This is a genomic window from Geodermatophilus sp. SYSU D00663, assembly GCF_054050655.1.
The window spans coordinates 1-57,671 of record NZ_JBJGZT010000001.1 but is presented as its reverse complement, the minus strand read 5'-3'; the positions used below and the strand labels follow the sequence as shown (position 1 = coordinate 57,671).

Sequence of the window (57,671 nt, the reverse complement as noted above, 5' to 3'; positions counted from 1 at the left end):
CCACCCCCGGCCGGCTGCAGGACCTGATCGGCCAGCGCGAGGTCACCCTCGCCGACGTCGAGGTCAGCGTCGTCGACGAGGCCGACTTCATGTCCGACCTCGGCTTCCTGCCCGTCGTGCAGGAGCTGCTCGACCAGACCCGTCCCGACGCCCAGCGGCTGCTGTTCTCGGCCACGCTGGACGGCGAGGTGGACACGCTGGTCCGCCGCTACCTGACCGACCCCGCGCGGCACGAGGTCAAGCGCGCCGGCGACGACGCCCCGCCGGCCGAGCACCTGGCCTACAGCGTCGCCTTCCGCGACAAGGTGCCGGTGACCCAGGAGCTGGCCGCGCGGCCGGGCCGCACGATCGTGTTCGCCCGCACCCAGCTCGGCGTCGACCGGCTCACCGAGAACCTGCAGGCCGTCGGCATCAAGGCCGAGGCGATCCACGGCGGGCTGCCGCAGTCGGCCCGCCGGCGGGCGCTCGAGGCGTTCACCGACGCCCGCAGCCCCGTGCTGGTGGCCACCGACGTCGCCGCCCGCGGCATCCACATCGACGACGTCTCGCTGGTCCTGCACTACGACCCGCCGGCCGACCACAAGACCTACCTGCACCGCTCGGGCCGCACCGCCCGCGCCGGCGCCGGCGGCGTCGTGGTCTCGCTGCTGCTGCCCGACCAGGTCGGTCAGGCCAAGCGGCGGTTCCGGCAGGCGAAGGTGGACCCGCAGGTCGACCGCATCCGGCCGGGCGACGCCCCGATCGCCGAGCTCGTCGCCAGCGGCGTGCCGGTGGAGCCGGTCGAGCGGCCGGCCCGCGAGTCGCGCCGCCCGCACGGCGGCCCCGGCGGCCGGCGTCCGCGCCGCGACGGCGACCGGCCCCGCCGCTCCTACGGCGAGGGCGACCGCGGCCGCCGTGACGACCGGCCGCGCCGGCCCTCCGGCGACCGCGACCGCTACCGCGGCCCCGGCGAGGGCCACCGCGGCGGGCGGTCCGACCGCCCCGCGCCCGCGCGCGACTGACGGAGGACCCCGCGTCCCCCCACCGCTGGCACGCCCGCGGCGGGTCCCTGACGCGGGGCGTTCCAGCACCTCACCACGGCCGGTCCCGGGACTCCCGGGGCCGGCCGCTGTGCTGTTCCGTGGTCGCTCGTGCTCTGCCCCCACCCGTGGGCAGAGCACGAGCTCACGGCAGGGAGGTCCCGGCGCCCGGCCGTGCCCGGGTGCGGAGCCCGGGGCACGTCCGTCAGTGGCGGAAGACCAGCGCCCCGCCGACCTGGGCGACGACCTCGTCCCAGGCCTCCCGCAGCAGAGCGGCGTCCTCGGCGCGCAGGGTGGCGCCGGGCTCCCGCTCGCCGCGCGCCACCGCCCGGCCCAGCGGCGCGGTGGGGGCGAGCAGCTCGTCGACCCGGGTGAGGCCCGCGTACTCGGCGACGTCGCGCACGCCCTCGACCGGCTGGGCGAACACCCGGTGGTCGACCAGGCCCGCCGCGCCCCCGGCCACCTCGGCGAGCACCTCGGACAGCTCGGTGAGGTCATAGCGGTCCTGCTCGGCCGGCAGCGGCATGACGTCGGTGTCGGCCACCTCGGGCCAGGACGCGATCTCGGTGAGGTCGTGCTGCTCGTCGCCGGCGCAGAACCGGGCGAGGTCGGCCGGGGTGTCGAACAGGTAGACCTCGCCGTCGCGGCCGAGGAACCGGGCGACGTCCTCCACGTAGCAGCGCAGCGTCACGCCGGCGCCCTCGGGGACGACGAGCTCGACCGGGAGGATGCCGACGGCCTCCCAGAACTCCGCCGCCGCGGCGACCGCGGCGGGGGTGGCGGTGATCCGGCTGCCGCCGCGGATGGTGCTCACCCCGGCGGTGGCCGCCTCCGCCGGTGCGGCGGCCACCGCGCCCGCGGCCGGGCGGTCGCCCGAGCCGTCCGGGCCCCGCGCGACGGTGGCCCCCGCGCCGCGGCCGGCGCGCGCGGCCTCGGACGGGTCCTCGTCGGTCAGGTCCTCGTCGGTCAGCTCCTCGTCGGTCAGGTCCTCGTCGTCGGTCAGGTCCTCGTCGGCGGCCGAGGGGTAGGCCTCCAGGGTGGTGGTGCCGGCGCCGGTCCAGTCGAGGTGCGCCGAGAGCTCCTCGAGGACGTCCTCCCACAGCTCGTCGAGCGCGCCGCCGACGCCGATCCAGGCGTCCTCGCCCGAGCGGCCGACGAACGCGTCGACCCCGAGGCCGAGCGACCCGATCTCCGGCCGGGCCACCAGCTCGGCGAGGGAGGGGAACTCGGTCTCCTCGTCGGTGTCCTCGTCGGTGTCCTCGTCGGTGTCCTCGTCGTCGTCCGCGCCGGCCCGCGAGGAGGCCGCGCCGTCCTCGTCGTCGTCCCCGGCGGTGTCCAGGCACTCGGCCAGCCGGCTGACGATGTCGATGGTGGCCGCGAGCTCCTCGACCGCCCACCGGTCCGGGTTCTCGGCGGCGATGTCGTAGACGCCGTCGAGGTCGTAGCGGTGGTCGTCGTCGGGCGTCAGGTCCGCCGCGCCCAGCCCGACCACGACCGGCCAGACCGGGTGGTCGGCGAGGTCGTGGTCGGTGGCGGTGCGGCAGAACGCGGCGAGTGCGGCCGGGGTGGGGAAGAGGTGGACCGTGGCGGTCTCCCCCTCGGAGGTGCCGAGGAAGGCCTGCCACTCCTCGCCGTCCTCCTCCCACGGCGGCGCCCACAGGGTGTAGCCCGTGCGGTCGTCGACGGTGAGGGCGATGGGGACGATGCTGGGCCTGGCCACGGAGCCCATCCTGCCCGGTGCGCCCGGGAGCGCACCCGGGGGTTTCAGACCCCCTTCGGGTGCCACACCGTCTTGGTCTCCAGGAACCGCGTCATCCGGCCGGTGCCGGGGTCTGCGGTCCAGTCCGGCTCCTCCGCCGGCGGGCGCAGCACCCGCTTGATGCTGCCGGCCGCCAGCCGCTCGAGCTCCATGGCCCGGCCGGCGGGCGCGCCGGTCAGGTCGACGGCGTCGACGTCGTCGTGCTCGGCCAGCCAGGGGCCGATCTCGCCGGCGTCGCCGGTGAGCAGGTTGACCACGCCGCCGGGGACGTCGCTGGTGGCCAGCACCTCGCCGAGGGTGACCGCCGGCAGCGGGCGCTCGTGCGAGCTGACGACGACGGCGGTGTTGCCGCCCGCGAGCACCGGCGCCAGCACGCTGACCAGGCCGAGCAGCGACGAGCGCTGCGGGGCGAGGACCGCGACGACGCCGGTCGGCTCCGGCAGGGAGAAGTCGAAGAACGGCCCCGCGACCGGGTTGGCGCTGCCCAGGACGGCGGCCAGCTTGTCGGTCCACCCGGCGTACCAGACCCAGCGGTCGACGGCGGCGTCCACGACGGCGCGGGCGCGGCCGGCCGACAGCCCCTCGCCGGCGGCGACCTCCTCGCAGAACTGCGCGTGCCGGCCCTCCATCACCTCCGCGACCCGGTACAGGACCTGGCCGCGGTTGTAGGCGGTCGCGCGCGACCACTTCCCGAACGCGGCCCGCGCGGCGACCACGGCGTCGCGGGCGTCCTTGCGGGAGGCCAGCGCCGCGTTGGCGAGGAACGCGCCCCTGGCGTCGGTGACCTCGTAGGTGCGGCCGGACTCCGAGCGCGGGAAGGCCCCGTTCACGTACAGCTTGTAGGTCTTGCGGACCGCGAGACGGTCGCTCACCGGGAGCTCTCCTTCAGGTACGCGGCCAGCCCGTGCCGGCCGCCCTCGCGGCCGTAGCCGGACTGCTTGTAGCCGCCGAAGGGCGACGTCGGGTCGAACTGGTTGAACGTGTTGGCCCAGACCACGCCGGCGCGCAGCCGGTCGGCGATCGCGAGGATCCGCGAGCCCTTCTCGGTCCAGATGCCGGCCGACAGCCCGTAGGTGCTGTTGTTGGCCTTGGCCACCGCCTCGTCGGGCGTGCGGAAGGTCAGCACCGACAGCACCGGGCCGAACACCTCGTCGCGGGCGATCCGGTGGGCGGGGGAGACGTCGGTGAACACCGTCGGCGGGAACCAGAAGCCGCGGTCGGGCAGGTCGCAGGCCGGCTGCCAGCGCTGCGCGCCCTCCGCCTCGCCGATCTCCGACAGCTCCCGGATGCGGGCGAGCTGCTCGGCCGAGTTGATCGCGCCGATGTCGGTGTTCTTGTCCAGCGGGTCGCCCACCCGCAGCGTGCCGATCCGCCGCTGCAGCGAGGCGATGACCTCGTCGTGGACCGACTCCTGCACCAGCAGCCGGGAGCCCGCGCAGCAGACGTGGCCCTGGTTGAAGAAGATGCCGCGCACGATGCCCTCGACGGCCTGGTCGATCGGGGCGTCGTCGAAGACGATGTTGGCCGCCTTGCCGCCGAGCTCCAGGGTCAGCGCCTTGCGGGTGCCGGCGACGGCGCGGGCGATCGAGCGGCCGACCTCGGTCGAGCCGGTGAACGCGACCTTGTCGACGTCCTCGTGCTCGACGACGGCCCGGCCGGTGTCGCCGGCGCCGGTGACGACGTTGACCACGCCCGGCGGCAGGTCGGCCTGCCGGCACACCTCGGCGAACAGCAGCGCGGTCAGCGGGGTGGTCTCGGCCGGCTTGAGGACGACGGTGTTGCCGGTGGCCAGCGCCGGGGCGACCTTCCACGCCAGCATCAGCAGCGGGAAGTTCCACGGGATGACCTGGCCGGCCACGCCGTGCGGCCGCGGGTCGGTCCCGAGGCCCGCGTAGGCGAGCTTGTCGGCCCAGCCCGCGTGGTAGAAGAAGTGCGCCGCGGCCAGGGGGACGTCGACGTCGCGGGACTCCCGGATCGGCTTGCCGTTGTCCAGGGACTCCAGGACGGCGAACTCGCGGGCCCGCTCCTGCAGGATCCGCGCGATCCGGAACAGGTACTTGCCGCGGTCGGCCGGGCGCATCGGGCCCCACACGCGGGTGTACGCGCGGCGGGCGGCCCTCACGGCACGGTCGACGTCGGCCTCGGTGGCCACCGCGACCTCGCTGAGCACCTCCTCGGTGGCCGGGTTGACCGTCTTCATGGTCTCGCCGGAGCCGTCGACGAACTCGCCGTCGACGAACAGGCCGTAGGACGGCGCGACGTCGACGATCGACCGGGACTCGGGGGCGGGGGCGTACTCGAACAGGGGGCTGGTGGTCATCAGTCGACGCTCACGTGGTCGGGGCCGGAGTAGTGGCCGGTGCGCAGCTTCTGCCGCTGCAGGAGCAGGTCGTTGAGGAGGCTGGAGGCGCCGAGGCGGAACCAGTCGGGGGACAGCCAGTCGGCGCCGACGGTCTCGTTGACGAGCACCAGGTGCTTGATCGCGTCCTTGGTGGTGCGGATGCCGCCGGCGGGCTTGACGCCGACCTGCCGGCCGGTGGCGGCGCGGAAGTCGCGGACCGCCTCGAGCATCACCAGGCACACCGGCAGGGTGGCCGCGGGGGAGATCTTGCCGGTGGAGGTCTTGATGAAGTCGGCCCCGGCGAGCATCGCCAGCCACGAGGCGCGGCGGGCGTTGTCGTAGGTGACCAGCTCGCCGGTCTCGAGGATGACCTTGAGGTGCGCGTCCCCGCACGCCTCCTTGACCGCGACGACCTCGTCGAACACCTCCAGGTAGCGGCCGGACAGGAACGCGCCCCGGTCGATGACCATGTCGATCTCGTCAGCGCCGTTGCCCACGGCGTCGCGGACGTCGGCGAGCTTGACCTCCCGGCTGGCGCGGCCGCTGGGGAAGGCGGTGGCGACGGCGGCGACGTGGATGCCGGTGCCCGCCAGGGCCTCCCGCGCGACGCCCGCCAGGTCGCCGTAGACGCAGACGGCGGCGACCGACGGGGCGGTCGGGTCCTCGGGGTCGGGGCGGCGGGCCTTGGCGGCCAGCGAGCGGACCTTGCCGGGGGTGTCGGCGCCCTCGAGGGTGGTCAGGTCGACCATCGAGATCGCGGTGTCGATCGCCCAGGCCTTGGCCGTGGTCTTGATCGAGCGGGTGCCGAGGGTGGCGGCGCGCTGCTCGGCCCCCACCTGGTCGACGCCGGGCAGGCCGTGCAGGAAGGCGCGGAGGGCGGCGTCCGAGCGGGTCACGTCGTCGAACGGCGCCCCGGGCCCCGGGCCGGGCCGGGTCCCGGCCGCCAGCGTCCCGGGATCGAGCACGTGGGTCATGCGCCCATCCTCCCAGTGCGATCGGCCACTCCGGGACCGCGGTCACCCGGGGGAGCCGGCCGGGCATGGCAGCGTGGGGACATGGCCACGACGACGACGAGACCGGCCCTGCTGTCCTGGACCACCGTCGCGCCCGTGGCCGCGGTGGTCCTCCTGGCGCTCACCTGGGGAGGGGACCCCGGGGCGCTCGTGGTGGTGGTCGACGCGGTCGCCCTCGTCGGCGCGGTGCTGGCCGCCGTCCACCACGCCGAGGTGGTCGCCCACCGGGTGGGGGAGCCGTTCGGGTCGCTGGTGCTCGCCGTCGCGGTCACCGTGATCGAGGTCGGGCTGATCGTCACGCTGATGGCGTCCGGCGGGCCCGAGGCGGCGTCCCTGCCGCGGGACACGGTGTTCGCCGCGGTGATGATCACCTGCAACGGCATCCTCGGGCTGTCGGTGCTGCTGGGGGCGCTGCGGCACGACGTCGTCGTCTTCAACCGCGAGGGGGCCGGGGCGGCGCTGGCGACCGTGCTCACCCTCGCGGTGATGTGCCTGGTCCTGCCCACCTACACCACGAGCGTCAGCGGGCCGGAGTTCTCGACGGCGCAGCTGACCTTCGCCGCGCTCGCCTCGCTCGTGCTCTACGGCGCGTTCGTGGTCACCCAGACCGTCCGGCACCGCGACTTCTTCCTCCCCGTCCCCGTCGACGGCAGCCGCGACGACGAGGACGAGCACGCCGAGCCGCCGTCGAACCGGACCGCGCTGACCAGCCTCGGGCTGCTGCTGGTGGCGCTGGTCGCCGTCGTCGGGCTGGCGAAGGTGGAGTCGCCCGCCATCGAGGCCGGGGTGGCCGCGATCGGCTTCCCGCAGTCGTTCGTCGGCGTGGTGATCGCGCTGCTCGTGCTGGCCCCCGAGACGCTCGCGGCCGCCAACGCCGCCCGCCGCAACCGGCTGCAGACCAGCCTGAACCTGGCGTTCGGGTCGGCGATGGCGAGCATCGGGCTGACCATCCCGGCGATCGCGGTGGCCTCGATCTGGCTGGACGGGCCGCTGCTGCTCGGGCTCGGCGCCACGCAGATGGTGCTGCTCGCGGTGACCGTCGTCGTCGCGGTGCTCACCGTGGTGCCCGGCCGGGCGACCCGGCTGCAGGGCGTGGTCCACCTGGTCCTGCTGGCCGGCTTCCTGTTCCTGGCCGTCGCGCCCTGACCGTTACGGTGGCGCCCGTGCAGCTGACCGTCGTCGACCACCCGCTCGCCCGTGCCCGTCTGTCGCGGATGCGCGACGAGCGGACCGACAACGCCGCCTTCCGGGCGGCGCTGCGGGAGCTGACCCAGATGCTGGTGTACGAGGCCACGCGCGACCTCGCCGTCGCCGAGGAGCCGATCACCACCCCGGTGACGACGACGACCGGCTACCGGCTGGCCGCGCCGCCGCTGATCGTCCCGGTGCTGCGGGCCGGGCTGGGCATGGCCGACACCGCGCACGGGATGCTGCCGGAGTCGCAGATGGGCTTCGTCGGCCTGGCGCGCAACGAGGTGACCTTCCAGCCCGAGGCGTACATGGCCTCGCTGCCGGAGAGCCTGGTCGGCCGGCACGTGTTCGTGCTGGACCCGATGCTGGCCACCGGCGGCTCCCTGGTGCACTGTTGCACGCTGCTCACCGACCGCGGCGCCACCGAGATCACCGTGCTGTGCGCGCTGGCCGCGCCGGTCGGCCTGGAGCGGCTGGAGCAGAGCGGCCTGCCGCTGCGGGTGTTCACCGCCAGCGTCGACGAGGGCCTCAACGAGAAGGCGTACATCGTGCCGGGCCTCGGCGACGCCGGGGACCGCCAGTTCGGCGCGGTCTGACCGTGCGGTTCGCCGTCCTGGGCACCGGTCACTGGGCCCGCACCGTGCACGCGGCGGCGATCGCCGCGCACCCCACCGCGGAGCTCGCCGGGATCTGGGGCCGGGACGCGGGCAAGGCCGCCGAGGTGGGCGCGGAGTTCGACGTCCCCGGCACGGACGACCTCGCGGCGCTGCTGGAGCGGGTCGACGCGGTGTCGGTCGCCGTCCCGCCGGACGTGCAGGTGCCCCTGGCCGAGCAGGCGGCCGCCGCAGGCCGGCACCTGCTGCTGGAGAAGCCGATCGGGCTGACCGTCGACGAGGCCGACCGGGTGGTGACGGCGGTGCGGTCCGCGGGGGTCGCCTCGGTCGTGTTCTTCACCTTCCGGTTCCAGGCGCAGACGACGTCGTGGCTGGCCCAGGCGGGCCGCACCCGGCTGGCCGGCGGCGCCGCCTCGTGGCTGTCGGCGCTGGCCGGGAGCCCGTTCGACTCGGCCTGGCGCCGCCGGTACGGGGCGCTGTGGGACATCGGCCCGCACGCGCTGTCGCTGCTGGTGCCGGCGCTGGGCCCGGTGGTGTCGGTGCAGGCGGGCGCAGGCGCCGGCGACACCGTGCACCTGGTCCTCCAGCACGCCACCCCCGGCGTGGCCTCGACCGTCACGCTGTCGCACACGGTGGCGCCGCTGGCCACCGGCATCGAGTTCTCCGTCCACGGCGACGCCGGGCGGCTGGTGCTCCTGCCCGACACCGAGAGCCCGGTCGCGTCGCTGACGGCGGCGGTCGACGAGCTCACCGCGGCGGCGGTCACCGGCGGCACGCACCCCTGCGACGTCGGCTTCGGCCGCGAGGTCGTCGTCGTGCTGGCCGCCGCCGAGCGGGCGCTGGCCTCGGGCTGCCGGGAGGACGTCCCCGCCTGAGCCCGACTTGCGGCGCGGCCTCCAGTCGCGCGCAAGGGCCGGACAAGCAGCGGCCGACACCGTCTCCCCCGACGACAGGGAGCCCCGGCACCCGGGGCCGGACAGGGAGACGACATGAGCGAGTACCCGTACCTCGGCCACGACCGCGCGAACCCGCAGGCTTCCTCGCACGGCAGCTGGTACGTGCGGCGCGGCCGGATCGACCGGCGCACCTACTGGCTGCACTACGCGCTGCCGCTGTGGGCGGCGAGCGTCGCGGCGGTCTGGGCCGACATCGCCCTGGGGACCGCCTGGTACACGGCCGGCTACGAGTCCTACGGCTACTACTCCTACAGCGCCGACGTCAGCTTCTCGGGCGGGCCGATCACCCTGCTGGTCTCGCTGGCGCTGTTCGCGCCCTCGATCAGCGCGGCGGTGACCCGGCTGCACGACACCGGCCGCTCGGGCTGGTTCCTGCTGTGGGGCCTGGTCCCGGTCGCCGGCGCGATCGTCCTGCTCGTGGTGCTCGGCTTCTCGGCGGGCGAGCCCGGCCGCAACCAGTACGACGGGACCCCGTACCCGGTCCGGCGGGAGCCGCGGCTCGCGACCCGGTGACACCGGTTGACCGGACGGGTCGGCCCGGAGGGGTGCGGATGACCTCCTCCCGGCCGGCTGCCGCCCTGGCCGACGCCGCGCGGCGCCGGCGGGCGCTGCCGGTGGGGGAGAGCTGGACCCTCGAGTGGTCCCCGCCGCAGGCCCGCCCGGGGCGACGCCGCAGGTGAGGGACCCGTCCGGCACACTCCGGGCGTGATCATCGTGCTGGTCGGGGCGGTCGTGCTGGCGCCGGTCGTCGTCATGGCCGACCTCCGCCGCTGGCGCCCCCTGCCGGTGCTGCTGTGGCTGCTCGGCACCGCCGCCGTGGTGCTGTGGGTCGAGACCCGCGACGCCGCCGGGGAGCAGCGGGGCCTGCTCACCGGGATCGGCTGGCTGGTCCTCGGAGTGCTCTGCGGAGGGGGTTCCGTGGCCGCGGGGCGGCGCGGCACCGGCACCCGGCCCCGGCACGGGGACTGACGGGCCTCAGCAGCCGAGCGCGCCGGCCAGCTCCTCGAGCGAGGACACCGACAGGTCGGCGCCGGGGTCGCGCTCCGGCGGCACGCGCGTCCCGCCGAACTCGTCGGGCCGGTGCACGTACGCCGTCCGGAGGCCGCGGGCGCGCGCCGCGGCCAGGTCGTCGACGTGCGCGGCCACCACGAGCACCGCCGACGGCGGCAGCGCGAGCAGCCGCGCCGCCGCGTCGTAGACCTCCGGGTCGGGCTTGTAGCGGCCGACGACCTCGGCGCCGAGCACGAGGTCCCAGGGCAGCCCGGCCCGCCGCGCCAGGTCCACCTGCAGCCGCACCCCGCCGTTGGACAGCGGCGCCAGCACGAACCGCTGCCGCAGCCGGGTCAGGCCCGGCACCGCGTCCGGCCACGGGTCGAGCCGGTGCCAGGCCAGCACCAGCTCGGCGGCGACGTCGTCGGGGACGGGGCCCGCGCCCACCTCGGCCAGCGCCTCCGGCAGCGACTCGCGGTGCAGCACGTCGAGCGGGACGAACGGCCGCCCGCCGGAGCGCACCTCCTCCATGGACGGCCGGTACCGCGCCCGCCAGGCGTCGGCGAACGCGTGCGCGTCGACGTCCGGGCCGAGGAGCCGGGCCGCCTCCCGGGCCACGCCGGCGCGCCAGTCCACGACCGTGCCGAACACGTCGAAGGCCAGCGCGCCGACGTCCACGGCTACAGCCCCAGCGCGTGCGCCATCTCGCCGCGCAGCTGGTCGAGCTCGTCCGCGCCGCGGCCGCGGGCGGCGATGACCCCGGCGTCGTCGTGCACCGGGACCACCGTCTCCAGGTACGCCTTGAGCTTGGGCTCGGTGCCGCTGGGCCGGACCACCACGCGGACGCCGTCGCCGAGCAGCCGCACGGCGTCGACCGGCGGGTCCTCGGCCAGCAGGTCGGTGGCGGTGACCTCGCGGCCGAGCAGCCGGGCCGGCGGGTCGGCGCGCAGCCGCTCCATGGCGTCGGAGATCAGCGACAGGTCCTCCACCCGCACCGACAGCTGGCCGGTGGCGAACAGCCCGTGCTCGCGGGCCAGCTCGTCGAGCCGGTCGACCAGGGTGCGGCCGGTCTGCCCCAGCTCGGCGGCCAGCAGCGCGACGGCGAGGGCGGCGGAGATGCCGTCCTTGTCGCGGGCCACCTCCGGGGTGACCGCGTAGCCCAGGGCCTCCTCGTAGCCGAACACCAGCGGCTCGGCGTCGGTGCCGGCGCGGATGATCCACTTGAAGCCGGTCGGCGTCTCGGCGAACCGCACGCCGTGCGCCTCCGCGAGCGCGGCCAGCAGCGAGCCGCTGACCAGCGAGGCCGCGTAGGTGCCGCGCACGCCGCGGCGCAGCAGCCAGTCGGCGAGCAGCGCGCCCACCTCGTCGCCGGTGAGCTGCCGGCCGTCGCACACCACCGAGCAGCGGTCGGCGTCGGGGTCCTCGGCGATGGCGACGTCGGCGCCGCAGCGGTCGGCCAGCGCGAGCAGCAGGTCGACCGCGCCGGGCTCCTCGGGGTTGGGGAAGGCGACCGTCGGGAACGCCGGGTCGGGGGCGTCCTGCTCGGGGACGCTGACCGGCGGGGCGAACCCGGCGGCGGCGAACACCGCCCGCGTGGTGGCCGCGCCGACGCCGTGCATCGCGGTGTAGGCCACGGTGAGGCCGGCCCGCGCGGCGGCGTCCACCCGCTCGGGCTGCAGCGCCCGCACGACGGCGGCCACGTACCCGGCCTCGACGTCGTCGCCGAGGGTCGTCCACGCGTCGGAGGTGGGCACCTCGCCCGCCGGGCCGACGGCGGCGATCGCGGCCTCGATCTCCCGGTCGGCCGGCGGCACGAGCTGGGCGCCGTCGGCGAGGTAGACCTTGTAGCCGTTGTCCTGCGGCGGGTTGTGGCTGGCGGTGACCATCACGCCGGCGACGCAGCCCAGCGACCGGACCGCCGACGACAGCACCGGCGTGGGCAGCGGCCGCGGCAGCACCGAGACGGCGAACCCGGCGGCCGACAGCACCGCGGCGGTGACCCGGGCGAACTCGTCGGAGCGGCGCCGGGCGTCGAACCCGACGACGACGGCCCCGCCGCCGTGCCCGTGCGCGGTCAGCCAGGCGCCCAGCCCGGCGGCCGCCCGGGTGACGACGGCGGCGTTCATGCCGGCCGGCCCGGCGCGCAGCGGCCCGCGCAGCCCGGCGGTGCCGAAGGTCAGCGGCCCGGCGAAGCGGCGCTCGAGCTCGGCGGTGTCCCCGACGGCGACCAGGGCCTCGATCTCGGCGCGGTCGCCGGGGTGCGGGTCGGCCGCGGCCCAGGCCCGGGCGGCGTCCACGACCGAGCCGGTCACGGCAGGCGCCCGATGAACTCGACCAGGAACTCGCCGAGCCGCCCGGCCGCCGCCCTGCCCGCGGCGAGCACCTCCTCGTGGTCCAGCTTCTCGCCGGTGATGCCGGCCGCGGCGTTGGTGACCATCGACAGCCCCAGCACCTCCATCCCGGCGGCACGGGCGGCGATCGCCTCGAGCGCCGTGGACATGCCCACCAGGTCGGCGCCGAGGCCGCGCAGCATGCGGATCTCGGCCGGCGTCTCGTAGTGCGGGCCGGGCAGCGCGGCGTAGACGCCCTCGGTGAGGTCCGGGTCGAGGGAGCGGGCCAGCTCGCGCAGCCGCGCGGAGTACAGGTCGGTGAGGTCGACGAACGTGGCGCCGACCAGCGGCGAGCGGGCGGTGAGGTTGAGGTGGTCGCTGATGAGGACCGCCTGGCCGACCCGGTGGTCGGGCGCCAGCCCGCCGGCGGCATTGGTGAGGACGACGGTGCGCACGCCGGCCGCGGCGGCGGTGCGGATCCCGTGCACCACCGGCTCGACGCCGCGGCCCTCGTAGAGGTGCGTGCGGCCGAGGAAGAGCAGCACCCGCCGGTCGCCGACGCGCACCGACCGCACCTGCCCGCCGTGCCCGACGGCCGTGGGGGCGGCGAAGCCGGGCAGCTCGCCGATGGCGACGGAGGCCGCGGGCTCGCCGAAGGCGTCGGCCGCGGGGGCCCAGCCCGAGCCCATGACGACGGCGACGTCGTGGCCGTTCCCCAGGGCTGCGGTCAGGTCGGCGGCGGCGGTGGCGGCCAGGGCCGCGGGATCGGGTGCGCTCACCGGGCGACGCTAACCCAGCGCCGTCGCGGCGACCCCGGCCGACGTCCCCACCGGCCGAGGCGGTCACCGGGGGCGCGGCCGCCGTCGAACCACTCGTCCCCGTCGTCCCCGGCCGCGTGTCGGCCGGGGACGACGGGCCGGCTCCCGGACCATGGCTCGGTGCAGCGAACGGTCATCGACGGCGTCCCGGTGTTCACCGCCGGCGGGCGGGAGCGGACGACGGCGGCTCTGGTGTTCGGCGTCGGCCTGCGCGACGAGACGTTCTCGACCATCGAGGTCACCCACCTCGTCGAGCACCTGGCCATGGCCGCGCTCCCGCGCACGCACCTGCGCTGCAACGCCGTCACCGACGTCGACAGCACCGCCTTCTTCGCCACCGGCCGCCCGGACGCCGTCGCCGCCTTCCTCGAGGGCGTCTGCCGCGCCCTGGCCGACCTGCCCACCGAGCGCCTGGCCGCCGAGGCCGGCGTGCTGCAGGCCGAGGGCTGCGGCACCGGCTCCTCCACGGTCAGCGCGCTGTGGGCCGCGCGCTACGGCCTGACCGGCCCGGGCCTGACCGTGTCGGCGGGGCCGGGCCCGGAGTACCTGACCGAGGAGACCGTCCGGGCGCACGCCGCCCGCTGGTTCGTCCGCTCCAACGCCGCGGTGTGGTGCCACGGCCCGCTGCCCGAGGGCCTGCGGCTGCCGCTGCCCGACGGGCCGCGCCCGGTGCGCCGGGTGCCGCCGCCGCGCCCGCAGGACGGGCCGGTCTGGACGCACACCGACGCCCCCGGCGTCGGGCTGCTGCTGGCCACCGACACCCCCGGCGACCCCGCGCTGGCGATCGGCGTCGACGTGCTCGAGGACCGGCTGCGCGAGCGGGCGCGGCACGGCCGCGGGCTGTCCTACGGCGTCGACTCCCTCACCCTCGACCTCGCGCCCGGCCGGCGCGAGGTGGCGGTCGTGGTCGACGCCCGGACCGGCCGCGGCGCCGAGGTCGCCGGGCTGCTGTGGGAGACGTTCGCCGGGCTGTGCGCCGACGGGCCGGACGCCGCGGAGGTCGCGCACGCCGTCGCGGGACTGGAGGCCGAGCTCGACGACGAGGACGCCGTCGGCACGGAGCTGGCCGACGCCGCCTACTGCGCGGCCACCGGCCTGCCGTTCCGCCCGGCCGCGGACACCCTCGCCGCCTGGCGCGCGGTGACGCCGGCGCGGGTGACCGCGGCGCTGCGCCGCGCCGCGGCCACCGCCGTCCTCGGCGTCCCCGACACCGCGGCCTGGGACGGCCCGGCCGGCGTCGCCCGCCGCCCGCTGTGCGGCACCCTCCCGGAGCTGCCGGCCGGCACGGTGTTCCGCCCGCCGCTGCTGCGCCGGCTGCTCGACCCGGCCGCGCGGGTGGCCCTGGTCGTCTCCGAGGACGGCCTCGCCCACACCGACGCCGACGGCGACGTGCACGGCATCCCGTGGTCGCGGGTCGAGGCCGTGGTGCCCACCGACGACGGCCGCGGCGTCTCCGTCGTCGGCCGCGACCTGTGCGGTGTGCGCGTCCACCCCGACCTGTACGGGCGCCGCGCCGTCGCGGCGGTCACCGGCCGGGTGCCGCCCGCCGCGCTGCTGCCGCGGCCGCGGACCCCGGAACCGGGCACCGTCCCCGCGGTGGTCTGAGTCCACCGGGGGATCCGCGCTGTCCAGGGGGTGCGGGAGCGCCGATCTCCCTATCCTCGGCAGCGTGCAGATCCCGTTCTCCTCCTCGGAACGCTCCAGCCTGGGTGTGGAGTGGGAGCTGCAGCTCGTGGACCGGGAGAGCCGGGAGCTCACCGCCGGGGCGACGGAGATCCTCGAGGAGATCCGCCCCGACGGCGCCGAGGAGCACCCGAAGGCCAAGCACGAGCTGCTGCAGTCGACCGTCGAGGTCATCACCGGCGTGTGCACCACCGTCGAGGAGGCCACCGCCGACCTCGCCGGCACGGTCGCCGAGGTGGCCGCCGCCGCCGACCGCCGCGGCCTGGGCCTGCTGTGCGCCGGCACCCACCCGTTCACCGACTGGCAGACCCAGCTGATCTCGCCCAAGGAGCGGTACCTGCACCTGGTCGAGCGGATGCAGTGGCTGGCCCGGCGGCTGCAGATCTTCGGGGTCCACGTGCACGTCGGCGTCCGCTCGCCGGACAAGGCGATGCCGATCGTCAACGCGCTCACCCAGTACGTGCCGCACTTCCTCGCGCTGTCGGCGTCCTCGCCGTTCTGGGTCGGCTGCGACACCGGGCTGGCCTCGGCGCGCAGCAAGGTCTTCGAGGCCATGCCGACGGCGGGGCTGCCCACCCAGCTGCCCGACTGGGCCGGCTTCGAGACCTACATGGAGACGCTGATCTCCACCGGGGCCATCGAGAGCGTGCGCGAGGTGTGGTGGGACATCCGCCCGCACCCGGGCTTCGGCACCGTGGAGCTGCGCATCTGCGACGGCCTGCCCACGCTCGAGGAGGTCGGCGTCGTCGCGGCGCTGTCGCAGTGCCTGGTCGAGCAGTTCGACACCCAGCTCGACCGCGGCTACACGCTGCCCACCCCGCCGAGCTGGGTGGTGAAGGAGAACAAGTGGCGCGCGGCCCGCTGGGGCCTGGACGCCGACGTGGTGGTGGACGAGAAGGGAACGGTGCGCCCGGTGCGGCAGGCGCTGCTCGACCTCGCCGAGGAGCTGGGCCCGACGGCGAAGCGGCTGGGCTGCGAGGCGGAGCTCGCGGGCGTCGAGCGGGTGCTCGCCGTCGGCGCCTCCTACCAGCGGCAGCGGGCCGCGGCGCTGGCGTCCGGCGGCGACCTGCGCGCCGTCGTCGACGGGCTGCTCGCCGAGCTCCGGGACGGCCTGCCCACCTCCGGGCCGGCCGCCGGCCCCGACGGTCCCGTCCCCGGCCCGGCGGCGTGCGCCGGCGGCCACGCCGCATGACCCGGACCCCCGAGGAACTGGCCGCCGGGCTCGACGCGTGGGTGGCCGACCGCAACGACTCCCTGGTCGGCGTGCGCCGGCACCTGCACATGCACCCCGAGCTGGCCTTCGCCGAGGTGGAGACGACGGCGTTCCTCGAGCAGCGGCTCGCCGGCGCCGGGCTCGCGCCGCGCCGGCTGCCCAGCGGGACCGGGCTGGTGGTGGAGGTCGGGTCCGGCGACCCGACGGTGGTGCTGCGCGCCGACATCGACGCGCTGCCGCTGGCCGACCTCAAGGACGTCCCCTACGCCTCCACCCGCGAGGGCATGTGCCACGCCTGCGGCCACGACGTGCACACCACCGTGCTGCTCGGCGCCACGCTGGCGCTGGCCGCGCTGGACGACCTGCCGGGCACGGTGCGCTGCGTGTTCCAGCCGGCCGAGGAGACCGTCCCCGGCGGCGCGACGCACGTGGTGGCGGCCGGCGTCCTCGACGGCGCGTCCCGGGCGTTCGCGCTGCACTGCGACCCGGCGATCCCGGCGGGCACCGTCGGCCTGCGCACCGGCTCGATCACCGCCGCCTGCGACCGCATCGACGTCACGCTCACCGGCCCCGGCGGGCACACCGCCCGCCCGCAGCTGACCGTGGACCTGGTCGACGCCCTCGGCCGCCTGGTCACCGGGCTGCCCGGGCTGCTGTCGCGCAAGGTCGACCCGCGGGCCGGGTTCTCGCTGGTGTGGGGCGCGGTCAACGCCGGGGTCGCGGCCAACGCCATCCCGCAGCGGGGCACCCTGCGCGGCACCGTGCGGGTGCTCGACCGCGACGAGTGGCAGCGCGCCGAGGGGCTGCTGCGCGGGTTGGTCGAGCAGGTGGTGGCGCCCACCGGCGCCGGCGTCGAGGTGGAGTACGTGCCCGGCGTGCCGCCGGTGGTCAACGACCCGCGCGCGGTGGCGCTGCTGCGCACCGCGGCGCTGCAGACCGTCGGCAGCGAGAACCTGCGCCAGTCGCCGCAGAGCATGGGCGGGGAGGACTTCGGCTGGTTCGCCGACGTGCTGCCGATCGCGCTGGCCCGCCTGGGCACCCACGGCGGCGGCGCGCCTCTGGACCTGCACCGCGGCACCTTCGACGTCGACGAGCGGGCCATCGGGGTCGGCATCCGGCTGATGGTGCGCACCGCGCTGCAGGCGCTGACCGCCGCCGCCGGGACGTCGGGGTCGGCCGCCGGGGCGCCCGGTCCGGGCCACCCCGCGCGTCCACGGTCGGGGGAGCGCCGGTAGAACCTTCCCCGACCGAGCATCCGATGCGGGGAGTTCACCGATGAGCGCCACCGACACCGCGACGCCCGGCGAGGACGAGGTCCCCGCCGAGCACGAGGTGCCCGACGAGCTGTCCCTCGCCGGCGACTTCCCGCCGGTCGGCCGCGAGCAGTGGCGCGAGCTGGTGGCCGGGGTCCTGCGCAAGGCGGGCCGCGAGGAGCTGCCCGACCCGGTCGAGGACGCGCTGCGCCGCACGGTGGCCACCGGCGTCAGCGTCGCGCCGCTCTACACCGCCGACGACGCCGGCGACCTCCCGACGGCGGTCGGTGTGCCCGGCCTGCCGCCGTTCGTCCGCGGCGCCCGCGCCGGCTCCTCGCCCGACAGCGGCGTGCCCGCGGGCTGGGACGTCCGGCAGCGGCACGCCCACCCCGACGTCGCGGTCACGCGGGAGGCGGTCGCCGCCGACCTGGAGAACGGCGTCACCTCGCTGTGGCTGCACCTCGGCGAGGGCGCGGTGCCCGTGGACGCCCTCGGCGACGTGCTCGCCGACGTCTACCTCGACCTCGCGCCGGTCGCCGTCTCCGGCGGGCTCCCGGCCGCCGAGGCGCTGCTGGCGCTGGCCGGCGACCGCACCGACCTGGCACCCGGCGGTTCTCTGGGTCTCGACCCGCTCGGCGACCAGGCCGCCTCGGGGGAGGAGCAGGACCTCGCCGTCCTGGCCGACGTCGCCCGGCGGACCCCGGCGGGCTGGCGCACCGTCGTCGTCGACGCGACCGTGTACGCCGACGCCGGCGCGACCGCCGTCGAGGAGCTCGGCTGCTCGCTGGCCGCCGGGGTGGCCTACCTGCGGGCGCTCACCGACGGCGGGCTGGCCGTGGACGAGGCGTTCGAGCGCATCGAGTTCCGCTACTCCGCCCCGGCCGACCAGTTCACGACGATCGCCGCGCTGCGCGCCGCCCGCCGGCTGTGGGACCGGGTCGGCGAGGTCAGCGGCGCGTCGGAGGCGGCCCGGGCGCAGCGCCAGCACGCGGTGACGTCGTCGGTGATGACGACGAGGCGCGACCCCTGGGTGAACATGCTGCGCACCACCGTCGCCTGCTTCGCCGCGGGCGTGGGCGGGGCCGACGTCGTCACCGTGCAGCCCTTCGACGCCGCGCTCGGCCTGCCAGACGCCTTCTCCCGGCGGATCGCGCGCAACACCCAGAGCCTGCTGGTCGAGGAGGGGCACCTGGCCCGCGTGCTCGACCCGGCCGGCGGCTCCTGGTACGTCGAGTCGCTCACCGAGGACCTCGCGCAGGCCGCGTGGGCCTGGTTCACCGAGGTCGAGCGGGCCGGCGGGCTGGCCGCGGCGCTGGCCTCGGGGCTGGTCCGCGACCGGCTGGCCGCCGCCTGGGACGCCCGCGCGAAGCGGCTGGCGACGCGCAGCGACGCGATCACCGGCGTCAGCGAGTTCCCCGACCTGACCGAGAAGCTGCCCGAGCGGCAGCCGGCGGCCGACCTGCACCCCACCGGCGGGCTGCCCCGGGTGCGGGCCGCGCAGGAGTACGAGGAGCTGCGCGACCGCGCCGACGCCGCCGGCCGGCGGCCGCAGGTGTACCTCGCCACCATCGGACCGATCGCGCGGCACACCGCGCGGGCCTCCTTCGCCGGCAACCTGTTCCAGGCCGGCGGCGTGGCCACCCCGGCCGCCGACGGCGCGTCCGGGTTCGCCGACGCCGGGACGACGGTCGCCTGCATCTGCGGCACCGACGCCGACTACGCGGAGGCCGCCGCCGCGCTGGCCGCCGAGCTGCGGGCCGCCGGCGCGGAGCACGTGTGGCTGGCCGGGAAGCCCTCGCTCGGGGTGGACGGCGTGGACGGGTACGTGTACGCCGGGTGTGACGCACTCGAGGTGCTCAGGACCGTGCACGGGCAACTCGGCTTGACGGCAGAGACGGCCGTCTCTGCCGCTTCCTCGGAGGAGGAGCGGGCATGAGCGGGATCCCCGACTTCGGCGGCGTCGAGCTGGGCCGCCCGGCGGCGCACGCCGGTGCCGACGACTGGGCCAAGGCGTTCGAGGGGGCGACCGGGCGCGGCGTGGAGGAGGCGACCTGGGAGACCCCCGAGGGCATCGCCGTCCCGCCGCTGGCCACCCCGGCCGACCTGGCCGGGCTGGACTTCCTGCAGACCTACCCCGGCCTGCCGCCCTACCTGCGCGGGCCCTACCCGACCATGTACACGACCCAGCCGTGGACGGTCCGCCAGTACGCGGGCTTCTCCACCGCGGCGGAGTCCAACGCCTTCTACCGGCGCAACCTCGCCGCCGGGCAGAAGGGCCTGTCGGTCGCCTTCGACCTGCCCACCCACCGCGGCTACGACTCCGACCACCCGCGGGTGGTCGGCGACGTCGGCATGGCCGGGGTGGCGATCGACTCGATCCTGGACATGCGGCAGCTGTTCGACGGCATCCCGCTGGACCGGATGAGCGTCTCGATGACCATGAACGGCGCCGTGCTGCCGGTGCTGGCGCTCTACGTCCTCGCCGCCGAGGAGCAGGGGGTGAGGCCGGACCAGCTCACGGGGACCATCCAGAACGACATCCTCAAGGAGTTCATGGTCCGCAACACCTACATCTACCCGCCGAAGCCGTCGATGCAGATCATCAGCGACATCTTCGCCTTCACCTCGGCGGAGATGCCGCGCTTCAACTCGATCTCCATCTCCGGCTACCACATCCAGGAGGCCGGGGCGACGGCCGACCTGGAGCTGGCCTACACCCTCGCCGACGGCGTCGAGTACCTGGGCGCGGGCAAGGCCGCGGGCCTGGACATCGACGCGTTCGCGCCGCGGCTGTCGTTCTTCTGGGCCATCGGCATGAACTTCTTCATGGAGGTCGCCAAGCTCCGCGCCGGGCGGCTGCTGTGGGCGCGGCTGGTGAAGGAGGCCGGCGCGCAGAAGGACAAGTCGCTGTCGTTGCGCACCCACTCGCAGACCTCGGGCTGGTCGCTGACCGCGCAGGACGTCTACAACAACGTCGTCCGCACCTGCCTGGAGGCGATGGCCGCCACCCAGGGGCACACCCAGTCGCTGCACACCAACGCCCTCGACGAGGCGCTGGCGCTGCCCACCGACTTCTCCGCGCGGATCGCCCGCAACACCCAGCTGCTGCTGCAGCAGGAGTCGGGGACGACGCGGGTGATCGACCCGTGGGGCGGCTCGGCGTACGTGGAGAAGCTGACCTACGACCTGGCCCGCCGCGCCTGGGCGCACATCCAGGAGGTCGCCGAGCACGGCGGCATGGCGCAGGCCATCGACGACGGCATCCCGAAGCTGCGCATCGAGGAGGCCGCCGCCCGCACGCAGGCGCGCATCGACTCCGGCCGCCAGCCGGTGATCGGCGTCAACAAGTACCGGGTCGAGGCCGACGAGGCGATCGAGGTGCTGCGCGTCGACAACGCCGACGTGCTCGCCCAGCAGAAGGCGAAGCTCGCCGAGCTCCGGGCGTCCCGGGACGACTCCGCCGTGCGCGACGCGCTGCGCCGGCTCACCGACGCCGCCCGCGCCGCGGCGGAGGGACGGCGCGGGCGCGACCTCGACTCCAACCTGCTCAAGCTCGCCGTCGACGCGGCGCGGGCCAAGGCGACCGTCGGGGAGATCTCCGACGCGCTCGAGGAGGTCTACGGGCGGCACTCCGGTCAGGTGCGCACCATCTCCGGTGTGTACCGCGACGAGGCCGGCCGCTCGGGGCCGCTCGAGGAGACCCGCCGGATGACCGAGGCGTTCGAGGAGGCGGAGGGACGGCGCCCCCGCATCCTGGTCGCCAAGATGGGCCAGGACGGCCACGACCGCGGCCAGAAGGTGATCGCCACCGCGTTCGCCGACCTCGGCTTCGACGTCGACGTCGGTCCGCTGTTCCAGACGCCGGAGGAGGTCGCGCGGCAGGCGGTCGAGGCCGACGTGCACGTCGTCGGCGTCTCGTCGCTGGCCGCCGGGCACCTGACGCTGGTGCCGGCGCTGCGCGACGCGCTGGCCGAGCTCGGGGCCGACGACGTCCTGGTCGTGGTCGGCGGGGTCATCCCGCCCGACGACGTGCCGCGGCTCGAGGAGATGGGCGCGGCCGCGGTGTTCCCGCCGGGCACGGTCATCGCCGAGGCGGCGCAGGAGCTGCTGCGGACGCTGTCCCAGCGCCTCGGTCACTAGGGAATGGGCCACTGATGCCCGCACCGGACGTCCCCGCGCTCGTCGAGGGGGTGCTGGGCGGCGACCGCCGGTCGCTGGCGCGGGCGATCACGCTGGTCGAGTCCCGCCGCGCCGACCACCGCGAGCGGGCGCAGGAGCTGCTGGTCGAGCTCCTGCCGCACGCGGGGGACGCCCGGCGGGTCGGCATCTCCGGCGTGCCCGGGGTGGGGAAGTCGACGTTCATCGACCAGCTCGGCGTCGACCTCACCGCTGCCGGGCACCGGGTGGCGGTGCTGGCGGTCGACCCGTCGTCGGCGCGCTCGGGCGGGTCGATCCTGGGCGACAAGACCCGGATGGCGCGGCTGGCCGTCGACCGGAACGCCTTCATCCGTCCCGCGCCGACCGCGGGGACGCTCGGCGGGGTCGCGCAGGCGACGCGGGAGTCGATGGTCGTCGTCGAGGCGGCCGGCTACGACGTCGTGCTGGTGGAGACCGTCGGCGTCGGGCAGTCGGAGGTCACCGTCGCGGAGATGGTCGACTCGTTCCTGTTCCTGACGCTGGCCCGCACCGGCGACCAGCTGCAGGGGATCAAGCGCGGCATCCTCGAGCTCGCCGACGTCATCGCCGTCAACAAGGCCGACGGGCCGGCCGCCGCCGACGCGCGCAAGGCCGCCCGGGAGCTGGCCGGGGCGATCCGGATGCTGCGCGGGCACTCCGAGTGGGACGTGCCGGTGCTGACCTGCGCGGGGCTCACCGGCGAGGGGCTGGCCGAGGTGTGGGCCAAGCTGGTCGAGCACCAGGACCGGGCGCGGGCCTCGGGGGCGTTCGACGAGCGTCGCCGGGCGCAGCAGGTGCGCTGGACCTGGCAGCTCGTGCGCGACGGGCTCGAGCACCGGCTGCGCGCGCACCCCGCCGTCCGGTCGTCGGCGCCGGAGCTGGAGAAGGCCGTGCTGGCCGGTGAGCTCACCCCGGCCCTGGCCGCCCGGCAGATCCTGGAGACCTTCCTCGGCACCCCGGACGCCTGAGAGTCCCCGCCCCCGCGATCATGGAGCGCCGGTGGCGACACGTCGCCGATGCCTGGTGTGTCGCCACCGCAGCTCCATGATCGCGGGCGGTCCACAGCCGGGCGGGCGTCCACAGCCGGGCGGGCGTCCACAGCCGGTCCGCGGCGGCGCCCGGCGGCGCCGTCCGCCCCGAGGGTCGCGGCGTGGACTTCGCGCTGTACCGGACGATCGCGCGCCAGGGTGGCGTCTCCACAGTCACGCAGGCCCGCGAGGGGCTGACCGAGTGGGAGGTCCGGCGACTGGTCGACTCCGGGCGCTGGCGGCGCACCCGCTGGCGCGGCGTGCTGGCCGACGCCGAGCTGCCGGACTCCCTCGGGTCGCAGGTGCGCGCGGCCGCGCTGGTGGTGGGCGCCGACCTGGTCGCGTGCCACTCGACAGCCGCGGCGCTGTGGGGCTTCGACGTCCTCGGCGACGACACGCTGCACTTCCTCGGCCCGCCGTCCGTGGCGAACCGGAGCCGCCCGGGCATCCGGGTGCACCCGTCGGTCCTCGGAACCGACGACGCGGTGCTCCTCGACGGCGTCTGGTGCACGCCGCCGGCGCGGACCGCCTGCGACGTGGTTCGCGCGACCGCGCCGATCGACGGGCTGGCGACGCTCGACGCGGCGCTGGGCACGAGGGAGTGCACCCGGGCGGAGCTGGCCGCGGAGGTCGAGCGGCAGCGCGGACTGCGCGAGGTCGTCCGGCTGCGGCGTCTCGTCCCCCACGCGAACGGGCTGGCCGAGTCGCCGATGGAGTCGCGGATGCGCTGGCGGTTCATCGAGGGTGGGCTCCCGGCGCCCGACGTCCAGGTCCGGGTCCTCGGCGACGGGTGCAGCTGGTACCTCGACACCGGCTGGCGGGAGCAGCGGGTCGCCGCCGAGTACGACGGGCACGCGGCGCACACGACGCCGGAGCAGCTGCGCGACGACCGGCGCCGGCACAACGGCATCACCGAGCGCGGCTGGACCCTGCTGCACGTCACGGCTGCGGACGTCCACCGCGAGCACCGGCGGATGGTCGCCGAGGTGGCGCGGGCCCTCCGGCTGCCCGTCCGGCGGTGATCACGGAGTTCCGGTGGCGACACACCGGACGGCGACGGCGTGTCGCCACGCGAACTCCGTGATCGCGGGGGAACCGGCCGCGAGGGCGCGGCAGAAGTGGTCAGAAGGTGGAGCGGCAGTCGCGGGCGCGGAGCTCGGCGAGGTAGTCGTCGGGTGCACCGGCGGCCTCGGCGGCGTCGGCGATCGCGCCCAGGTGCCGCGCCGAGGGCAGCCCGCCCTCGAAGGCGTCCAGCGCGTAGACGTAGGCGACGACGTCGCCGCCGAGGGTGTGCACCCGCAGGTTGAGCTTGCGGTAGAGCCCGCGGTCGGCGCCCTCCCAGGCGTCGAGGTCGCGCTCGTCGGCGGGCGTGAGGTCGTAGAGGGCGACGAACACGCCGGGCGCCTCGCGGTCCTCGGCGGGCACGAGGGTGGCCAGCGCGCCCTCCCAGCCGTACTCCTCGCCGCCGAAGGCGAGCCGCCAGCCGCGGATCCAGCCGGTGCCGACGTGCGGTGAGGACGGGCAGCGGCGCAGCATCTGCTCGGGGTCCATGTTGGACCCGTACGCGGCGTAGAGACCCATCGCCGACCGAGCCTACGGCCGCTGTGGCCCGCGCGACCCCGTGAGCCTGCCGACACCGCCCGCCCGGGCTGGGAGGATGGACGGCGAACCCCCGGTCCACGACGCAGGAGACCCGCATGACCCGCATCGTCATCATCGGCGGCGGCCCGGCCGGCTACGAGGCCGCGCTGGTGGCCGCCTCTCTCGGTGCGCAGGTCACCGTCGTGGAACGCGACGGCCTGGGGGGCGCCAGCGTCCTCACCGACTGCGTGCCCTCGAAGACCTTCATCGCCGCCGCGGGCACCATGACGTCGGTCCGGGACTCCAGCGTCCTCGGCCTGCGCGGCGCCGACCTGGCCACCGTCGGCCTCGACCTCGCCACCGTCAACGCCCGCGTCAAGGGCCTGGCCGTCGCGCAGTCGGCCGACATCCACGCCCGGCTCGAGGCCGAGGGCGTGCGCCTCGTCTCCGGGCAGGGCCGGCTCGCCGACGACGTCCGGGGGCTGGTCGAGCACCGCGTCGAGGTCCTCGACCGCGACGGCGGGGTGCGGGAGACGCTGGAGTGCGACGTCGTCCTCATCGCCACCGGCGCCGACCCACGCGTGCTGCCCGGCAGCGAGCCCGACGGTGAGCGGATCCTCGACTGGCGCCAGCTCTACGACCTCGACGAGATGCCGGAGCACCTCGTCGTCGTGGGGTCGGGCGTCACCGGCGCGGAGTTCGCCTCCGGCTACCTGGAGGCCGGCGTGCCGGTCACCCTCGTCTCCTCCCGCGACCAGGTGCTGCCCGGCGAGGACGCCGACGCCGCCGACGTCATCGCCGAGGTCTTCCAGGCCCGCGGCGGGCGGATCGCCGAGCGCGGCCGCGCCGCGTCCGTGACGCGCACCGAGAAGGGCGTGCTGGTCGAGCTCACCGACGGGCGCACCGTCGAGGGCTCGCACGCGCTGATGACCGTCGGGACCGTGCCGAACACCGCCGGCCTGAACCTCGAGGCGTGCGGCGTGGAGCTGCGCGAGTCCGGCCACGTCGTCGTCGACCGGGTGTCGCGCACCAACGTGCCCGGCATCTACGCCGCCGGTGACGTCACGGGCGTCTTCCAGCTCGCCAGCGTCGCGGCCATGCAGGGCCGGATCGCCATGTGGCACGCGCTCGGCGAGGCGGTGCAGCCGATCCGGCTCAAGACGGTGGCCGCCAACGTGTTCACCCACCCGGAGATCGCCACGGTCGGCGTGCAGGAGAAGACGCTGCCCGAGGGCCACGACCTCGACGTCGTCCGGCTGCCGCTGGCAACCAACGCTCGGGCGAAGATGAGCGACCTGCACGCCGGGTTCGTGAAGCTGTTCGCCCGCAAGGCCACCGGCGTCGTCGTCGGCGGGGTGGTCGTGTCGCCCGGCGCCAGCGAGCTGATCCTGCCGATCGCGCTCGCGGTCACCAAGGGCCTGACCGTGAGCGACCTCGCGCACACCTTCGCCATCTACCCGTCGCTGTCGGGCTCGATCACCGAGGCCGGCCGGAGGCTGATGGGGGCCGACGCGCTGGCGTGACGCCCGTGACGGCCGGGGCGCGCGGGACGGGGCCGTCGCGGCGCCTGTGACGGGTGGGGTCCCGGGTGGTACACCTGGGACCCCGGCCCGCCGATGCCGGGAGGGATGCACGCCTCCCGAGTCCTGTCGCGGTCCTTCCCGCGGGCCATCGCCCTCGCCGGCGCCGTCGTCGCGCTGTGCACCGGGCCGGTGGCCGTGGCGCAGGCCGACGCCGGTGCCACCACCGTGGTCGGGGAGCTCGTGCAGGCCTGGCCGGAGACCTCGCTCGAGGGCCAGCACGCGGGGGAGTCGCACGAGCAGCCGCTGACCTTCGTCGAGGGCGCCGACGGCACCTCGGTGCGCGTGCCGACCGACGCGGTCGCCGGCATCGACGTCGGCAGCACCGTCGAGGTGACCGTCGGCGGCACCGCCGACGACGAGGCCGCCGAGGACGGCTACGAGCCGGCGCTCGAGGTGCTCGACACGCAGGTCGTGCGCACCGCGCGGGCGGCGACCACGGTCCCGGCCGGCTCGGTCACCAACCAGGTGACCGTCGCGATGGTCGCGCCCGCCGGCGGCACCCCGGACGGCACCGCGCTCGCGGACGTCGTCGACACGGTCAACGGCGACGTCGCGGCCTTCTGGGCGCAGCAGACCGGCGGCGCGGTGACCGTCGGGGTCACCGCCGCCCACGACTGGATGACCACCGCCTCCGGCTGCGCCGACCCCACCGCGCTGTGGGACGAGGTCGCCGCGCGTGTCGGCTTCCAGGCCGGCCCCGGCCGGCACCTGCTGCTCTACGTCAGCAGCCGGCCGCAGGACCTGCCCGGCTGCTCCTACGCCCTGGGGCAGGTCGGTACGGGTCCCGCCTCGGGCGGGCGGCTCTACGTCCGTGACGACCTGGCCTCGGTCGTCGCCCACGAGCTCGGCCACAACTTCGGCCTGGGCCACTCGAGCGCCCTGCAGTGCGACGGCACCGTCGAGACCGGCGCCTGCCGCACCGCCGCCTACCGCGACTTCTACGACGTCATGGGCGTCTCCTGGGACCGGATCGGCGCGCTCACCGCCGCCCAGGCCGACCGGCTCGGCGTGCTCCCGGCCGCGGCCGTGCAGACCGCAGGCGACGGGACGACGACGGCCACCCTCGCGCCCCTCGGCGGCGGTACCGGCACCCGGGCGCTGCGCCTGACCGACGCCGCCGGCACCGACTACTGGCTGGAGTACCGCACCGCCGTCGGCCGCGACGCGTGGCTGACCTCGGACAACCGCTACCGGCTCGACAGCGGCGTGCTGCTGCACCGCGCCGGCGGGATGCCGGACACCTCGCTGCTGCTCGACGGCAGCCCGTCGGCCGCGGCCGGCTGGGAGACGGACCTGCAGACGGCGCTGGTGCCGGGCGTGCCGGTCGCCGTCGCCGGCGGCGCGCTGACCGTCACCCTGGACGCGGTCACCCCGGCCGGCGCCACGGTGACCGTCGTCCGCACGTCCGCGGCGGCCGCCGTCCCGGCCCCCGCCCCGGCCGCCCCGGCGCCGCAGGTCCTGCCCGGCAGCCCCGGGGCGGCCGCCCCCGCGCCCGCCGCCGTCCCGGCCGCGCCGCCCGCACCCCCCGTCGCGCCGCCCGCACCCGCCGTCGCGCCGCAGGCCCCGGCGCCCGCGGTCGAGGACCCCGCCCCGGTCGCCGCGGCACCGGTCGAGGCGGCCGCCACCGAGCCCGCCGGCAGCGGCTGGGCCACCCCGGCGCTCGCGGCCGGCGGCGTCGCCGGCCTCGGCGGGACCGTGCTGGCCACCCGGCGGGTCCTCCCGCGGCTGCGCCGCGGCTGACCTGCCCGTCCGGGTGCGGTCCGGCGCCGCGGCTGCCGATGGAGGAGCCGTGCACGTCGACCGCCGTCCGCGCCTCGCAGCCGCCGCCGTCGCCGTGGCGGCCGTCCTCTCCCTGGTCGGCGGCGTCCCGGCCGCCCGGGCGGAGGACGGGGCCCCGGCCGCCGGCGACACCGTCGTCGGCCGGCTGGTCCAGGCCTACGCCGACCCCGAGACGCCGGGGCGCCACCACGGCGCGGCGGAGGACCCCGGGCTGCTGAGCTGGATCCGGACCGCGCCGGGGGAGACCGTGCGCGTCCCCACCGAGGACCTGGGCGGCGCCGAGGCCGGCGCGACCGTCGAGGTGACCCTGGGCGGTCCCGTCGAGGACGCCGCCTCGGAGGACGGCCTGGAGCCCGCACACGAGGTGCTGTCCGCCGAGGTGGTCGCCGCGGCCGACCGGCCGCCGACCGCCCCGGCGACGGAGCCGGTCAACCACCCGGTGCGCGTGGTCATGGTGCAGCCGGCCGACGCCGCGGCCCAGCGGGCGGCCGACCCCACCACGCTCGCCGACGTCGTCGCCGCGGTGGACGGCCCGGTGGCCGACTACTGGTCGCAGCAGACCGGCGGCAGCATCCGGTTCGGCGTCGTGAGCCGGACGGACTGGATCCCCAGCACCGCCACCTGCGAGGACCCCTTCGCCCTGTGGGACGCGGCGGCCCGGGCGGCGGGCTGGACCCCGTACCGCGGGGAGCACCTGCTCGTCTACGTGCCGCGGGACGCGCCCGGCTGCGCCTACGGCCTGGGCACCGTCAGCGGGTCGATGGCCGAGGGGGGAGTGGCCTACGTCCAGGACACCGGCACCTCGGTCATCGCCCACGAGCTCGGCCACAACCTCGGCCTCGGGCACGCCTCGGCGCTGCAGTGCGACCGCTCGGTGGAGACCGGCACCTGCCGGACCTCGTCCTACGCCGACTACTACGACGTCATGGGCTTCTCGTGGGAGCGGCTGGGCTCGCTGTCCGCGCCGCACGTCGCCCAGGTCGTGTCGTACCTCCCCGCCATGGACGTCGGCCCGGACGGCGGCACCTACGTCCTCCCGCGCTGGGACGCGAGGACCGCCGACCGGGCCCACGCGCTGCGGTTCACCGACGCTGACGGCGCCGTCTACTGGCTGGAGTACCGGCCCGCCGGCGGCACCGGCCGCGACAGCTGGCTGGGGCAGCTCGGTCCCGCCGCGCCGCAGCCGGGCGTGCTGCTGCGCCGCACCGCGCCGGGGCAGGACGACGACACGCTCCTGCTCGACGGCACGCCGTCGGCGAGCAGTGGCTGGAGCGCCGACGTGCAGGTCGTGCTGCCCGCGGACGGGCGCGCGGTCCCGGTCTCGGGCGGCGACGTCACCGTCGCGGTCCGGGCCGTCACCCCCGAGCAGGCCACGGTGGAGGTCGTGCCCGCCGGCCCGGCGGCGATCGCGGCCGCGGCGGCGGCCGACGGCGGGCTCGGCACCCCGGGCTGGCCGGCCACCTGCGGGCTGCCGTGGGGCGGGTGCGTGCAGCACTTCCCCGGCGGCAGCGTCTACCACTCGCCGGCGACGGGCGCGCACGTCGTCCGCGGCGTCCTGCTCGAGGAGTACCGCCGGCGGGGGGACTCCTCCGGGAGCGGCATCGGCTACCCGACCGGGGAGCAGTACGCGACCCGGGACGGCGGGTGGACGCAGGCGTTCCGGTGGGGCCGCATCCACTGGTCCCCGGCGACCGGTGCGCACCTCGTCGGCGCGGTCATCGGCGCGGCGTACGACCCGCTGTGGGGCGAGTCCGGTCCGCTCGGCTACCCGGTGGGCGACCAGTACGCGACGGCGAACGGCGGCGCGACGCAGGCGTTCCAGCACGGGCGGATCCACTGGTCGGCCGCCACGGGGGCACACGCGGTGTACGGCGACGTCTCCCGCGCGTACGACCCGCTGTGGGGCGAGTCCGGCGTGCTGGGCTACCCGGTGGGGGAGCGGTACGCGACCGCCAACGGCGGCGTGACCCAGGCGTTCCAGAACGGCCGCATCCACTGGTCGCCCGCGACCGGGGGCCACGCGGTCCACGGCGAGGTCTCGAGGGCCTACGACCCGCTGTGGGGCGAGTCCGGGGTGCTCGGCTACCCGGTCACCGACCGCTACCCCACGGCGAACGGCGGGGTGACCCAGGCGTTCCAGAACGGGCGGATCCACTGGTCCCCGGCGACCGGCGGGCACGCGGTGCTGTCGGTGATCGGCCGGGCCTACGACCCGCTGTGGGGCGAGTCCGGCGTGCTCGGCTACCCGGTCGCGGCCCGCTACCCGACCGCGCAGGGCGGCTGGACGCAGGCGTTCCAGAACGGTCGGATCCACTGGTCGCCCGGCACCGGGGCGCACGCCGTGCACGGCCCCGGCCGCTTCGAGTACGACCGGCTCTGGGGCGAGTCCGGCGTGCTGGGCTACCCGGTCACCGAGCCGTACCCGACGGTGGGCGGCGGGGTGACGCAGGCCTTCCAGAACGGGCGGATCCACTGGTCGCCCGCGACCGGCGCCATTCCGGTCACCGGTGCCGTCTCGCGCGCGTACGACGCCGTGGGCGGGGAGGCGGGCCGGCTGGGCTATCCCGTCCGGCACGGCGCCTGGATCCGCCCCGACGTGTACCGGCAGGACTTCCAGGGCGGCAGCGTCACCTCCTCGTCCCTCGGGACGCGGGTCACCTACGCCTCCTGACCCCCTCGGGGGACGGACGCCGGCGACACCTCAGCCACGGACGGACCCGTGCCGATACGCGTGCCATGTCGCGTACCCGGAGCCTGTCCCGGCTCGGCGCCGCCCTGACCGGGGCGGTCACCACCACGCTGCTCGTCCTCGTCGCGGCTCCTGCGCACGCGGCGGACGAGTCGGTCACCATCGACGTGCTCAAGGTCGTCGACGGCGAGTACGTCGTCGAGACCGTCTCCGTGCCCGGCGGCAGCGCCGACCGGACGGAGGCCTCCCTCGAGGCGCGCGCCGACGTCGTCGAGGCGAGCCCGTCGGTGACCTACCGGCCGCAGGGCGGCGACCCGTTCTGGGAGGCCGACGACCCGCAGCAGGTCGGCGCCGTCCGGGAGGTGTGGCCGAGGACCCGCGGGGCCGGCCAGGTCGTGGCCGTCCTCGACACCACCGTCGACACCACCCACCCCGACCTCGCGGGCGCGTTCGTCCCGGGTACGGACACGACCGGCGCGGCACCCGACGGCGAGTGGCACGGGACCGGCGTGGCCGGCGTGATCGCCGCGCGCGCCGACAACGGGATCGGCAGCGCCGGCATGGCCCCGGAGGCGCGGATCATGCCCGTCCGCGTGTGCGCGCCGAGCTGCCCCTCCGCCGCGGTGGCCCGCGGGATCCTCTGGGCCGTCGACCACGGCGCCGACGTCGTCAACATGTCCCTCGCCGGCGCCGGTTACTCCGACGTCACCGGGGTCGCCATCCGCTACGCCCTCGACCGGGGTGTCCCGGTCGTGGCCTCCACCGGCAACGACGGGCTCAACGGCAACCCGGTCATGTACCCGGCCGCCAACAGCGGGGTCGTCGCCGTCTCCGCCACCACGCCGACCGGGGCCCCGGCCGACTGGGCGGTGCACGGCTGGCAGGCCGACGTCGCCACCGTCGGCGAGAGCGTCCTGCTGCCGATGCCCGGCGACGGGTACGGCAGCGGCAGCGGCACCTCGTTCTCCGGTCCGGCCGTCGCCGGCGCCGTCGCCCTGCTGCGGGCGAGCCACCCCGGCATCACGCCCGAGCAGGTGCAGGCGGCCCTGCAGGCCGGCGCCGACAGCAGCGGCACGTGGGACCGCGCCTGGGGCGCCGGCCGCCTGTCGGTCCCGGCCGCCTTCGCCGCCGCCGACCGCGCCGGCGCCGCGCCCACGGTCGTGCCGTCCCCGGGCACCCTGGACGTGAGCTGGGCGCCGGTCGCCGGGGCCACCTCCTACACCGTGCGCGTCGACGGCGCCGTGCGGGCCACCGTCACCGGCACCACGGCGCGGGTCACCGGGCTCACCGACGGCAACCAGGTCGCCGTCGACGTCCAGGCCGACGGCGGGGCGCGGAGCGCGGCGGCCCTCGCCACGGTCGGCCCCGCGGCCCCCGCGACGCCGACGCTGCACTCCGCGACGCTGCGGGGCACCGCCACCAGCGCGGTCCTCGACGTGACCGCGTCGGTCGCCGGCCCCGCGGTGCCGAAGGTGGCCCTCTACCGCGACGGCGTCAGCATCGGCGTCTACGCCGTGAGCCTGACCGGTACACCGCGGACGGTCGGCATCGGCATCGGCGCGATGCCCACCCAGGAGACCCGCTGGCAGCTGCGCGGGGTGGACGACCTCGGCCGCCAGTCCGGCTTCTCCGAGGCCGTGGTCACCGGCAGCGGACGTCCCGCCCCGCCCGGGGCGGTCACCGGCCTGACCGGCCGGACCGACGCCGACCGCGCCCTGCTCACCTGGGACGACGTGGGCGTCGCGTACACCTACCGCGTCGCCGCCGACGGCGCCGTCGTGGCCACCCCGCAGACGGCCGGTGCCGCGGTCGCCGCCCCGCCGGCCGGGACGTCGCGCGACTACGCGGTCGCCGTCGTCGACGCCTGGGGGCAGGCGGGTCCCGAGGCGACCGTGACGGTCTCGTCCACCGTGGCGACGAGTCCCGGCGCCCCGGCCGGCGTCACCGCCACGGCCGGCGACCGGTCGGCGACCGTGTCCTGGTCCCCGGCCGCCGACAACGGCAGCCCGGTGACCGGCTACACCGTCACGGCCGCGCCCGGCGGCGCCACCGCCACCACCACCGGGGCGACGAGCGCGACGGTGACCGGCCTGACCAACGGCACGTCCTACACGTTCACGGTGACCGCCACCAACGCCGTCGGCACCGGCCCGGCCGGCGCGCCGAGCACGGCCGTCACGCCGTCGGGGGCCGACGCCGGCACGAGTGCCGTCGCCGCGGCGTACGCGGCCACCGGCGGCAGCACCGGCCCGCTGGGGGCCCGCGTCGGCGCGGCCTACGCCACCACCGGGGGCGGCCTGACCCAGGCGTACCAGAACGGGCGCATCCACTGGTCGGCCGCCACGGGGGCGCACGCCGTGTACGGGGACATCTCGAGGGCCTACGACCCGCTGTGGGGCGAGTCGGGGGTGCTCGGCTACCCGATCGGCGACCGGTACCCGACGCCGGGGAACGGGTGGACGCAGGCGTTCCAGTTCGGCCGGATCCACACGTCCCCGGGGACGGGCGCGCACGCGGTGTACGGCGACATCTCGAAGGCCTACGACCCGCTGTGGGGCGAGTCCGGGGTGCTCGGCTACCCGGTGAGCGACCGGTACCCGACGCCCGGGAACGGGTGGACGCAGGCGTTCCAGTTCGGCCGGATCCACACCTCGCCGGCCAGCGGCGCGCACGCGGTGTACGGCCCGGTCTCGGGCGCCTACGACGCGCTGCGCGGGGAGTCGGGGGTGCTGGGCTACCCGGTGGGCGCCCGCTACGGCACGGCCGGGGGCGGCATCACCCAGGCCTTCCAGAACGGGCGCATCCACTGGTCACCCGGAACGGGCGCCCACGCCGTGTACGGGGACATCTCGAGGGCCTACGACCCGCTGTGGGGCGAGTCCGGGGTGCTCGGCTACCCGGTGAGCGACCGCTACCCCACGCCCGGGAACGGCTGGACCCAGGCGTTCCAGTTCGGCCGCATCCACACCTCGCCGGCCAGCGGCGCGCACGCCGTGTACGGCGACATCTCGAGGGCCTACGACCCGCTGTGGGGCGAGTCCGGGGTGCTCGGCTACCCGATCAGCGACCGGTACCCGACGCCGGGGAACGGGTGGACGCAGGCGTTCCAGTTCGGCCGGATCCACACGTCCCCGGGGACGGGCGCGCACGCGGTGTACGGGGACATCTCGAAGGCCTACGACCCGCTGTGGGGCGAGTCCGGCGTCCTGGGCTACCCCGTCGGGGCCCGGTACCCGACGCCGGGCAACGGGTGGACGCAGGCGTTCCAGTTCGGCCGCATCCACACGTCGCCGGCCACCGGCGCGTACGCGGTGCTGCAGCCGATCTCCCCGGTCTACGACTCCCACTGGGGCGAGTCCGGGCAGCTCGGCTACCCGCTGGGCAACGCCGTCACGGCCGCCGACGGCAGCGTGAGCCAGGCGTTCCAGCGCGGCCGCATCACGGTGCGGGGCGGTCAGGTGACGGTGAGCCTGGGCTGACCCGGCCGCGCGGCCTCTACTCGGCGTCGGCGATCGTGCAGATGACCGCGCCGCTGGTGACGGTGGCGCCGACCTCGGCCGACAGCCCGGTCACGGTGCCCGCCTTGTGCGCGGTGAGGGGCTGCTCCATCTTCATCGCCTCGAGGACGACGACGAGGTCACCGGCCTCGACGGTGTCACCGTCCTCGACGGCGACCTTCACGATCGTGCCCTGCATCGGCGAGGTCAGGGAGTCGCCGGACACCGCGGACCCGCCGTGGCCCGAGCCCCGCTTGCGCGGCTTGGCGCCACCGCCGGCGGCCACCGGCGCCCCGCCGCCCGCGGCCAGCACGGCGGGCAGGGAGACCTCCAGCCGCCGCCCGCCGACCTCGACGACGACGGTCTGCCGCGGCTCCTCCTCGTCGGCCCCGGCCGGCGCTGCGCCGTAGGGCTGGACCTGGTTGTCCCACTCGGTCTCGATCCAGCGGGTGTGCACGGTGAACGGCTCGCTGGTGAACGCCTCGTCGCGGACCACCGCGCGGTGGAACGGGATGACGGTGGGCATGCCCTCGACGACCAGCTCGTCCAGCGCGCGGCGGGCGCGCTGCAGCGCCTCCGCGCGGCTGGCGCCGGTGACGATCAGCTTGGCCAGCATCGAGTCGAACGCGCCGGCCACCTCGCCGCCGGTCTCGACGCCGGAGTCCCAGCGCACGCCGGGGCCCTGGGGGATCTCCAGCCGGGTGACCGGGCCGGGGGCCGGCATGAAGTTGCGGCCGGCGTCCTCGGCGTTGATCCGGAACTCGATGCTGTGCCCGCGCGGGGCCGGGTCCTCGGTGATCTCCAGCGGCAGCCCCTCGGCGATGCGGAACTGCTGGCGCACCAGGTCGATGCCGCTGGTCTCCTCGCTGACCGGGTGCTCCACCTGCAGACGGGTGTTGACCTCGAGGAAGGAGATCGAGCCGTCGACGCCGACGAGGTACTCGACGGTGCCGGCGCCGTGGTAGCCGGCCTCCCGGCAGATCGCCTTGGCCGACTCGTGGATGCGCGCCCGCTGCTCGTCGGTCAGGAACGGCGCCGGGGCCTCCTCCACGAGCTTCTGGTTGCGCCGCTGCAGCGAGCAGTCGCGGGTGCCGACGACGACCACGTTGCCGTGCGTGTCGGCCAGGACCTGCGCCTCGACGTGCCGCGGCTTGTCGAGGAACCGCTCCACGAAGCACTCGCCGCGGCCGAAGGCCGACACGGCCTCGCGGACGGCGGAGTCGAACAGGTGCGGGATCTCCTCCTCGGTGCGGGCGACCTTCAGGCCGCGCCCGCCACCGCCGAACGCGGCCTTGATCGCCACCGGCAGGCCGTGCTCCCGGGCGAAGGCCAGCACCTCGTCGGCGCCGGAGACCGGGTCCTTGGTGCCGGGCACCAGCGGCGCGCCGGCCTTGGTGGCGATGTGCCGCGCGGCGACCTTGTCGCCGAGGGCGACGATCGACTCGGGGGAGGGGCCGATCCAGGTCAGCCCGGCGTCGAGGACGGCCTGGGCGAAGTCGGCGTTCTCCGACAGGAAGCCGTAGCCGGGGTGGACGGCGTCGGCGCCGGAGCGCTTCGCGGCGTCGACGACCTTGTCGATGACCAGGTAGGAGTCGCCGGGCGTCGTCCCGCCCAGGGCGAACGCCTCGTCGGCGACGCGGACGTGCAGGGCGTCGCGGTCGGGCTCGGCGTAGACCGCGACGCTGGTCAGCCCGGCGTCCCGGCAGGCGCGGGCGACCCGGACCGCGATCTCCCCGCGGTTGGCGATCAGGACCTTCTGCACCGGCGTACTCCCTCGAAGACGGACCGGTCGGACTCTAGCCAGCGCCCGCCCGCCCGCCCGCAGTAGGGCGGGGAGCCGCGAGCGCGGCTCAGCCGGCGGCCGGCTTGGTGACGGCGTACCGGAACCCCCGCCAGTTGGGCCCCGGGCTGTCGTCGGGCTGGACCCGCAGCACCACCAGGCCGCGCTCGGTCAGGCGGGGCAGCAGGACCTCCATCGGCAGGCCGTGCATCTGCAGCACCGCGCCGAACCGCCGCCGGACGTAGGCGTGCACCAGCGGCCGGGGCACCGTCCGGTACAGCCGGCCGACCAGGGTGTCCGACGGGCCGGTGGGGACGGCGAAGACCGCCAGCCCGCCGGGCCGCAGCACCCGGCCGAACTCCTCGGCGTAGCGCAGCGACAGCTCGGGCGGCATGTGCTGCAGCACGATCGTCGACAGCACCAGGTCGAAGCTGTCGTCGGGGAACACCGACAGGTCCGCCGCCTCGTTGTGGACGAAGGTGCAGCGGCCCTCGGGGTCGTGCCGGCGCGCCTCGGCGAGCATCGACGGCGCGATGTCCACCCCGGTGACCCGGTCGAAGTGCCGGGCCAGGGCCTGGGTCAGCCGGCCCACCCCGCAGCCGAAGTCCAGCGCCGTCTCCCGCCGGGCCGGCAGCCGGAGGGAGTCGGCCAGCGCCATGACGTCGTCGACCACGCGGACGCCGGTCGCGAAGAACTCCTCGGGGTCCCAGCGCCCGCCGCGGCGGTCGGGCTCGGTGAGCACCGCCCACATCGGGTCCCGCGAGCCGAAGGTGTCCCACGCCGTGCGCAGGGAGCGTGTGTCCACGGCCGGACCCTAGGCCGGTCGGTGGGTGGCAGCCAGCGCCGCGGCATCCGTGCTGGTCAGCGGCGCCAGAGGTCGGTGACCGTGAGTCCGCGGCGGCGCAGCTGCTCCCGCAGCGCGGCCAGCGACAGCCCGACCACCGACGCCGGGTCGCCCTCGACCCGGCGCACGAACGGGGCGCCGAGGCCGTCGAGGGTGAACGCGCCCGCGACCGCCAGCGGCTCGCCCGTGGCCAGGTAGGCCTCGACCTCCGCGGCCGTCGGGGTGGCGAAGTACACGACGGTCGAGGTGACGACGACGTCGCGGGACTCGACCACCCCGCCGCGGACGTCGAGCAGTGCCTGGCCGGTGTGCAGCACGCCCGAGCGGCCCGACATCCGCCGCCAGCGCTCCCGCGCCTCGGCGGCGTCGGCCGGCTTGCCCATCGGCTGGCCGCGGAACTCCAGCAGCGAGTCCGCGCCCACCACCAGGGCGTCCTCCTCCCGCGCGGCGACGGCCGACGCCTTGGCCGACGCCAGCAGGGCGACCCGCTCGGCGACGCGCGGCGCCGTCACCGTGGTCTCGTCGACGTCGCTGACCACGACCTCGGGCGCGAGGCCCGCCTGGCGCAGCAGCGCCAACCGGGCCGGGGACGCCGAGGCCAGCACCAGCCGGCGGGTCCCGGTCATGCGTTCTCCTCCCCGGCGCTCGTCGTCCGCGGCCGCGGCTCTGCCCGTGGTCCGCACGAGCTCGCGAGCTCGCTCACGCGAAGCGCCCGGACGCGCGCCAGCCGCCGGGGCCGGGCTGCAGCGGCTGCCGGTGCGCGTCGGCTCGGCTCGCCCACGCACCGACCGGGGTCGGGCGCCGGCGCGGCCGGCGCTGCGAGAGCGCGGCCACGACGACGGTCAGGGCGGCGAGCTCCTCGTCGGTCGGCTCGCCGCGGACCACCCGCAGGAGCGGGCGCTGCTCCTCGCTCACAGGCCGATGTCCGCTCACAGGGGGATGTTCCCGTGCTTCTTCGGGGGCAGCGTCTGGCGCTTGTTGGCCAGCAGCCGCAGCGCCTTGGTGATCTCGATGCGGGTCTCCGAGGGGCGGATCACCTGGTCCACGTACCCGCGGTCGGCCGCGATGTACGGCGACAGCAGCGCGTCCTCGTACTCGGTGATGAGCTCCGCGCGGCGGGCGTCGGCGTCCGGGGAGTCGGCCAGCTCGCGCCGGTAGAGGATGTTCACCGCGCCCTGGGCGCCCATGACGGCGACCTGCGCGGTCGGCCAGGCGAGGTTCAGGTCGGCGCCGAGGTGCTTGGACCCCATGACGTCGTAGGCGCCGCCGTACGCCTTGCGCGTGATGACCGTGATCTTCGGGACCGTGGCCTCGGCGTAGGCGTAGATGAGCTTCGCGCCGCGGCGGATGATCCCCTCCCACTCCTGCGACGTCCCGGGGAGGAAACCCGGGACGTCGACGAAGGTGAGCACCGGGACGTTGAAGGCGTCGCAGGTGCGCACGAACCGGGCCGCCTTCTCGCTGGCGTCGATGTCCAGCGTGCCGGCGAACTGGGTGGGCTGGTTGGCCACGACGCCGACCGGCCGGCCCTCGACCCGGCCGAAGCCGACCACGATGTTCGGCGCGAACAGCGCCTGCACCTCGAGGAACTCGCCGTCGTCGAGCACGTGCTCGATGACGGTGTGCATGTCGTAGGGGGTGTTCGGCGAGTCCGGGACGACCGTGTCGAGCTCGTGGTCGGAGTCCGTGACGCCGTCCGGCGTCGTGTCGGCCGGGGCGACCTCGACGGCCGGCAGCGGGTCGAGGTTGTTGCTCGGCAGGTAGGACAGCAGCGCCTTGACGTAGTCGAGCGCGTCGGCCTCGTCCTCGGCCAGGTAGTGCGCGACGCCGGACCTGGTGTTGTGCGTGCGGGCGCCGCCGAGCTCCTCGAGGGTGACGTCCTCGCCGGTCACGGTCTTCACGACGTCGGGACCGGTGATGAACATCTGGCTCGTCTGGTCGACCATGACGATGAAGTCGGTGAGCGCGGGGGAGTAGACGTGCCCGCCGGCCGCGGCGCCCATGACCAGCGAGATCTGCGGGACGACGCCGGAGGCGTGCACGTTGCGCCGGAAGATCTCGCCGTAGAGGCCGAGGGAGACCACGCCCTCCTGGATGCGCGCGCCGCCGCCCTCGTTGATCCCGATGACCGGGCAGCCGTTGCGGACGGCCAGGTCGAGGACCTTGACGATCTTCTCGCCGTAGACCTCGCCGAGGCTGCCGCCGAAGACGGTGACGTCCTGGGAGAACACGCACACCGGGCGGCCGTCGACCGTCCCGTAGCCGGTGACGACGCCGTCACCGAACGGCCGCCGGGCGTCCATGCCGAAGTTGGTGGAGCGGTGGCGGGCGAACTCGTCGAGCTCGGTGAACGAGCCCGGGTCCAGCAGCGCCTCGATCCGCTCGCGGGCGGTCATCTTGCCCGCCGCGTGCTGCTTCTCCACCGCCCGCTCGGAGCCGGCGTGCGTGGCCTCCTGGACGCGGCGCTCGAAGTCCGCCAGCTTGCCGGCGGTCGTGTGGATGTCGATGTCGCCGGGGACGTGCTCGCCGGCGCTCTCCAGTTCAGCCGCACTCACGGCCCGTAGCGTAGGGGAGTGCCCGACACGCCCTCCGCCCGCTGGTCGGAGCTGGACCGCCCCCCGCTCGACGCCGCGGCGCTGCAGACCGCGCTCACCAGGGACAGCCGGCTGTGGCGCTCGCTGGAGGTCGTCGAGGAGGTCGGCTCCACCAACGCGGTCCTCGCGGAGCGGGCCGCCGACGACGACCTGCACGAGGGCGCGGTCCTCGTCGCCGAGCACCAGGCCGCCGGGCGGGGCCGGCTCGACCGCACCTGGACCTCCCCGCCGCGGGCCGGGCTCACCGTCTCGGTGCTCCTGCGCCCCGACGTCCCGGCCGCCCGCCGCGGCTGGCTGCCGCTGCTCACCGGCGTGGCGCTGGCCGAGGCCGTCGGCGAGGTCACCGGCGTGCGCACCTCGCTCAAGTGGCCCAACGACCTGCTCGCGGTCGACGGCGCCAAGCTCGCCGGGATCCTGGCCGAGGCGGTGTCCGCCCCCGCCCGCCCCGCGGTCGTCGTCGGGACCGGGCTCAACGTCGGCACCCGCCGCGAGGAGCTGCCGCCGACCGGGTCGTCACTGGCGCTGGTCACCGGAGCCCCGGTCGACCGGGGGCCGGTCCTGCTGGCCTACCTGCGGGCGCTCGAGCGGCGCTACCTCGCCTGGACGGCGGCGCTCGGCGACCCGGTCGCCACCGGCCTGGCCGCGGACTACCTCGCCTGGTGCTCGACGGTCGGCGCCGAGGTGACCGTCACGCTGCCCGACGGGTCGGCGCTGTCGGGCACCGCGACCGCCGTCGACTGGGACGGCCGGCTGGTGGTCCGCACCGACGGCGGCACGGTGGAGCTGGCCAGCGGGGACGTGCAGCACGTCCGGACACGCCCCGCCGGAGCCTGACGCGCGGTCCGCGCTCGGTCATCCTGGCGAGGTGCCCTACCCCGACAGGCTGCTGGCCGACGACGAGGAGGTCGTCGTCCACCTGCACCCGCACTGGACGACGCTGTTCTGGCCCGTGGTCGGGCTCCTCGCCGTCGTCGGCGCCGGCTCCTACCTCGCCGCCCTCGTCCCGGCCGGCCGCCAGCAGGGCGTGCTCCGGTCGGCGCTGCTGGCGGCGGTGCTGGTCGCCCTCGTCGTGCTCGTCGTGCGCCCGGTGCTGCGCTGGCGGACCACGCACACCGTCGTGACCACGCACCGGCTGCTGGTCCGCTCGGGCGTGCTGTCCCGCCGCGGCCGGGACGTGCCGCTGTCGCGCGTCACCGACGTCTCGATCCACCAGACGCTCGGGCAGCGGGTGCTGCGCTCCGGGACGCTGACCGTCGAGACGGCCGGCGAGGGCGGCCCGGTGGTGCTCGAGCGCCTGCCCGCCTGCGCCGACGTGCAGCAGCTGCTGGTCCGGCTGGTCGAGGAGGACGCGGACGGGGACCCCTGGGCCGGCGCTGCCGCCGACCGGTACGGGTACGACGACGCCGGGGTGTGACCGACCGGTCACGGCGAGCCTGGCCCGGTTCTGTCGTACCCCCGACCTACCCTGCGCGCCCATGCGGCTGCTGCACACCTCGGACTGGCACATCGGGCGGTCGCTGCACGGCGCGGAGCTGCTCGCCGAGCAGGAGGCGGTGCTGTCCGGGCTGGCCCGGGTCGTGGCCGACGAGGGCGTCGACGCCGTCGTCGTGGCCGGGGACGTCTACGACCGGGCGGTGCCCTCGGCCGACGCGCAGGCCGTGCTCGACCGGGTGGTCGGCCGCCTGGTCGGCGCCGGCGCCACGGTCGTCCTCACCCCGGGCAACCACGACTCGGCGCGGCGGCTGGGCACCTTCTCCTCGCTGCTGACCAAGGCCGGGCTGCACGTCCGCGCCGAGACCGCGCGGCTGGACGAGCCGGTGCTGCTGGCCGACGCGCACGGCGAGGTCGCCGTCTACGGGCTGCCCTACCTCGAGCCGGAGATCGCCCGGCACGAGCTCGGCGTGCCGGACGCGCGCAGCCACGAGGGCGTCCTGCGGGCGGCGATGGACCGGGTGCGCGCCGACCTGTTCCTGCGCCCCGGCACCCGCTCGGTGGTGCTCGCGCACGCCTTCGTCGGCGGCGGGGTGGCCAGCGATAGCGAGCGCGACATCTGCGTCGGCGGGGTCGACGTGGTGCCGGCGCCGGTGTTCGACGGCGTCGACTACGTGGCGCTGGGGCACCTGCACCGCCCGCAGACCCTCAGCGACCGGATGCGCTACAGCGGCTCCCCGCTGGGGTACTCCTTCGGCGAGGCCGGGCAGGACAAGCAGGTGTGGCTGGTCGACCTCGACGCCGGCGGGCTGGCCGGCGTCCGGTCCGTGCCGCTGCCCGCGCCCCGGCCGCTGACCGTGCTCACCGGCACCCTCGACGACCTGCTCGCCGACCCCGCCCACACCGCCGCCGAGGAGGCATGGGTGTCCGCCCGGCTCACCGACCCCGTCCGCCCCGCCGACCCGATGCGCGCGCTGCGCACCCGGTTCGGCCAGTGCGTGCACCTGGAGTGGATCGGCGGCACCGCCGGCGGCGACGGCCGCAGCTACCAGGAGCGGCTGCGCGGCCGGGACGACCTCGACGTCGCGGGGGAGTTCGTCGCGCACGTCCGCGGCGGGGTGGGCGTCACGCCCGCCGAGCGCGACCTGCTGGCCCGGGCGCTGGGCGCCGCGGGCCGCGAGGAGCTCGCCCGGTGAGGCTGCACACCCTCACCCTCACCGCCTTCGGGCCCTTCGCCGGCACCGAGACCGTCCGGGTCGACGAGGTGGCCCGCGACGGGCTGTTCCTGCTCTGGGGCCCCACCGGCGCGGGCAAGACGACGCTGCTCGACGCCGTGGTCTTCGCGCTCTACGGCACCGTCCCGGGCGCCCGCGGCGAGGCCCGCCGGCTGCGCAGCGACCACGCCGACGCGGCCACCCGCACCGAGGTCTCCTGCGAGCTGACCCTCGCCGGCGAGCGGCTGCTGGTCGTCCGCCGCCCGGAGCAGACCCGGCCGAAGAAGCGCGGCACCGGGGAGACCACCGAGCAGGCCAAGCTCACCGTGCAGCGCCACACGGCCGACGGCTGGGAGCCGGTGAGCACCCGCATCGACGAGGGCTCGGAGTACCTGCGGGTGCGGCTGGGCCTGTCGGCCGAGCAGTTCTGCCAGGTGGTGCTGCTGCCCCAGGGCGACTTCGCCCGCTTCCTGCGCGCCGAGCCCGAGGACCGCGGCCGGCTGCTGCGCACCCTGTTCGACGTCGACCGGTTCGCCCGCGCCGAGGACTGGCTGGCCGGGGAGCGGCGGGCCGCCGAGGAGGAGCTGCGCGCCGACCGGCACCGGGTCAGCACGCTGCTGCACCGCGTCGCCCAGATCGCCGACGTCGAGGTGCCCGAGGAACTCGCCCCCGAGCTGGTCGGCGCCCGCCCCGGCGCCTCGGTCGGCGCCTGGGTGACCGGGGTGCGGGGCCGGGCGGCCGAGCGGCTGGTCGCCGCGGCCGCCGAGGCCGACGACGCCGCCGCCGCGAGCACCCGGGCCGAGGCGGAGCTCGCCGCCGCGCGGGCGCTGGCCGACCGGCACGCCCGCCGCGACCGGGCCCGCGCCGAGCTGGAGCGGCTCACCGCGCGCGAGCCGGAGCTGGCGCCGCTGCGGGACCGGGCCGACGCCGGCCGCCGCGCCGAGGTGCTGCGCGACGTGCTGGACGCCGCCGGGCGCGCCGCCCGCGCCGCCGAGCGGACCGCCACCGCCCGGGAGGCCGCCGAAGCCGCCTGGGCCGCGGTCTCCGGCGGGCGCCCGGCCGGCCCGGAGCCGGCCCGGGAGCTGCGCGACGCCGCCGCCGCGGTGCGGGCCCTGCTGCCCGAGGCCGACCGCGCCGCGGACCTGGCCGCCGAGGTCGCCCGCCTGGCCCGCGAGGGTGAACGGCTCACCGGCCGGGTCGCCGGCGGCGCCCGCGCCGTCGAGGAGGAGCCCGCCCGGGTCGCCGCGGCGCAGGCGCGGCTCGACGCGGCGCAGGCCGCGGCCGCCCGCCTGCCCGGCCTCACCGCCGCCGACGAGGCCGCCCGCGCCGCGCTGGAGGCGGCCACCCGCGCCGCGGAGGTGACCGGCCGGCTCGACCGTGCCGCCAAGGCCGCCGACGCCGCCCGGCTGGGCTGGCTGGAGGCCCGCGAGCGGCTGGTCGAGGTCCGCACCGCCCGGCTGGAGGGCATGGCCGCCGAGCTCGCCGCCGGGCTGACCGACGGCGCCGACTGCCCGGTCTGCGGCTCGGCCGAGCACCCGCGCCCCGCGGTGCCGGCCGGCCCCGCGGTCACCGCCGACGACGAGGAGCGCGCCCGCGCCGCCGTCGACGCCGCCGAGGAGCGGCGCACCGCCGCCGGCCGGGCGGTCGAGGAGCTCGAGCGGCGGCTCGCGGTGCTGCGCGCGCAGGCCGGGGAGCTGCCGGCCGCCGAGCTGGCCGGGCGGGCGGCGGCCGCGGCGGCCGAGCGCGCCGAGGTGGCGGCGCTGGCCCGCGGGGTGGAGGCCGCCCGCCGCGAGCTGGCGGCGGCCGAGCAGCGGCGCGACGCCGCCGCCACGGCGCTGGCCGCCGACCGCGAGGCGCTGCAGCGGGTCACCGCCGAGCACGCCGCCCGCGCCGAGTCCCACGCCGAGCTGGCCGCCCGCCTCGACGCCGCCCGCGGGGAGGACCGGGACCTGCCGGCCCGCGTCGCGCGGCTCACCGCCGAGGCCGCCCGCTGCGAGGCCGCCGTCGCCGCCGCCGAGGACGAGGGCCGCGCCCGCACCGCCGCCGGGGAGGCCCGGGACGCCGCGGAGCAGCGCGCCGCCGCGGCCGGGTTCGCCGGCGTGGGGGAGGCGGCCGCCGCCCTGCTGGAGGACGGCCGGCTGGCCGCGCTGGACCGTCGGCTGCGCGACCACGACGAGGCGCACGCCGTGGTCGTCGCCACCCTCGCCGACCCCGAGCTCGCCGACCTCGGCGAGCGCCCCGATGTCGCGGCCGGGCAGCAGCGCTGCGCGGAGCTGACCGCCCGCCGCGAGGACGCCGTCACCGCGCTCGACCAGGCCCGCCGCTGCGCGGACGCCCTCGACGCGCTGGCCGGCGACGTCGTCTCGGCCGAGGTCGAGCTGGCCGAGCGGCGGGCCCGCGCCGAGCAGGTCTCGGGCCTGGCCGACCTGGTCGGCGGGCGCGGGGCGAACACGCTGCGGATGCGGCTGCAGTCGTTCGTGCTCGCCGCTCGGCTCGAGCAGGTCGCCGAGGTGGCCAGCAGGCGGCTGCAGGAGATGTCCCGCGGCCGCTACACCTTCCTGCACAGCGACGCGCTGGGCCGCCACGGCGCCCGCGGCGGCCTGGGCCTCGACGTCCTCGACGAGTACACCGGCGTGCGGCGGCCGACGAAGACCCTGTCGGGCGGGGAGAGCTTCATGGCCTCCCTCGCCCTGGCCCTGGGCCTGGCCGACGTCGTCACCGCCGAGGCCGGCGGGGTGCAGATGGACACCCTGTTCGTCGACGAGGGCTTCGGCACCCTCGACGCGCAGGCGCTCGACGCGGTCATGGGCGTGCTCGACGAGCTGCGCCGCGGCGGGCGGACCGTCGGCGTGATCAGCCACCTGGAGGAGCTGCGCACCCGCATCCCCACCCGCCTCGAGGTCGTCGCGGGACGGTCGGGGTCGCGGCTGGCCGGCTGAGCGCGGCCGGCGGCCGGGTCAGCGCGGCCGGCGGCCGGGTCAGCGCGGCTCGGCCGCCGCCGCCAGGGCCGGGGCGGCCTCGGCGATCCGCTGCAGCAGCCGGTCGAGGGGGTCGCCGCACAGGGTGGCGATCCGGTCGACGGTCCGGGTGAGCTCGGCGACGGTGAGCGGGTGCTCGGCGACGCCGGCGTTCGACCACGCCGGCCGCATGCCGGGCTCGCCGTGCGCCGGCTCCCACACCGTGTGCACCACGGTCGTGCGCACCGCGTAGAGCTTGCGCACCTGGTGGGTCCAGTCGACGACGTCGTCGTTGAGCCGGCGGTCCCGGACGCGCAGCGGCATGAGGTTGCGGATGAGGCGGACCAGCGCGTCGAGCTCCAGCGGGAGCAGGTAGGGCGCGGCGACCCGGTCGATGCCGGACAGCGCCCGCGCCAGCCGGGACACCGCCCGCTCCGCCGACGCCGCCGCCGCGACCAGCCGCCCGACGGCGGCCTCCCACTCCGGGGCCTCGACCGCCGTCACGCCTCCCCTCCCGGGAGGGCCGTCGGCCGGGGGTCCCGGCGCTGCGCTCGGGCGGGTGCGGGGAGCGGTGCGTGCACGCCCCCAGTCTGCCGGGTCCGCGGCGCGGCTACCGGTCCGCGGGGGACAGGCGGCCGGTCGCCAGGCCCGCCGGCGCGCGCGGGGCCGGCGCGGCGGGGAACACCCAGGTGCGGTAGCTGACGAAGCGGATCACCGTGCCGACGGCGATGGAGACGACGTTCGCGGCCTGCAGCACCAGCGCGCTCTCCTGGCCGAGCGGGTGCCGGACCACGTAGACGATCGCCAGCCCGAGCAGCAGCGTCACCGCGTTGACCACGGCGAAGGCGAGGTACTCGCGGCGCAGCCCGGTGCGCGCCCGGCCGGCGAAGGACCACCAGCGGTGCCCGGCGAACGCCACCGACGTCGACACCGTGGTGGACACCAGCTTCGCCACCACCGCGCCGGCACCGGCGTGCGCGTACAGATACTGGAACAGCGCGAGGTCGAGGACGAACGAGACCCCGCCCACCACGCCGAACGCCGACAGCTCCCGCAGCAGCACCCGCCAGGTGCCGCGCAGCCGCTGGAGGAGGGCGCCGCGGCGACGTCGACGTCCCGGGGCCAGCACGGACCCGAGGGTACGGGTCGCGGCGCGGCGGACGCCGGGACACACGGGATACTCGGGCATCGTGCGCAGCTCCCTCGGGTCCCCGTCCCTCCGGTGGCCGGGACGCCGGTGGGCGGCCGCGGTGCTCGCCGCAGCCCTCCTGACCGCCGGCTGCGGCGCCGCCCACGAGGCTCCCCCGTCGGCGAGCGCCACCGCGCCGGCCCCCCAGGCGGGCACCGCGCCGGAGGGGACGACGCAGACCCTGGGGTTCGCCGTCGTCGGGGACTCGATCACCGCCGGCCTGGACGCCCCCGTCGAGGGCACCGAGGTCCGCGGGCGGAACTCGTGGGTGCGCGCGGCCGACGTCGCCCCGCTGGAGTTCCGGGGCGGCTGGGCGGTACCCGGTGCCCGCACGGCGGACATGAGCGCGGGCGTCCGGCCGGTGCAGGCCGACGTCCTGGTCGTCCTGGCCGGCACCAACGACGTGCTCCACTCCGTCCCGTGGGAGGAGACCCGGCAGAACCTGCTCGACGCCGTGGCCACCGCCGGCGTGCAGCGGGTCGTCCTGGTCGCCGTCCCGCCGCTGGATGTCGACCCGGAGGGGCGGGAGGAGCTCGACGCGCGGCTGGTCGAGCTCGCCGGCGAGCAGGGCTGGGCGCACCTGGACCCGTGGACCGACGTCGACACCGGGGAGGGCACCTTCGCCCCGGGCGCCTCCGAGGACGGCGTGCACCCGACCCAGGCGGTCGCGGACCTGGTCGGCGCCCGCATCCGGGCGGCGCTGCTCGACCTCGCCGGGAACTGAGCCGGCCGGCCCCGGCTAGCCTCGTCCTGCCATGTCCTCCGATCCCGCCTCGCCCGATCCCGCCTCGCCCGATCCCGCCTCGCCGCCACCCGCCCCGACCGACCCCCGGACCGGGCTCCCCGTCATCGCGATGGTCGGCGGGGGCCAGCTCGCCCGGATGACCCACCAGGCCGCGATCGCGCTCGGCCAGTCGCTGCGCGTGCTGTCCACCGGTCCCGACGAGTCCGCGGCGCTGGTCGCCGCCGACGTCCGGATCGGCGACCACCGCGACCTCGACGCGCTGCGCGCCGTGGCCGACGGCGCCACCGTGCTCACCTTCGACCACGAGCACGTGCCCACCGAGCACCTGCGGACGCTGGCCGCCGAGGGCGTCCGCGTCGCCCCCGGCCCCGACGCGCTCGTGCACGCCCAGGACAAGCTCGTCCTGCGCCGCGCCCTCGCCGCCGCCGGGGAGCCCCAGCCGGCGTGGGCCGAGGTCGAGACCCTGCAGGGCATCACCGACCTCGCGGAGTCGGTGGGCTGGCCGGTGGTCGTGAAGACCCCGCGCGGCGGCTACGACGGCCGCGGCGTGTTCGTCGTCGGCGCGGCCGAGGAGGCCGCCGGCCTGCTCGAGGCGCACGGCCGGCTGCTGGTCGAGGAGCGGGTGCCGCTGGTCCGCGAGCTCGCGGTGCTGGTGGCCCGCTCGCCGTTCGGGCAGGTCGCCGTCTGGCCGGTGGTGGAGACCGTGCAGCGCGACGGCATCAACACCGAGGTCCTCGCGCCGGCCCCGGACCTCGACGAGGACACCGCGACGGCCGCGCAGGAGCTCGCCGTGCGGGTCGCCGACCGGGTCGGCGTCGTCGGCGTCATGGCCGTCGAGCTGTTCCAGACCCCCGACGGCGTGCTGGTCAACGAGCTGGCGATGCGCCCGCACAACTCCGGGCACTGGACGATCGAGGGCGCGCGCACCAGCCAGTTCGAGCAGCACCTGCGCGCCGTCCTCGACTACCCCCTGGGGTCGACGGCGATGGCCGCGCCCGCCGTCGTCATGGCCAACGTCCTCGGCGGCCGCGCGTCGGAGCCCGGCTGGGACGGGCCCGGCCTCGACGAGCGCGTCCACCACCTGATGGCGCACTGGCCCGACGTCAAGCTGCACTGGTACGGCAAGGGCCAGCGCCCCGGGCGCAAGCTCGGCCACGTGACGGCGCTGGGGGAGGACCTCGCGGAGGTGCGCGCCCGCGCCGTCGCCGCGGCCCGCTACCTCGCCGACGGCGTGGTCGACCCCGCGTTCGCCTTCCCCGAGGAGCACTGACGTGAGCGAGCCGCTGGTCGGGATCGTCATGGGCAGCGACTCGGACTGGCCCACCATGGAGCCGGCCGCGGAGGCGCTCGCGGAGTTCGGCGTCCCGTACGAGGTGCACGTGCTGTCCGCGCACCGCACTCCGCAGCGGATGCTCGACTACGCCGGCTCGGCCGCCGGGCGCGGGCTGCGGGTGCTGGTCGCCGGCGCCGGGGGAGCGGCGCACCTGCCGGGGATGCTCGCCGCGGCCACCCCGCTGCCGGTGGTCGGCGTACCGCGGCCGCTGGACCGCCTCGACGGCCTGGACAGCCTGCTGTCGATCGTGCAGATGCCCGCGGGCGTGCCGGTCGCGACGGTGTCCATCGGGGGCGGCCGCAACGCCGGCCTGCTCGCGGTGCGCATCCTCGCCGCGGGCGACCCGGGGCTGCGGGCCGCTGTCGAGCGGTTCCAGGCCGACCTGGCCGACTCCGTCGTGGCGCGGGACGCGGCGCTGCGGGCCCGGCTGACCGGCGACGGCGGATCTGCTGGGACGTCCTAGCATCTACCCGTGAGTACGAGCGGGCTGTACCAGCTGACCGAGGAGCACGACGCGATCCGGGCCGCGGTCCGCGACATCGCCGAGCGCGAGATCGCCCCGCACGCCGCGGACGTCGACGCGAACTCCCGCTTCCCGATCGAGGCGCAGAAGGCGCTGACGGCGGCCGGCTTCCACGCCACGCACATCCCGGAGCAGTACGGCGGCGAGGGCGCGGACGCGATCGCCACCTGCATCGTCATCGAGGAGGTCGCCCGGGTCGACGTCTCGGCGTCGCTCATCCCGGCGGTCAACAAGCTCGGGTCGATGCCCGTCATCCTGTCGGCCTCGGAGGACCTCAAGCGGAAGGTGCTCCCGTCGATCGCCGAGGGCCGGGCGATGATCAGCTACGGCCTCTCCGAGCGGGAGGCCGGCTCCGACGCCGCCTCGATGAAGACCCGCGCCCGGCTCGAGGGCGACACCTGGGTGCTCAACGGCACCAAGGCCTGGATCACCAACGCCGGCGTCTCCGAGTGGTACACGGTCATGGCCGTCACCGACCCGGAGAAGCGCGCCAACGGCATCTCCGCCTTCGTCGTCCACCGCGACGACCCGGGCTTCGCGGTGGGCCCCAAGGAGCGGAAGATGGGCATCAAGGGCTCGCCCACCTGCGAGCTCTACTTCACCGACTGCGCCATCCCGGCCGACCGGGTCATCGGCGAGCCCGGCACCGGCTTCAAGACCGCGCTGCGGACGCTGGACTTCACCCGCCCGACCATCGGCGCGCAGGCCGTGGGCGTCGCCCAGGGCGCCCTCGACGCCGCCGTCGAGTACACCCGCGAGCGGAAGCAGTTCGGCAAGGCCGTCAGCGACTTCCAGGGCGTGCAGTTCATGCTCGCCGACATGGCCATGCAGATCGAGGCCGCCCGGCACCTGGTCTACGTCGCCGCTGCCCGCGGCGAGGCGGGCCACTCCGGCGGCAAGGTGGACCCCGACCTCGGCCGGCTGTGCGCCGCGGCCAAGGCCTTCGCCTCCGACGTCGCCATGAAGGTCACCACCGACGCCGTCCAGCTGTTCGGCGGCGCCGGCTACACGCAGGACTTCCCGGTCGAGCGCATGATGCGCGACGCCAAGATCACCCAGATCTACGAGGGCACCAACCAGATCCAGCGGATGGTCATCGCCCGCAGCCTCCTGAGGTAGGGCTCTCCCGCCCCGTGACGGCGCGCCGCCACGGGGCACGGGACCCGCCCACCGGCTCCCGCGGCGCGCGACGATGGCAGCTCCCAGCCCGGGCCGGGAGCCGTCCGGCCCCATGCAGTGGAGGGCCGGACCGATGGGCGCAGCGGTGCGAGCGGGCGACGTCAGGCTGTGGGTCGAGCAGCGGGGGAGCGGGCCCGAGGTCCTGCTCGTCAACGGCGGCGGTGACCCGCTCGAGGCCTGGCAGGCCCAGCTCGACGGGCTGTCCGACCGCTACCGGCTGATCGCCTTCGACAACCGCGACGTCGGCCGCTCGACCCGCCCGGACCTGGCCTACACGGTGGCCGACCTGGCCGACGACGCGGCCGGCGTGCTGCTCGAGTGCGGAGCCGGCCCCGCCCACGTCGTCGGCTACTCCGGGGGCGGCGTGATCGCGCAGGAGCTCGCCCTGCGGCACCCGGACACCGTCCGCAGCCTCGTGCTGGTCGGCACCTGGGGCCGTCCCGACGTCCGCTGGCACCACGTGGTCGGCTCCTGGCTCTGGATGGCCGAGCGGGCGCCGAGCGAGCGGGCGTTCCTCGAGGCCTTCTTCGCCTGGGCCTACACCCACCGCGCCCACGAGGACGGGCGGGTCGACCGGACGATCGAGGCCGCGCTGGCCTTCCCGTACCCGCAGTCCAGCGAGTCCTTCCAGCGCTTCGCCGACGCCTTCTGGGACCACGCGACCCTCGACCGGCTGCCGCGGATCGCCGTCCCGACGCTGGTCCTCACCGGCAGCGCGGACCCCATCGCCCCACCGGACTACGGCCGCGCGGTGGCCGAGGCCGTCCCGGGAGCGCGCTTCGAGCTGATCGAGGGCCAGGCGCACGCGCCGTTCGAGGAGGTGCCCGAGGAGTTCAACCGCCGGCTCGACGCCTTCTGGCGCGAGGTACCGGACCTCCCGCGCTGACCTCGGCGAACAGCTCCTCGTACGCGTCGAGGACGGTGCCCAGGGCGTAGCGCTCCCGCGCCCGGGCCCGGCCCCGCTCGCGGTCCGGCGGCGCCGCCGCGAGCCGGCGGAGCCCCTCGGTGAGCGCGGGCACGTCGCGCGGCGGTGCCACGACGCCGAACCCGGTCTCCCGCACCGGCGTCCGGACGCCGGGCAGGCCGCTGGCCAGCACCGGGACGCCGGCCATCATCGCCTCCACCTGCACGATGCCGAACGCCTCGAAGGAGTTCACCGACGGCAGGGCGAACACGTCGATCGAGGCGTAGAGGTCGGCGATCTGCTCCTCGGGCAGGAAGCCGAGCAGCCGCACCCGCGGGTCGCCGTCGGCCGCGCGCCGCACCTCCTCGACGACCGACCCGCCGGCGACGTCGGCGAAGTCCCCGCCGATGAGCAGGCGCGCGTCGGGGTCCCCGAGGGCGAGGAAGGCGCGCACCAGGTACTGCAGCCCCTTCTCCTCGACGATCCGCCCGAGGAACCCCACGTGCAGCCCGTCGCCGTCGCGGAACCGCGGCCGCCCGGCCGGCCGCTCGCGGCACGGCGGCGGGATCGCGGCGGTGCGCCCGGCCATCGCCGGCCACAGCCGGCTGGCCCGCGCGTAGTCCTCGCTGGACACCACGACGCGGGCGCTGCGCCGCAGCGTGGCGCGGCTGGCGAGGTCCACGCCGAGCGTCTGGGCCCGGTTGACCGCGCCCGGCGGCAGGCTGACGTCGCAGTGGTAGGTGCTGACCAGCGGCGTCCGCGTCCCGACGGCGAGCAGGCCCGCCTCCGGCATGGGCAGGTGCAGGTCCACCACGTCGGCGGTCCGGCCCGCCGCGCGCACCCGCCGCACCAGCGCCGGGCTCACCACGCCCTTGCCCAGCCGCGCCACGACCGGCGCGCGCTCGACCTCGACCCCGCGCAGCACCTCCCGCTCCGGCAGGGACCGGTCGTGCCGGCTGGTGAGCACCCGGACGCGGTGCCCGCGCGCGGCGAGCCCCTCGGCGACGTCGCGCGCCACGTTGGTGAGGCCGCTGACGTAGGGCGCGTAGTAGTCCAGCGCCACCACCAGGTCCAGCCGGTCGCTCACCGCGCTCCTCCCGTCGACCCCGCGGGGACCGGCGGCACCGGCGCGGCCCCCGTGCCCCGGCGGGTCAGCACGACCGCGCACCAGGCCAGCGCCGCCGCCGAGCCGCCCGCGAACGCCCACGACGCCCCCGCGGTGCCGGGCACCACCAGCGCGACGACGGCCGCCGCGGCCAGCCCCGCTCCCCAGGCCAGCGCGCTGTCGCGGTGGCGCGCGTCGGCCACCACGGCCTGCGCGGCCACCAGCAGGGCCAGGTGCACGACGCTGCCGGCGGCCAGGACGGCGACGTCGGCGGCCGCGGGCTCGTAGCGCTCGCCGAACACCAGCCCCACCACCGGCGGGCCGGCCAGTGCCCCGACGACCGCGGCCGCCGCGGCCAGCGCGCCGACCGCGGCGAGCAGCCGGCGCACCACCCGGGCCCGCGCCCGCGGGGGGCCCGAGCCGGCGTCGACCAGCGCCGGCAGCAGCGCACCCTGCAGGGGCACCGCCACGAACAGCGGCAGCCGCACGAGGGTGAAGGCCGCGACGAAGGCCGCGGCCGCGGTCCGTCCGGCGGTCCCGGCGGTCACCAGCACCGGCGCGGCGTTGAGCAGCGTCTGGGCGCAGACCGTGCCGACGACCAGGTGTGCCACGGCGCCGGGCGCCAGCCGCGGGACGCCGGGCGGCGCCGGGGGGCGGCGCCGCAGCCGCCACGCCAGCAGCGGCAGGTGCGCCAGCGCCAGCGCGGCGACCAGCGTCCACCCGAGGGCGGCCGGCCCCGCGGGACCGGCGAGCAGGACGACGACGGTGGCGCCGAGCACCCGCAGCACGGCGTCGGCCAGCAGCACGACGCCGTAGCTGCGGTAGCCGCCGGTGCCAACGAGCAGCCCGCGCAGCACGAACTGTCCGGGGGAGACCAGGCAGACCGCCGCCAGCGCGACGACCAGGCCGGCCGAGCCCAGCGTCGGCAGCAGCAGCGGGATCGCGGCCGCCACGGCGACGAGGCCGGCCAGGGTCAGGACGGCGGCCACCCGCAGCGTGCCGCGGGGCAGGCCGCGGCCGGGACCCAGGTGCACCAGCCGGGCGATCTCGGTCTCCAGCGGCAGGAACAGGCCGAAGCCGAGCAGCAGGGACAGCGACCAGTACGCGCCGAACCCGGCGTACTCCCCGGCGGGCAGTGCGCGGGCCACCAGCGCCAGGTAGACGTAGACCAGGACGCCGGAGACGACGACGCACAGCGCCACCCAGCTCAGCGACGGGACGAGGCGGCGCGCACCGCGGGGTGCCGGTGTCCGATCCCGGCCGCGCTGGGGCACGGGCCGACGCTAGTGCTCCGGAGGGTGCCGGGCGCGCCGGGAACGCCTGGTGGGGGGCGACGCGGCACCCGCTCGGGGTGTTCACTGGCCGGAGCCGGTCAACAGCGATCAGCAGGGGGAGCGTGTGGACGTCGTCGGGGAGGCGCGCCCGCGCCCGGTGGCGGACCCGGGACCACCCCCGCCGCCGCGCTCCCGGGGCCTCTCCCGCCTGGGGGTCCTGGCCGCGCTGGTCGCCGTCCTCGGCGCGGTGCTCCTGCCGCTGGCCCCCGTCCGCATGAGCACCCCCGCCGTCACCTGGCCGCAGGACCCCGCGCGGCCGGAGTCGACGATGCTCGAGCTGACCAACCAGGAGCCGCTGGCCCTGGACCTGCGCGTCGGCTGCGCCGCGGTCCGCGCCGCGGCGGACGTCCCCGGCGGGGTCGTGTTCTCCACGATCGTGCCGGAGCACCCCGCGGCCGGGACCGACGGCCTGCTGGTCACCTCCTCGGACGGCCGGGTCCGGGTGGTCGACCGCGGCACCGAGGTGCTCGACCAGCCGGTCCCCGCCGGCGACTGCACCTACCGGGTGACGGCGGACGCGGACGGCCTCACCGTGGTGCGGGACGGCACCCGCGTGGCCGGCCTCGCGCCGCCCGACGGCGGGACGGTGCTGCCCGACGTGGACGTCCTCGCCACCGGCCTGACCGCCCTCCCGGACGGCGACCTGCGGGTCTCGCTCACCGTGGACGACCAGTTCGACACCACGCCGACGCCGGCGAAGCTGGCGCTCACCGGGCTGGTGCTGGTCGCCGCGCTCGTCGCGCTGCTCGCCCTCGCCGCGGCCGACCGGCGCCGCGGCCCCCCGTCCGGCCCCCGGGCACCGGAGCCGCGCGCCGCCCGTCCGCGGGGGGCCGCCCGGTGGGCGGGGGGCGTGGTGGACGTCGCCGTCGTCGCGACGGCGCTGCTGTGGCTGTTCATCGCGCCCACGTCCGACGACGACGGCTACTACGCGGCGATGGCCCGCAACGCCCAGGAGACCGGGTTCGTCGGGAACTACTACCAGCTGCTCAACCAGTCGTTCACGCCGTTCACCTGGTTCTACCGGCTGCTGGGCTGGTGGCAGGAGCTGGGCGACTCACCGACGCTGCTGCGCCTGCCGTCGCTGGTCACCGGGCTGGTGACCTGGGTCCTCCTGCGCCGGCTGGTGGCCCGCGCCGGCGCGCTGCCGCCGGCGGTCGCGGCGTCCGCCTGGGGCCCGGTCGCCGCGCGGCTGCTGCTGGCCGCCGCGTTCCTCGCCTGGTGGCTGCCCTACGGCATCGGGGTGCGGCCCGAGGCCGTGGTGGGCGTGCTCGCGCTCGCCACGCTGGTGGCGGTCGCCGCCGCGCTGCGCACCGGCCGGCTGCTGCCGGTGGGGCTCGCGTTCGGGGCCGCGGGGCTGGCGGTGGCCTGCCACCCGACCGGCTTCGTCGCCCTCGCCCCGCTGGTCGCCACGCTGCCGCGGCTGGCCCGGCTGGTGGCGGCCGGGCGCGGGCGCACGGAGGCGGCGGGGCGGACGCTGCTGGTCCTCGCCCCCGGGGCGTTCGCCGTCTGCGCCGCCTTCGCCGACGGCACCCTCAACGACTTCCGCCGCGGCCAGGAGATCTTCCTGTCCATCCAGCGGCAGGACGCCTGGTACGACGAGTGGCAGCGCTACGCCTTCCTGTTCCAGTCCATCCCGATGGGCTCCTACGCCCGGCGGACGGCGGTGCTCGCCGGGATCGTGGCGCTGCTGTGGTTCCTCGTCCTGGCGGTGGCCGCGCGGGCGCGCGACGTCCGGGTCCCGCCCACGCTGCTGCTGGCCGGCGGGTCGCTCGGCGCGGCCCTGCTGCTGCTGTGGTTCACCCCGAGCAAGTGGACGCACCACTTCGGCGCGCTGTCCGGGCTCGGGCCGCTGTTCCTCGCGCTGTTCCTCGTCGCGGTGCCCGGCCTGGTCCGGGCGGTCACCCGCGACCGTCCGGTGTCCCCGACGGTCCCGGCGCTCGCCCTGGGCTCGGGGGTCGTCGTCGCCGCCCTGACCATGCGCGGGCCGAACAGCTGGCCCTACACCTGGCTCCCCGGGATGCCGAACCCGGACGAGCCGCCGTCGGTCGGCCCGGTGGCGCTGGACGACCTGCTGACCTGGGCGGTCGTGGCGCTGGTCGTGCTCGCCGCCGTCCGGGGTCTCGGGCGGCGCGCCGGGGCGGGCTGGGCGGTGGCCGTGCCGGCCCTCGCGCTGGTCCTGCTGCTCACCTCGGTGGGGTACCTGGTCGGGAGCTTCACGCTGGCCGGCCTCCGCACGCTGGACACCTGGTCCCCGGGCGCCGCCGCGCTGACCGACCCGCTCGCCCGCTCCTGCGGCGCCGCCGGCGACGTCGACGTGCTCGACGTCGCCGCGGCCCGGCCGCTGGCGCCGGTGCCCGGAGGGCCGGTGTCCGAGGGGCCCGCGGACTTCGCCGCCGGGAGCGGCTGGTTCGCCGCCGGGCCGCCGCCGGGGGAGGGGGTCGCCACCTGGAGCTGGGGCAGCCTCACCGGGCCGGGGGGCGAGGACACCACCGGCGGGCAGGTCACGCCCTGGTTCCCGCTGCCCGAGCCCGCCGACGACGAGGAGGCGGCCGTGCTGGCCGCCGGCCGCCTCGTCGGCGCCAACGGGCTGCGCGTCGAGTACGCCGAGCCGGCCGGCGACGGCGGGGCGCCACGCGTGCTGCGCACCCAGGACCTCGCCGACGGCCTGGACTCCCCGCGGTGGCGGACCTTCGTCCTGGACGCCCGCGGCGCCCGCGACGCCGGCGCCGGCCTCGTGCGCCTGGTGGCCGACGACCGCAGCGTCGGCCGGGGCGGCTGGCTGGCGTTCACCGGACCCTCGGTGCTGCCGCAGGTGCCCCTGACCGAGCTCCTCCCGGCGGACGCGCCGGTGGCCGTGGCCTGGCAGATCTCGTTCCTCTTCCCGTGCCAGCGCCAGCCCGTCGTGCGCTCGGGCGTCACCGAGCCGGCCGCCTACGGCATCGTGTGGCGGCCGGACGGCAGCACCGACGGCCTGGTCGACAACACCTGGCAGGTGTTCCGCGGCGGCGTGTTCGCCCCGGTCGAGCGCACCTCCGCCGTCACCGAGCTCGGCGTCCGGCTGCGCGGGACACCCGGGGTCCGCCAGGTGCAGGTGCTGCGCTTCGACGTGCCCTACGCCCGGGACGCGTACGACCTGGAGCGCTCCCGCGTGACCCGGCCCGGCTGGGCCGGCCCCGCCCCGGACTGAACCGTTCCGTCCCGGGACCGCGCGGGGGATTGTCCGGGGCGGGTTTCCCGGCCAGGCTCCCGGAGCATGTCCCGCCCCGGAGGACGGCCGCCGAGCCCGCGCTGGCCGTCCGGTGCGTTCCGGCAGCGCCGGGGAGGCCGCATGGACGTCGAGGACCAGCAGCTCCGGCCCCGTGCGGTGCACACGGCGTTCACCGGGAACGTCGCGGCGGACCTGCCCCGGGTGACCGGCGGCGCCCCGGCCCGCCCCGCGCGCCGCACCGCGGGCACGGTCCTCGCCGGGCTGGGGCGCACGATGCGGCCCCGGCAGTGGGTGAAGAACCTGCTGGTGTTCGCCGCGCCGCTGGCCTCGGGCACCGTGGTCCGGCCCGACGTCCTGGCCGCCACCCTGCTGGCCTTCGCCCTGTTCTGCGTCGCGGCCAGCGGCCTCTACCTGCTCAACGACGTCCGCGACGTCGACGCCGACCGCCGCCACCCGCGCAAGCGGACCCGGCCGGTGGCCTCCGGCGCGGTGCCGGTCCGGGTCGCGCTCGTCGCGGGCGGTGTCCTGCTGGCGGCGTCCCTGGGGACGGCGGCGGTCCTGGCCCGGCCGGCGCTCACCGCGGTCCTGGCCACCTACGTCTGCATCTCACTGGCCTACAGCCTGGCGCTCAAGGACCAGCCGGTGATCGACCTGGCCTGCGTCGCCTCCGGGTTCGTCCTGCGCGGCGTGGCCGGGGGCGCGGCGGCCGGCGTCGCGCTCTCGCAGTGGTTCATCCTCGTCGCGGCGTTCGGCGCGCTGTTCATGGTGGCGGGCAAGCGGTACGCCGAGCTCCTGGCGCTGGGTGAGCAGGCGGAGACCCGGCGCAGCCTGCGCGAGTACTCCGCGAGCTACCTGCGGTTCGTGTGGAGCCTGTCGGCCGCCGTCACCTGCACGACCTACGGCCTGTGGGCGTTCGAGATGCGCAGTGACAGCGGCATCCCGTGGACCACGATCTCGGTCGCGCCGTTCGTCCTGGCCCTGCTGCGCTACGCCGTCGACGTCGACCGCGGCAGCACCGGCGCGCCCGAGGAGGTCGTGCTGCGCGACCGCGGGCTGCTGCTGCTCGGCGCCGTCTGGGCGGTCACCGTCGCCCTCGGCGTCTGGACCGGCTGACCGGCCCGCTCAGCCGAGCAGGCGGGAGACCGCGGCCAGCCGCGAGTCGCCGGCCATCGAGGCCAGCCACGCCGACCAGCCGGGACGGGCGCGGACGGCCTCCAGCGCGGCCCGCGCCGCCGCGCGGTCGCCCCGCCGGGAGGCGGCCAGCGCGGCGTAGAGCTCGCGCGCGCCCTCGGGGGCGAACAGGGCGAGGGTCTCGTAGTCGCGCTCGTCGTAGGCGCGCTGCAGGTTGCGCAGCACCCGCAGTTGCGCGACCGGGTCGCCGGAGTCGTCGACGCGCAGGTCCGTCCGCACGCCGTCGTCCTCCTCGGTGGCCGGCTCCCCGCTGACCACGAGCAGCGCCGCGGACTGCCGGCCGCGCAGGTCCCCGCCGGCGTCCTGGCCCGCGGTCAGGGCGGCCAGCAGCCGGTCGGCGAGGCCGCCGCGGGCGGCCTCGTACGCCTCCGCCATCGCCGGCAGCACCTCCGGCGAGGTGAGCATGTTGCCCTGCACGCTCCAGCCCTCGCCGAGCAGGTGGCCGCTGACCGGGAAGGAGCCCGGCCCGGTGTCGGCGGCGACCGCGCCGGAGGGGGCGAGGACGGCGAGCTGCCGGTCCTGGTCCTCGGCGGCGGGGGGGGGGGGGGGGGGGGGGGGGGGGGGGGGGGGGGGGGGGGGGGGGGGGGGGGGGGGGGGGGGGGGGGGGGGGGGGGGGGGGGGGGGGGG

Annotated in this window: 47 protein-coding genes (1 of these 47 running past the window's edge); 29 read left to right on the top strand and 18 right to left on the bottom strand. The window is 76.8% G+C overall.

The genetic code is table 11. The features are described from left to right. A protein-coding gene (locus ACI79Z_RS00235) for a DEAD/DEAH box helicase (RefSeq protein WP_456901356.1) crosses the window boundary here: on the top strand, positions 1 to 1,001 show its 3' portion. The gene continues 445 nt to the left of window position 1, outside the view; only the last 1,001 of its 1,446 coding nucleotides appear in the window; its start codon lies beyond the left edge, outside the window; its stop codon occupies positions 999 to 1,001. 223 nt (positions 1,002 to 1,224) lie between these two features. Here ACI79Z_RS00235 and ACI79Z_RS00230 read toward each other — a convergent pair whose 3' ends face one another. Genes ACI79Z_RS00230 through deoC form a run of 4 tightly spaced genes read right to left on the bottom strand, consistent with a single transcriptional unit; the run spans position 1,225 to position 6,093 of the window. Further along, complete coding sequence (locus ACI79Z_RS00230; protein WP_387987558.1) at positions 1,225 to 2,748, bottom strand: hypothetical protein; 1,524 nt, start codon at positions 2,746 to 2,748, stop codon at positions 1,225 to 1,227. A 35-nt stretch (positions 2,749 to 2,783) separates the two neighbouring features. Continuing rightward, complete coding sequence (locus tag ACI79Z_RS00225; protein WP_387987557.1) at positions 2,784 to 3,650, bottom strand: aldehyde dehydrogenase family protein; 867 nt, start codon at positions 3,648 to 3,650, stop codon at positions 2,784 to 2,786. Then, positions 3,647 to 5,098 (bottom strand): aldehyde dehydrogenase family protein, encoded by a 1,452-nt coding sequence (locus ACI79Z_RS00220; RefSeq protein WP_456901355.1) that lies wholly within the window; start codon positions 5,096 to 5,098, stop codon positions 3,647 to 3,649. The genes ACI79Z_RS00225 and ACI79Z_RS00220 overlap by 4 nt, the downstream gene beginning before the upstream one ends. After that, positions 5,098 to 6,093, bottom strand: coding sequence for a deoxyribose-phosphate aldolase (gene deoC, locus ACI79Z_RS00215; RefSeq protein ID WP_387987553.1), 996 nt, complete (start codon positions 6,091 to 6,093; stop codon positions 5,098 to 5,100). The genes ACI79Z_RS00220 and deoC overlap by 1 nt, the downstream gene beginning before the upstream one ends. Before the next feature lie 81 nt (positions 6,094 to 6,174). Here deoC and ACI79Z_RS00210 point away from each other — a divergent pair, with 81 nt between their 5' ends. The 6 genes from ACI79Z_RS00210 (at position 6,175) to ACI79Z_RS00185 (ending at position 9,862) form a co-directional block, all read left to right on the top strand. Then, complete coding sequence (locus tag ACI79Z_RS00210) at positions 6,175 to 7,278, top strand: calcium:proton antiporter (protein WP_387987551.1); 1,104 nt, start codon at positions 6,175 to 6,177, stop codon at positions 7,276 to 7,278. Positions 7,279 to 7,295: 17 nt separating this feature from the next. After that, entirely contained in the window at positions 7,296 to 7,919 is a 624-nt protein-coding gene (upp, locus tag ACI79Z_RS00205; protein ID WP_387987549.1) for a uracil phosphoribosyltransferase, read from the top strand. 2 nt (positions 7,920 to 7,921) lie between these two features. Beyond that, positions 7,922 to 8,812, top strand: coding sequence for a Gfo/Idh/MocA family protein (locus tag ACI79Z_RS00200; RefSeq protein ID WP_387987548.1), 891 nt, complete (start codon positions 7,922 to 7,924; stop codon positions 8,810 to 8,812). 114 nt (positions 8,813 to 8,926) lie between these two features. Next, positions 8,927 to 9,406 (top strand): DUF805 domain-containing protein, encoded by a 480-nt coding sequence (locus ACI79Z_RS00195; RefSeq protein ID WP_387987546.1) that lies wholly within the window; start codon positions 8,927 to 8,929, stop codon positions 9,404 to 9,406. Positions 9,407 to 9,444: 38 nt separating this feature from the next. Next, a complete protein-coding gene (locus ACI79Z_RS00190) occupies positions 9,445 to 9,573 on the top strand; it encodes a hypothetical protein (RefSeq protein ID WP_456901354.1) in 129 nt (42 codons plus the stop codon). 25 nt (positions 9,574 to 9,598) lie between these two features. Then, positions 9,599 to 9,862, top strand: a complete 264-nt coding sequence (locus tag ACI79Z_RS00185) for a hypothetical protein (RefSeq protein WP_456901353.1) — start codon at positions 9,599 to 9,601, stop codon at positions 9,860 to 9,862. Positions 9,863 to 9,868: 6 nt separating this feature from the next. On the opposite strand, the gene ACI79Z_RS00180 is transcribed toward ACI79Z_RS00185, so the two are convergent. The 3 genes from ACI79Z_RS00180 to ACI79Z_RS00170 are packed head-to-tail and all read right to left on the bottom strand — an operon-like array spanning position 9,869 to position 12,992. Next, the gene (locus ACI79Z_RS00180) at positions 9,869 to 10,561 is read right to left on the bottom strand and encodes a haloacid dehalogenase type II (RefSeq protein WP_456901352.1); all 693 of its coding nucleotides are present in this window, start codon (positions 10,559 to 10,561) and stop codon (positions 9,869 to 9,871) included. A gap of 2 nt (positions 10,562 to 10,563) precedes the next feature. After that, positions 10,564 to 12,195 carry a phospho-sugar mutase gene (locus tag ACI79Z_RS00175; RefSeq protein WP_456901351.1) on the bottom strand — a complete coding sequence of 544 codons (1,632 nt, stop codon included), beginning with the start codon at positions 12,193 to 12,195 and terminating at the stop codon, positions 10,564 to 10,566. After that, positions 12,192 to 12,992: a purine-nucleoside phosphorylase gene (locus ACI79Z_RS00170; protein ID WP_387987536.1), complete on the bottom strand. Its 801-nt coding sequence runs from the start codon at positions 12,990 to 12,992 to the stop codon at positions 12,192 to 12,194. Before ACI79Z_RS00170 ends, ACI79Z_RS00175 begins: the two co-directional genes overlap by 4 nt. Positions 12,993 to 13,151: 159 nt before the next feature. Between ACI79Z_RS00170 and ACI79Z_RS00165 the strand changes: the two genes are divergently transcribed. The 7 genes from ACI79Z_RS00165 to ACI79Z_RS00135 all read left to right on the top strand — a co-directional run bounded on the left by ACI79Z_RS00165 (position 13,152) and on the right by ACI79Z_RS00135 (position 23,406). Then, positions 13,152 to 14,636 carry a hypothetical protein gene (locus ACI79Z_RS00165; RefSeq protein ID WP_456901350.1) on the top strand — a complete coding sequence of 495 codons (1,485 nt, stop codon included), beginning with the start codon at positions 13,152 to 13,154 and terminating at the stop codon, positions 14,634 to 14,636. Between the two features lie 64 nt (positions 14,637 to 14,700). Continuing rightward, positions 14,701 to 15,906, top strand: coding sequence for a glutamate--cysteine ligase (locus ACI79Z_RS00160; RefSeq protein WP_387987528.1), 1,206 nt, complete (start codon positions 14,701 to 14,703; stop codon positions 15,904 to 15,906). After that, positions 15,903 to 17,162, top strand: a complete 1,260-nt coding sequence (locus tag ACI79Z_RS00155; protein ID WP_387987526.1) for an amidohydrolase — start codon at positions 15,903 to 15,905, stop codon at positions 17,160 to 17,162. Before ACI79Z_RS00160 ends, ACI79Z_RS00155 begins: the two co-directional genes overlap by 4 nt. 40 nt (positions 17,163 to 17,202) lie before the next feature. Next, on the top strand, positions 17,203 to 19,116 hold the full coding sequence (locus ACI79Z_RS00150; protein ID WP_456901349.1) for a methylmalonyl-CoA mutase subunit beta: 1,914 nt from the start codon (positions 17,203 to 17,205) through the stop codon (positions 19,114 to 19,116). Continuing rightward, a complete protein-coding gene (scpA, locus tag ACI79Z_RS00145) occupies positions 19,113 to 21,320 on the top strand; it encodes a methylmalonyl-CoA mutase (RefSeq protein WP_456901348.1) in 2,208 nt (735 codons plus the stop codon). Before ACI79Z_RS00150 ends, scpA begins: the two co-directional genes overlap by 4 nt. A 14-nt stretch (positions 21,321 to 21,334) precedes the next feature. Continuing rightward, positions 21,335 to 22,324: a methylmalonyl Co-A mutase-associated GTPase MeaB gene (gene meaB / locus ACI79Z_RS00140; protein WP_387987520.1), complete on the top strand. Its 990-nt coding sequence runs from the start codon at positions 21,335 to 21,337 to the stop codon at positions 22,322 to 22,324. A 182-nt stretch (positions 22,325 to 22,506) separates the two neighbouring features. After that, positions 22,507 to 23,406: a hypothetical protein gene (locus tag ACI79Z_RS00135; RefSeq protein WP_456901347.1), complete on the top strand. Its 900-nt coding sequence runs from the start codon at positions 22,507 to 22,509 to the stop codon at positions 23,404 to 23,406. A gap of 100 nt (positions 23,407 to 23,506) precedes the next feature. On the opposite strand, the gene ACI79Z_RS00130 is transcribed toward ACI79Z_RS00135, so the two are convergent. Continuing rightward, positions 23,507 to 23,965, bottom strand: a complete 459-nt coding sequence (locus ACI79Z_RS00130) for a gamma-glutamylcyclotransferase family protein (protein WP_456901346.1) — start codon at positions 23,963 to 23,965, stop codon at positions 23,507 to 23,509. A gap of 68 nt (positions 23,966 to 24,033) precedes the next feature. Between ACI79Z_RS00130 and ACI79Z_RS00125 the strand changes: the two genes are divergently transcribed. The 4 genes from ACI79Z_RS00125 to ACI79Z_RS00110 all read left to right on the top strand — a co-directional run bounded on the left by ACI79Z_RS00125 (position 24,034) and on the right by ACI79Z_RS00110 (position 33,495). Then, positions 24,034 to 25,488, top strand: coding sequence for an NAD(P)H-quinone dehydrogenase (locus ACI79Z_RS00125; RefSeq protein WP_387987843.1), 1,455 nt, complete (start codon positions 24,034 to 24,036; stop codon positions 25,486 to 25,488). 105 nt (positions 25,489 to 25,593) lie between these two features. Continuing rightward, on the top strand, positions 25,594 to 27,288 hold the full coding sequence (locus tag ACI79Z_RS00120) for a reprolysin-like metallopeptidase (protein WP_456901345.1): 1,695 nt from the start codon (positions 25,594 to 25,596) through the stop codon (positions 27,286 to 27,288). Positions 27,289 to 27,337: 49 nt separating this feature from the next. Next, the gene (locus ACI79Z_RS00115) at positions 27,338 to 29,998 is read left to right on the top strand and encodes a reprolysin-like metallopeptidase (protein WP_456901344.1); all 2,661 of its coding nucleotides are present in this window, start codon (positions 27,338 to 27,340) and stop codon (positions 29,996 to 29,998) included. Between the two features lie 65 nt (positions 29,999 to 30,063). Next, positions 30,064 to 33,495: a S8 family serine peptidase gene (locus ACI79Z_RS00110; RefSeq protein WP_456901343.1), complete on the top strand. Its 3,432-nt coding sequence runs from the start codon at positions 30,064 to 30,066 to the stop codon at positions 33,493 to 33,495. A gap of 16 nt (positions 33,496 to 33,511) precedes the next feature. Here ACI79Z_RS00110 and ACI79Z_RS00105 read toward each other — a convergent pair whose 3' ends face one another. The 5 genes from ACI79Z_RS00105 to ACI79Z_RS00085 form a co-directional block, all read right to left on the bottom strand. Next, positions 33,512 to 35,275: an acetyl/propionyl/methylcrotonyl-CoA carboxylase subunit alpha gene (locus ACI79Z_RS00105; protein ID WP_456901342.1), complete on the bottom strand. Its 1,764-nt coding sequence runs from the start codon at positions 35,273 to 35,275 to the stop codon at positions 33,512 to 33,514. 88 nt (positions 35,276 to 35,363) lie between these two features. Then, a complete protein-coding gene (locus ACI79Z_RS00100) occupies positions 35,364 to 36,098 on the bottom strand; it encodes a class I SAM-dependent methyltransferase (RefSeq protein WP_387994335.1) in 735 nt (244 codons plus the stop codon). A 56-nt stretch (positions 36,099 to 36,154) separates the two neighbouring features. After that, complete coding sequence (locus tag ACI79Z_RS00095) at positions 36,155 to 36,763, bottom strand: Maf family protein (RefSeq protein WP_387994337.1); 609 nt, start codon at positions 36,761 to 36,763, stop codon at positions 36,155 to 36,157. Between the two features lie 73 nt (positions 36,764 to 36,836). Continuing rightward, complete coding sequence (locus tag ACI79Z_RS00090; RefSeq protein WP_387994340.1) at positions 36,837 to 37,052, bottom strand: acyl-CoA carboxylase subunit epsilon; 216 nt, start codon at positions 37,050 to 37,052, stop codon at positions 36,837 to 36,839. Positions 37,053 to 37,066: 14 nt separating this feature from the next. Then, positions 37,067 to 38,692 carry an acyl-CoA carboxylase subunit beta gene (locus ACI79Z_RS00085; RefSeq protein WP_456901341.1) on the bottom strand — a complete coding sequence of 542 codons (1,626 nt, stop codon included), beginning with the start codon at positions 38,690 to 38,692 and terminating at the stop codon, positions 37,067 to 37,069. Positions 38,693 to 38,710: 18 nt separating this feature from the next. Here ACI79Z_RS00085 and ACI79Z_RS00080 point away from each other — a divergent pair, with 18 nt between their 5' ends. From ACI79Z_RS00080 to ACI79Z_RS00065, 4 genes are all read left to right on the top strand, one after another. Beyond that, positions 38,711 to 39,565 carry a biotin--[acetyl-CoA-carboxylase] ligase gene (locus ACI79Z_RS00080; protein WP_456901340.1) on the top strand — a complete coding sequence of 285 codons (855 nt, stop codon included), beginning with the start codon at positions 38,711 to 38,713 and terminating at the stop codon, positions 39,563 to 39,565. 31 nt (positions 39,566 to 39,596) lie between these two features. Next, positions 39,597 to 40,145 carry a PH domain-containing protein gene (locus ACI79Z_RS00075; protein ID WP_387994349.1) on the top strand — a complete coding sequence of 183 codons (549 nt, stop codon included), beginning with the start codon at positions 39,597 to 39,599 and terminating at the stop codon, positions 40,143 to 40,145. A gap of 61 nt (positions 40,146 to 40,206) precedes the next feature. After that, entirely contained in the window at positions 40,207 to 41,358 is a 1,152-nt protein-coding gene (locus tag ACI79Z_RS00070; RefSeq protein WP_456901339.1) for an exonuclease SbcCD subunit D, read from the top strand. After that, positions 41,355 to 44,315, top strand: a complete 2,961-nt coding sequence (locus ACI79Z_RS00065; protein WP_456901338.1) for an AAA family ATPase — start codon at positions 41,355 to 41,357, stop codon at positions 44,313 to 44,315. Before ACI79Z_RS00070 ends, ACI79Z_RS00065 begins: the two co-directional genes overlap by 4 nt. A 39-nt stretch (positions 44,316 to 44,354) precedes the next feature. Here the strand turns inward: ACI79Z_RS00065 and ACI79Z_RS00060 are convergent, their stop codons facing one another. Both ACI79Z_RS00060 and ACI79Z_RS00055 read right to left on the bottom strand, forming a co-directional pair. Next, entirely contained in the window at positions 44,355 to 44,837 is a 483-nt protein-coding gene (locus tag ACI79Z_RS00060; protein ID WP_456901337.1) for a hypothetical protein, read from the bottom strand. A gap of 106 nt (positions 44,838 to 44,943) precedes the next feature. Beyond that, positions 44,944 to 45,462 (bottom strand): GtrA family protein, encoded by a 519-nt coding sequence (locus tag ACI79Z_RS00055; protein WP_387991371.1) that lies wholly within the window; start codon positions 45,460 to 45,462, stop codon positions 44,944 to 44,946. 121 nt (positions 45,463 to 45,583) lie between these two features. Here ACI79Z_RS00055 and ACI79Z_RS00050 point away from each other — a divergent pair, with 121 nt between their 5' ends. From ACI79Z_RS00050 to ACI79Z_RS00030, 5 genes are all read left to right on the top strand, one after another. Next, positions 45,584 to 46,246 (top strand): SGNH/GDSL hydrolase family protein, encoded by a 663-nt coding sequence (locus ACI79Z_RS00050; protein WP_456901336.1) that lies wholly within the window; start codon positions 45,584 to 45,586, stop codon positions 46,244 to 46,246. A 31-nt stretch (positions 46,247 to 46,277) separates the two neighbouring features. Then, entirely contained in the window at positions 46,278 to 47,537 is a 1,260-nt protein-coding gene (locus tag ACI79Z_RS00045; protein ID WP_456901335.1) for a 5-(carboxyamino)imidazole ribonucleotide synthase, read from the top strand. Between the two features lies 1 nt (position 47,538). After that, positions 47,539 to 48,063 (top strand): 5-(carboxyamino)imidazole ribonucleotide mutase, encoded by a 525-nt coding sequence (gene purE, locus ACI79Z_RS00040; protein ID WP_456901334.1) that lies wholly within the window; start codon positions 47,539 to 47,541, stop codon positions 48,061 to 48,063. A 9-nt stretch (positions 48,064 to 48,072) separates the two neighbouring features. Beyond that, positions 48,073 to 49,242 (top strand): acyl-CoA dehydrogenase family protein, encoded by a 1,170-nt coding sequence (locus tag ACI79Z_RS00035; RefSeq protein WP_456901333.1) that lies wholly within the window; start codon positions 48,073 to 48,075, stop codon positions 49,240 to 49,242. Positions 49,243 to 49,375: 133 nt separating this feature from the next. Then, on the top strand, positions 49,376 to 50,188 hold the full coding sequence (locus ACI79Z_RS00030) for an alpha/beta fold hydrolase (protein ID WP_387991382.1): 813 nt from the start codon (positions 49,376 to 49,378) through the stop codon (positions 50,186 to 50,188). Here the strand turns inward: ACI79Z_RS00030 and ACI79Z_RS00025 are convergent. Together ACI79Z_RS00025 and ACI79Z_RS00020 are read right to left on the bottom strand one after the other, a co-directional pair. Continuing rightward, a complete protein-coding gene (locus ACI79Z_RS00025; protein WP_456901332.1) occupies positions 50,136 to 51,293 on the bottom strand; it encodes a glycosyltransferase family 4 protein in 1,158 nt (385 codons plus the stop codon). The two genes, ACI79Z_RS00030 and ACI79Z_RS00025, sit on opposite strands and share 53 nt — an antisense overlap. After that, on the bottom strand, positions 51,290 to 52,585 hold the full coding sequence (locus tag ACI79Z_RS00020; RefSeq protein WP_456901331.1) for a hypothetical protein: 1,296 nt from the start codon (positions 52,583 to 52,585) through the stop codon (positions 51,290 to 51,292). The genes ACI79Z_RS00025 and ACI79Z_RS00020 overlap by 4 nt, the downstream gene beginning before the upstream one ends. A 124-nt stretch (positions 52,586 to 52,709) precedes the next feature. Between ACI79Z_RS00020 and ACI79Z_RS00015 the strand changes: the two genes are divergently transcribed. Then, the gene (locus ACI79Z_RS00015) at positions 52,710 to 55,832 is read left to right on the top strand and encodes an arabinosyltransferase domain-containing protein (protein WP_456901330.1); all 3,123 of its coding nucleotides are present in this window, start codon (positions 52,710 to 52,712) and stop codon (positions 55,830 to 55,832) included. A 141-nt stretch (positions 55,833 to 55,973) separates the two neighbouring features. Beyond that, a complete protein-coding gene (locus ACI79Z_RS00010; RefSeq protein WP_387991393.1) occupies positions 55,974 to 56,966 on the top strand; it encodes a decaprenyl-phosphate phosphoribosyltransferase in 993 nt (330 codons plus the stop codon). 9 nt (positions 56,967 to 56,975) lie between these two features. On the opposite strand, the gene ACI79Z_RS00005 is transcribed toward ACI79Z_RS00010, so the two are convergent. Next, the coding region (locus ACI79Z_RS00005; RefSeq protein ID WP_456901329.1) for a DUF1028 domain-containing protein at positions 56,976 to 57,671 on the bottom strand (696 nt) is incomplete at its 5' end.

Excerpts from the sequence above, each read along its gene's own strand:
- ACI79Z_RS00210 (WP_387987551.1), top strand. The coding sequence starts at position 6,175 with ATGGCCACGACGACGACGAGACCGGCCCTGCTGTCCTGGACCACCGTC.
- ACI79Z_RS00010 (WP_387991393.1), top strand. The coding sequence starts at position 55,974 with ATGGACGTCGAGGACCAGCAGCTCCGGCCCCGTGCGGTGCACACGGCG.
- ACI79Z_RS00230 (WP_387987558.1), bottom strand. The coding sequence starts at position 2,748 with ATGGGCTCCGTGGCCAGGCCCAGCATCGTCCCCATCGCCCTCACCGTC.
- ACI79Z_RS00195 (WP_387987546.1), top strand. The coding sequence starts at position 8,927 with ATGAGCGAGTACCCGTACCTCGGCCACGACCGCGCGAACCCGCAGGCT.
- meaB (WP_387987520.1), top strand. The coding sequence starts at position 21,335 with ATGCCCGCACCGGACGTCCCCGCGCTCGTCGAGGGGGTGCTGGGCGGC.
- ACI79Z_RS00150 (WP_456901349.1), top strand. The coding sequence starts at position 17,203 with ATGAGCGCCACCGACACCGCGACGCCCGGCGAGGACGAGGTCCCCGCC.
- ACI79Z_RS00045 (WP_456901335.1), top strand. The coding sequence starts at position 46,278 with ATGTCCTCCGATCCCGCCTCGCCCGATCCCGCCTCGCCCGATCCCGCC.
- ACI79Z_RS00155 (WP_387987526.1), top strand. The coding sequence starts at position 15,903 with ATGACCCGGACCCCCGAGGAACTGGCCGCCGGGCTCGACGCGTGGGTG.
- ACI79Z_RS00070 (WP_456901339.1), top strand. The coding sequence starts at position 40,207 with ATGCGGCTGCTGCACACCTCGGACTGGCACATCGGGCGGTCGCTGCAC.
- ACI79Z_RS00030 (WP_387991382.1), top strand. The coding sequence starts at position 49,376 with ATGGGCGCAGCGGTGCGAGCGGGCGACGTCAGGCTGTGGGTCGAGCAG.
- deoC (WP_387987553.1), bottom strand. The coding sequence starts at position 6,093 with ATGACCCACGTGCTCGATCCCGGGACGCTGGCGGCCGGGACCCGGCCC.
- scpA (WP_456901348.1), top strand. The coding sequence starts at position 19,113 with ATGAGCGGGATCCCCGACTTCGGCGGCGTCGAGCTGGGCCGCCCGGCG.
- ACI79Z_RS00120 (WP_456901345.1), top strand. The coding sequence starts at position 25,594 with ATGCACGCCTCCCGAGTCCTGTCGCGGTCCTTCCCGCGGGCCATCGCC.
- ACI79Z_RS00190 (WP_456901354.1), top strand. The coding sequence starts at position 9,445 with ATGACCTCCTCCCGGCCGGCTGCCGCCCTGGCCGACGCCGCGCGGCGC.
- ACI79Z_RS00110 (WP_456901343.1), top strand. The coding sequence starts at position 30,064 with ATGTCGCGTACCCGGAGCCTGTCCCGGCTCGGCGCCGCCCTGACCGGG.
- ACI79Z_RS00220 (WP_456901355.1), bottom strand. The coding sequence starts at position 5,098 with ATGACCACCAGCCCCCTGTTCGAGTACGCCCCCGCCCCCGAGTCCCGG.
- ACI79Z_RS00095 (WP_387994337.1), bottom strand. The coding sequence starts at position 36,763 with ATGACCGGGACCCGCCGGCTGGTGCTGGCCTCGGCGTCCCCGGCCCGG.
- ACI79Z_RS00130 (WP_456901346.1), bottom strand. The coding sequence starts at position 23,965 with ATGGGTCTCTACGCCGCGTACGGGTCCAACATGGACCCCGAGCAGATG.